Annotated in this window: 57 protein-coding genes (1 of these 57 running past the window's edge); 41 read left to right on the forward strand and 16 right to left on the reverse strand. The window is 63.4% G+C overall.

Translation table 11 applies throughout. From position 1 onward, the window contains the following. Positions 1-261: 261 nt before the first annotated feature. The 7 genes from CQ020_RS18295 to CQ020_RS18325 all read left to right on the forward strand — a co-directional run bounded on the left by CQ020_RS18295 (position 262) and on the right by CQ020_RS18325 (position 5,375). Positions 262-1,158, forward strand: coding sequence for a MurR/RpiR family transcriptional regulator (locus CQ020_RS18295; RefSeq protein ID WP_258142073.1), 897 nt, complete (start codon positions 262-264; stop codon positions 1,156-1,158). Between the two features lie 53 nt (positions 1,159-1,211). Then, on the forward strand, positions 1,212-1,766 hold the full coding sequence (locus CQ020_RS18300) for a GNAT family N-acetyltransferase (RefSeq protein WP_105693143.1): 555 nt from the start codon (positions 1,212-1,214) through the stop codon (positions 1,764-1,766). A 53-nt stretch (positions 1,767-1,819) separates the two neighbouring features. Next, positions 1,820-2,272 carry a hypothetical protein gene (locus CQ020_RS18305; protein WP_105693144.1) on the forward strand — a complete coding sequence of 151 codons (453 nt, stop codon included), beginning with the start codon at positions 1,820-1,822 and terminating at the stop codon, positions 2,270-2,272. Continuing rightward, a complete protein-coding gene (locus CQ020_RS18310; RefSeq protein WP_105693145.1) occupies positions 2,269-2,946 on the forward strand; it encodes a hypothetical protein in 678 nt (225 codons plus the stop codon). Before CQ020_RS18305 ends, CQ020_RS18310 begins: the two co-directional genes overlap by 4 nt. A 112-nt stretch (positions 2,947-3,058) precedes the next feature. Beyond that, positions 3,059-4,003, forward strand: a complete 945-nt coding sequence (ppk2, locus tag CQ020_RS18315; RefSeq protein WP_024818732.1) for a polyphosphate kinase 2 — start codon at positions 3,059-3,061, stop codon at positions 4,001-4,003. Positions 4,004-4,122: 119 nt separating this feature from the next. After that, entirely contained in the window at positions 4,123-4,650 is a 528-nt protein-coding gene (locus CQ020_RS18320; protein ID WP_105693146.1) for an RNA polymerase sigma factor, read from the forward strand. Beyond that, complete coding sequence (locus tag CQ020_RS18325; RefSeq protein ID WP_105693147.1) at positions 4,647-5,375, forward strand: hypothetical protein; 729 nt, start codon at positions 4,647-4,649, stop codon at positions 5,373-5,375. The genes CQ020_RS18320 and CQ020_RS18325 overlap by 4 nt, the downstream gene beginning before the upstream one ends. 53 nt (positions 5,376-5,428) lie before the next feature. Here CQ020_RS18325 and treS read toward each other — a convergent pair whose 3' ends face one another. Beyond that, on the reverse strand, positions 5,429-7,723 hold the full coding sequence (treS, locus tag CQ020_RS18330; protein ID WP_105693148.1) for a maltose alpha-D-glucosyltransferase: 2,295 nt from the start codon (positions 7,721-7,723) through the stop codon (positions 5,429-5,431). Positions 7,724-7,956: 233 nt separating this feature from the next. Here treS and CQ020_RS18335 point away from each other — a divergent pair, with 233 nt between their 5' ends. The 3 genes from CQ020_RS18335 (at position 7,957) to CQ020_RS18345 (ending at position 11,261) form a co-directional block, all read left to right on the forward strand. Further along, positions 7,957-8,937 (forward strand): NAD(P)-dependent oxidoreductase, encoded by a 981-nt coding sequence (locus CQ020_RS18335; protein ID WP_105693149.1) that lies wholly within the window; start codon positions 7,957-7,959, stop codon positions 8,935-8,937. A 66-nt stretch (positions 8,938-9,003) separates the two neighbouring features. After that, positions 9,004-10,308: an LssY C-terminal domain-containing protein gene (locus CQ020_RS18340; protein ID WP_105693150.1), complete on the forward strand. Its 1,305-nt coding sequence runs from the start codon at positions 9,004-9,006 to the stop codon at positions 10,306-10,308. A 164-nt stretch (positions 10,309-10,472) separates the two neighbouring features. After that, positions 10,473-11,261, forward strand: coding sequence for a polyprenol monophosphomannose synthase (locus CQ020_RS18345; RefSeq protein WP_258142074.1), 789 nt, complete (start codon positions 10,473-10,475; stop codon positions 11,259-11,261). Positions 11,262-11,488: 227 nt separating this feature from the next. Here the strand turns inward: CQ020_RS18345 and CQ020_RS18350 are convergent, their stop codons facing one another. From CQ020_RS18350 to CQ020_RS18360, 3 genes are read right to left on the reverse strand one after another with little or no spacing between them, the layout of a single operon-like run. Beyond that, on the reverse strand, positions 11,489-11,893 hold the full coding sequence (locus CQ020_RS18350) for a RidA family protein (protein WP_105693151.1): 405 nt from the start codon (positions 11,891-11,893) through the stop codon (positions 11,489-11,491). After that, a complete protein-coding gene (locus tag CQ020_RS18355; protein ID WP_081765948.1) occupies positions 11,890-12,696 on the reverse strand; it encodes an IclR family transcriptional regulator in 807 nt (268 codons plus the stop codon). The genes CQ020_RS18350 and CQ020_RS18355 overlap by 4 nt, the downstream gene beginning before the upstream one ends. Beyond that, on the reverse strand, positions 12,656-13,663 hold the full coding sequence (locus tag CQ020_RS18360) for a sugar kinase (protein ID WP_105693152.1): 1,008 nt from the start codon (positions 13,661-13,663) through the stop codon (positions 12,656-12,658). Before CQ020_RS18360 ends, CQ020_RS18355 begins: the two co-directional genes overlap by 41 nt. A 178-nt stretch (positions 13,664-13,841) precedes the next feature. On the opposite strand from CQ020_RS18360, the gene CQ020_RS18365 reads away from it, so the two are divergent. Genes CQ020_RS18365 through CQ020_RS18380 form a run of 4 tightly spaced genes read left to right on the forward strand, consistent with a single transcriptional unit; the run spans position 13,842 to position 18,898 of the window. Continuing rightward, a complete protein-coding gene (locus tag CQ020_RS18365) occupies positions 13,842-15,152 on the forward strand; it encodes an alanine racemase (RefSeq protein ID WP_105693153.1) in 1,311 nt (436 codons plus the stop codon). Between the two features lie 10 nt (positions 15,153-15,162). Continuing rightward, complete coding sequence (locus tag CQ020_RS18370) at positions 15,163-16,851, forward strand: amidohydrolase family protein (RefSeq protein ID WP_105693154.1); 1,689 nt, start codon at positions 15,163-15,165, stop codon at positions 16,849-16,851. Next, complete coding sequence (locus CQ020_RS18375) at positions 16,848-17,483, forward strand: bifunctional 4-hydroxy-2-oxoglutarate aldolase/2-dehydro-3-deoxy-phosphogluconate aldolase (protein WP_105693155.1); 636 nt, start codon at positions 16,848-16,850, stop codon at positions 17,481-17,483. Before CQ020_RS18370 ends, CQ020_RS18375 begins: the two co-directional genes overlap by 4 nt. 23 nt (positions 17,484-17,506) lie before the next feature. Then, positions 17,507-18,898 carry a GntP family permease gene (locus CQ020_RS18380; RefSeq protein ID WP_024818721.1) on the forward strand — a complete coding sequence of 464 codons (1,392 nt, stop codon included), beginning with the start codon at positions 17,507-17,509 and terminating at the stop codon, positions 18,896-18,898. 403 nt (positions 18,899-19,301) lie between these two features. Here CQ020_RS18380 and CQ020_RS18385 read toward each other — a convergent pair whose 3' ends face one another. After that, positions 19,302-19,808 carry a universal stress protein gene (locus tag CQ020_RS18385; protein ID WP_105693156.1) on the reverse strand — a complete coding sequence of 169 codons (507 nt, stop codon included), beginning with the start codon at positions 19,806-19,808 and terminating at the stop codon, positions 19,302-19,304. A 135-nt stretch (positions 19,809-19,943) separates the two neighbouring features. Between CQ020_RS18385 and CQ020_RS18390 the strand changes: the two genes are divergently transcribed. Then, complete coding sequence (locus tag CQ020_RS18390; RefSeq protein ID WP_024818719.1) at positions 19,944-20,144, forward strand: hypothetical protein; 201 nt, start codon at positions 19,944-19,946, stop codon at positions 20,142-20,144. Positions 20,145-20,214: 70 nt separating this feature from the next. On the opposite strand, the gene CQ020_RS18395 is transcribed toward CQ020_RS18390, so the two are convergent. After that, positions 20,215-20,598: a YgjV family protein gene (locus CQ020_RS18395; protein ID WP_181151950.1), complete on the reverse strand. Its 384-nt coding sequence runs from the start codon at positions 20,596-20,598 to the stop codon at positions 20,215-20,217. A gap of 181 nt (positions 20,599-20,779) precedes the next feature. Here CQ020_RS18395 and CQ020_RS18400 point away from each other — a divergent pair, with 181 nt between their 5' ends. Next, the gene (locus tag CQ020_RS18400; RefSeq protein WP_105693157.1) at positions 20,780-21,703 is read left to right on the forward strand and encodes a LysR family transcriptional regulator; all 924 of its coding nucleotides are present in this window, start codon (positions 20,780-20,782) and stop codon (positions 21,701-21,703) included. 112 nt (positions 21,704-21,815) lie between these two features. Here CQ020_RS18400 and CQ020_RS18405 read toward each other — a convergent pair whose 3' ends face one another. Beyond that, positions 21,816-22,595 carry an isocitrate lyase/phosphoenolpyruvate mutase family protein gene (locus CQ020_RS18405; RefSeq protein WP_105693158.1) on the reverse strand — a complete coding sequence of 260 codons (780 nt, stop codon included), beginning with the start codon at positions 22,593-22,595 and terminating at the stop codon, positions 21,816-21,818. 134 nt (positions 22,596-22,729) lie between these two features. Next, on the reverse strand, positions 22,730-23,932 hold the full coding sequence (locus CQ020_RS18410; RefSeq protein ID WP_105693159.1) for a GGDEF domain-containing protein: 1,203 nt from the start codon (positions 23,930-23,932) through the stop codon (positions 22,730-22,732). A 303-nt stretch (positions 23,933-24,235) separates the two neighbouring features. Between CQ020_RS18410 and CQ020_RS18415 the strand changes: the two genes are divergently transcribed. Continuing rightward, a complete protein-coding gene (locus CQ020_RS18415; RefSeq protein WP_258142076.1) occupies positions 24,236-25,468 on the forward strand; it encodes an exo-alpha-sialidase in 1,233 nt (410 codons plus the stop codon). Between the two features lie 7 nt (positions 25,469-25,475). Further along, positions 25,476-25,763, forward strand: coding sequence for a MoaD/ThiS family protein (locus CQ020_RS18420; RefSeq protein ID WP_091325917.1), 288 nt, complete (start codon positions 25,476-25,478; stop codon positions 25,761-25,763). A 23-nt stretch (positions 25,764-25,786) separates the two neighbouring features. Here CQ020_RS18420 and CQ020_RS18425 read toward each other — a convergent pair whose 3' ends face one another. Then, positions 25,787-26,023: a hypothetical protein gene (locus CQ020_RS18425; protein WP_024818712.1), complete on the reverse strand. Its 237-nt coding sequence runs from the start codon at positions 26,021-26,023 to the stop codon at positions 25,787-25,789. Positions 26,024-26,250: 227 nt separating this feature from the next. Between CQ020_RS18425 and CQ020_RS18430 the strand changes: the two genes are divergently transcribed. Beyond that, positions 26,251-28,968: a VCBS repeat-containing protein gene (locus tag CQ020_RS18430; RefSeq protein ID WP_105693160.1), complete on the forward strand. Its 2,718-nt coding sequence runs from the start codon at positions 26,251-26,253 to the stop codon at positions 28,966-28,968. 144 nt (positions 28,969-29,112) lie between these two features. Here the strand turns inward: CQ020_RS18430 and CQ020_RS18435 are convergent, their stop codons facing one another. Next, positions 29,113-30,450, reverse strand: coding sequence for an MFS transporter (locus tag CQ020_RS18435; protein WP_105693161.1), 1,338 nt, complete (start codon positions 30,448-30,450; stop codon positions 29,113-29,115). Between the two features lie 203 nt (positions 30,451-30,653). Here CQ020_RS18435 and CQ020_RS18440 point away from each other — a divergent pair, with 203 nt between their 5' ends. From CQ020_RS18440 to CQ020_RS18495, 12 genes are all read left to right on the forward strand, one after another. Further along, positions 30,654-31,424, forward strand: coding sequence for an IclR family transcriptional regulator (locus CQ020_RS18440; RefSeq protein ID WP_105693162.1), 771 nt, complete (start codon positions 30,654-30,656; stop codon positions 31,422-31,424). Positions 31,425-31,628: 204 nt separating this feature from the next. Further along, positions 31,629-32,540, forward strand: a complete 912-nt coding sequence (locus CQ020_RS18445; RefSeq protein WP_105693163.1) for a shikimate dehydrogenase — start codon at positions 31,629-31,631, stop codon at positions 32,538-32,540. Then, positions 32,540-34,426 carry a bifunctional sugar phosphate isomerase/epimerase/4-hydroxyphenylpyruvate dioxygenase family protein gene (locus CQ020_RS18450; RefSeq protein ID WP_105693164.1) on the forward strand — a complete coding sequence of 629 codons (1,887 nt, stop codon included), beginning with the start codon at positions 32,540-32,542 and terminating at the stop codon, positions 34,424-34,426. The genes CQ020_RS18445 and CQ020_RS18450 overlap by 1 nt, the downstream gene beginning before the upstream one ends. Before the next feature lie 71 nt (positions 34,427-34,497). Then, positions 34,498-35,367, forward strand: a complete 870-nt coding sequence (gene pcaH / locus CQ020_RS18455) for a protocatechuate 3,4-dioxygenase subunit beta (RefSeq protein WP_105693165.1) — start codon at positions 34,498-34,500, stop codon at positions 35,365-35,367. Positions 35,368-35,372: 5 nt separating this feature from the next. Next, complete coding sequence (pcaG, locus tag CQ020_RS18460; RefSeq protein ID WP_105693166.1) at positions 35,373-35,987, forward strand: protocatechuate 3,4-dioxygenase subunit alpha; 615 nt, start codon at positions 35,373-35,375, stop codon at positions 35,985-35,987. After that, complete coding sequence (locus tag CQ020_RS18465) at positions 35,984-37,405, forward strand: lyase family protein (protein ID WP_105693167.1); 1,422 nt, start codon at positions 35,984-35,986, stop codon at positions 37,403-37,405. Before pcaG ends, CQ020_RS18465 begins: the two co-directional genes overlap by 4 nt. Beyond that, a complete protein-coding gene (locus CQ020_RS18470; RefSeq protein WP_105693168.1) occupies positions 37,398-38,201 on the forward strand; it encodes an alpha/beta fold hydrolase in 804 nt (267 codons plus the stop codon). Before CQ020_RS18465 ends, CQ020_RS18470 begins: the two co-directional genes overlap by 8 nt. Then, complete coding sequence (pcaC, locus tag CQ020_RS18475) at positions 38,198-38,641, forward strand: 4-carboxymuconolactone decarboxylase (protein ID WP_105693169.1); 444 nt, start codon at positions 38,198-38,200, stop codon at positions 38,639-38,641. The genes CQ020_RS18470 and pcaC overlap by 4 nt, the downstream gene beginning before the upstream one ends. 79 nt (positions 38,642-38,720) lie before the next feature. After that, a complete protein-coding gene (locus CQ020_RS18480; protein WP_105693170.1) occupies positions 38,721-39,935 on the forward strand; it encodes a thiolase family protein in 1,215 nt (404 codons plus the stop codon). A 14-nt stretch (positions 39,936-39,949) separates the two neighbouring features. Next, positions 39,950-40,651: a 3-oxoacid CoA-transferase subunit A gene (locus CQ020_RS18485; protein WP_105693171.1), complete on the forward strand. Its 702-nt coding sequence runs from the start codon at positions 39,950-39,952 to the stop codon at positions 40,649-40,651. Between the two features lie 2 nt (positions 40,652-40,653). After that, complete coding sequence (locus tag CQ020_RS18490) at positions 40,654-41,322, forward strand: 3-oxoacid CoA-transferase subunit B (protein WP_105693172.1); 669 nt, start codon at positions 40,654-40,656, stop codon at positions 41,320-41,322. Positions 41,323-41,352: 30 nt separating this feature from the next. After that, complete coding sequence (locus tag CQ020_RS18495) at positions 41,353-42,156, forward strand: IclR family transcriptional regulator C-terminal domain-containing protein (protein WP_105693173.1); 804 nt, start codon at positions 41,353-41,355, stop codon at positions 42,154-42,156. Between the two features lie 83 nt (positions 42,157-42,239). On the opposite strand, the gene CQ020_RS18500 is transcribed toward CQ020_RS18495, so the two are convergent. Together CQ020_RS18500 and CQ020_RS18505 are read right to left on the reverse strand one after the other, a co-directional pair. Then, the gene (locus tag CQ020_RS18500; protein WP_105693174.1) at positions 42,240-42,584 is read right to left on the reverse strand and encodes an iron chaperone; all 345 of its coding nucleotides are present in this window, start codon (positions 42,582-42,584) and stop codon (positions 42,240-42,242) included. A 94-nt stretch (positions 42,585-42,678) separates the two neighbouring features. Next, entirely contained in the window at positions 42,679-43,077 is a 399-nt protein-coding gene (locus tag CQ020_RS18505) for a RidA family protein (RefSeq protein ID WP_011776627.1), read from the reverse strand. Between the two features lie 135 nt (positions 43,078-43,212). Between CQ020_RS18505 and CQ020_RS18510 the strand changes: the two genes are divergently transcribed. Genes CQ020_RS18510 through CQ020_RS18540 form a run of 7 tightly spaced genes read left to right on the forward strand, consistent with a single transcriptional unit; the run spans position 43,213 to position 51,388 of the window. Beyond that, positions 43,213-44,067 carry a fumarylacetoacetate hydrolase family protein gene (locus CQ020_RS18510; RefSeq protein WP_105693175.1) on the forward strand — a complete coding sequence of 285 codons (855 nt, stop codon included), beginning with the start codon at positions 43,213-43,215 and terminating at the stop codon, positions 44,065-44,067. Positions 44,068-44,084: 17 nt separating this feature from the next. After that, on the forward strand, positions 44,085-44,567 hold the full coding sequence (locus CQ020_RS18515) for a cupin domain-containing protein (protein WP_105693176.1): 483 nt from the start codon (positions 44,085-44,087) through the stop codon (positions 44,565-44,567). Between the two features lie 2 nt (positions 44,568-44,569). Beyond that, entirely contained in the window at positions 44,570-45,442 is an 873-nt protein-coding gene (locus CQ020_RS18520; protein ID WP_105693177.1) for an acyl-CoA thioesterase II, read from the forward strand. Positions 45,443-45,501: 59 nt separating this feature from the next. Beyond that, positions 45,502-47,190 (forward strand): AMP-binding protein, encoded by a 1,689-nt coding sequence (locus CQ020_RS18525; protein WP_105693178.1) that lies wholly within the window; start codon positions 45,502-45,504, stop codon positions 47,188-47,190. A gap of 15 nt (positions 47,191-47,205) precedes the next feature. Next, on the forward strand, positions 47,206-49,599 hold the full coding sequence (locus CQ020_RS18530) for a bifunctional salicylyl-CoA 5-hydroxylase/oxidoreductase (protein WP_105693179.1): 2,394 nt from the start codon (positions 47,206-47,208) through the stop codon (positions 49,597-49,599). Between the two features lie 2 nt (positions 49,600-49,601). Beyond that, entirely contained in the window at positions 49,602-50,972 is a 1,371-nt protein-coding gene (locus CQ020_RS18535; RefSeq protein WP_105693180.1) for an aromatic acid/H+ symport family MFS transporter, read from the forward strand. An 8-nt stretch (positions 50,973-50,980) separates the two neighbouring features. Continuing rightward, on the forward strand, positions 50,981-51,388 hold the full coding sequence (locus CQ020_RS18540; RefSeq protein WP_105693181.1) for a thioesterase family protein: 408 nt from the start codon (positions 50,981-50,983) through the stop codon (positions 51,386-51,388). Here the strand turns inward: CQ020_RS18540 and CQ020_RS18545 are convergent. Together CQ020_RS18545 and CQ020_RS18550 are read right to left on the reverse strand one after the other, a co-directional pair. Then, on the reverse strand, positions 51,385-51,795 hold the full coding sequence (locus CQ020_RS18545) for a VOC family protein (protein WP_105693182.1): 411 nt from the start codon (positions 51,793-51,795) through the stop codon (positions 51,385-51,387). The two genes, CQ020_RS18540 and CQ020_RS18545, sit on opposite strands and share 4 nt — an antisense overlap. Positions 51,796-51,811: 16 nt before the next feature. Next, complete coding sequence (locus CQ020_RS18550) at positions 51,812-52,189, reverse strand: VOC family protein (protein ID WP_105693183.1); 378 nt, start codon at positions 52,187-52,189, stop codon at positions 51,812-51,814. Between the two features lie 22 nt (positions 52,190-52,211). Between CQ020_RS18550 and CQ020_RS18555 the strand changes: the two genes are divergently transcribed. Continuing rightward, positions 52,212-53,198 carry a PaaX family transcriptional regulator C-terminal domain-containing protein gene (locus CQ020_RS18555; protein WP_258142078.1) on the forward strand — a complete coding sequence of 329 codons (987 nt, stop codon included), beginning with the start codon at positions 52,212-52,214 and terminating at the stop codon, positions 53,196-53,198. 21 nt (positions 53,199-53,219) lie between these two features. Here the strand turns inward: CQ020_RS18555 and CQ020_RS18560 are convergent, their stop codons facing one another. Both CQ020_RS18560 and CQ020_RS18565 read right to left on the reverse strand, forming a co-directional pair. Next, a complete protein-coding gene (locus CQ020_RS18560; protein ID WP_181151951.1) occupies positions 53,220-54,002 on the reverse strand; it encodes a VOC family protein in 783 nt (260 codons plus the stop codon). A 218-nt stretch (positions 54,003-54,220) separates the two neighbouring features. Beyond that, entirely contained in the window at positions 54,221-54,862 is a 642-nt protein-coding gene (locus CQ020_RS18565) for an NADPH-dependent F420 reductase (RefSeq protein ID WP_105693185.1), read from the reverse strand. A gap of 82 nt (positions 54,863-54,944) precedes the next feature. On the opposite strand from CQ020_RS18565, the gene CQ020_RS18570 reads away from it, so the two are divergent. Further along, entirely contained in the window at positions 54,945-55,283 is a 339-nt protein-coding gene (locus CQ020_RS18570; protein ID WP_258142079.1) for a hypothetical protein, read from the forward strand. Continuing rightward, on the forward strand, positions 55,273-55,283 hold the 5' portion of the coding sequence (locus CQ020_RS18575; protein ID WP_105693186.1) for an HAD family hydrolase. 694 nt of this gene lie beyond the right edge of the window; the window shows 11 of its 705 coding nt (coding positions 1-11); the start codon lies at positions 55,273-55,275; the stop codon falls past the right edge of the window. Before CQ020_RS18570 ends, CQ020_RS18575 begins: the two co-directional genes overlap by 11 nt.

Consider the following 55,283-nt stretch of genomic DNA (forward strand, 5'->3'; position numbering starts at 1 on the left):
GGGGCAAAGGGGGCCACGACGGCGGCAGCGGCCGCCAGCCCCGATGCATGGAGCAGTTTCCTACGGTCGAGTGCCATGAAAAAGCCTTTCAATGGGGGCGAGCAAGCGTGACAACTTTTGTGATTTTCCTTACACCGACCGTATTCGTATGCCCGCACTGCGTCAATGACTTACCTTCAGGAGTGGACTTGTGTAACTTAATGACAAGGCATTGATGGTGCCCTGAATCGGCTGTGGGCCAATGGGAGGAACACTATGGAAATGCCGGGAAGCGCGCAGTTGTCACGCACCGTCTTGTTGCGCATACGCTCCGTCCTGCCAGCCCTGCGACCCTCGGAACGCGCCGTGGCTGACTTGGTCCTGTCTGATCCTTCGCGTGCTGCGTCCATGTCAATCGGCGACCTCGCTGAGGAATGCGGAACGTCCACCACCTCGGTGGTCCGGTTCTACAAGAAGGTGGGCTACGGCGGCTATGCTGCTCTCCGCCTGGACCTAGCCCGCGAAACTGCGCGCGAGAGCGCGGCTCACGACGTGCCTGCGGAAGTTTATGAGGACATCAACACAGCGGATTCGCTGGAAGACATCGTGTCCAAGATTGCGTTCAACGAGACCATGTCGATCGCCGATACCGCCCAAGTGCTGGATGTGGAACAGTTGGCCCGGGCAGTCAGTGCGGTGTCCGGTTCCCGGAAGACCGACATCTTCGGCGTGGGAGCGGGCGGCTTGGTGGGACAGGACATGCAGCAGAAATTGCACCGGATAGGCCTCACTTCTTTCAGCTGGTGTGACCCGCATGCCGCCTCGGCTTCCGCCGCCCTCCAGGATGCCGACGGCGTTGCTGTCGCCATCTCGCACTCGGGGGCCACCCTGGACACCATCGATTTCCTGAAAACTGCGAAATCTGCCGGGGCCACCACGATCGCCATCACCAACCATGCTGATTCGCCATTGGGCAGGGCGGCCGGCATTGTGTTGAGTACGGCCGCCCGCGAGACTCCTTTCCGGCCGGGGGCCATGGGTAGCCGGATAGCGCAGATGATGATTGTGGACTGCCTCTTTGTGGGAGTCGCCCAGCATTCCCATGACGCCTCCATTGCCGCACTCCAGAAGACGCACGCAGCTGTGCAGGATAGGAAACTGTGGCGGGCGAATCCGTAAACCCGGCAAACCCTTGTGCCTGACGGGATAGCGCTCTCGGGTAGGGTCGGTCCATGTTTACCCTCGTCGCTCCTCACGCCTCCTACCACCAGTCGTTTCTCGACTCCCACCGTGAGTGGGCCGGTGCCCACCAGGATGGTGCCGCCGTCTTCCTGGCGGACGATGTAACCAGCGCCGAGGCTTTTGCGGATTGGGTAGGCAAACTGTTGGACGCTGAAAATGCACCCGAGAAGAACGGTATTGTTCCGTGCACCTTCCGGTGGATAACGGAGGGCTCACGTTATGTGGGTGCCATCGCATTCCGTCATCATCTGACTCCGGCCCTCCTGAACTCCGGTGGGCACATTGGTTACGGAGTCCGGCCCTCCCAGCGCGGGAGAGGGGCGGCTTCCTGGGCGTTGCGGGAACTCTGCAGTCAGGTGGCCGCTCAGGGGGAATTGGATCGCGTTCTGCTGACGTGTGATGACAACAATGCTGCATCGGCTAAGACGATAGAGCGTTGTGGCGGGCTGCTCGAGGATGTGCGGACGGGCGATGATGGGACCGCTTTCCGCCGTTACTGGATTGACGTCCGGGCGGTCGCCCTCCGGGCAGCCCACGCAGATTAGATTTGTCACCCCAGGGTTGACACTTGGGTGCATCCCGGCGCACTATGGGATGCATGAGCAGTCAACCCCGGGGTGACAACCCCGTCGTCGCCGATCCACAGTGGCAGCAGGTCCTTACACACCGGGCTGCGGATGATGGCTCGCGGGATGCCGCAGCCGCTAGATTTACCGAACGCGGCATCACCCCGGAGCAGGTCAGCGCCGTCATTGCCGATTGCGGGGACGCCCTCTATTCAGCTGCAGCGGGGGGCAAATCGGGCTGGGCAGAGCCGTTCGGTGGCCCCCTCGCCGTCGCACTCCTCGCAGCCGAAGTCAGCATTTTCGCAGCGCATTTGAACTCAAGGGCGTCCGGAGTCAGATCAGCCGCCGTCGCCGGGCTCCTGGACGAATACAGCGCGGTGACCGTAGCCAGCGAGCTCGGTGTGGCGCGCCAGAAGGTCTACGAAATCGCCAGAGCGGGTCTTCGCCCGCCATACATCGAGCAGGTCCCGTGGAGGGCGTCATGAATCCCATCGAAGAAAAGGTCCAGTTACCGGACCCGGAAACCCAGTTCCTTGTCCACCCCGTAGACCTCCCCGGAGCCCGCAAGGAATTCCTGACGGGCTGGTGGCTTGGCATTGTTGCCACCCCGCAGGTCTACACGGCACTTCTGGCATTCCTTTGGGCGGTCAGCAACAACTACGTCACGCCCATCCTGGTCCCGCTGGTCCTGGTGGTGATTGCGGGGTGGATCAGTTCCAAGCTGACCCGTGGCGCTTGGGACTACATTCCCCGGAAGCGCCATGACAAGGACCGGCGGATGACGTTGATGACCATCGCTGCCTCGCTCATCACTTCGCTTGCACTCTTCGTAGGTCTGCTGACCTTCATGGTGTGGGCCGCATCCCAGGACTTCGTACCGGGCTTCAGTGCTTATCCGCTGGGAATGGGCGCGGCTATCGTCGTGATCATGGCCGTAGAGCTGGTGGTCAAACTGGTGCGGTACAGGTCAGTTGACGTGGCTTCCGATGCCATCAGCCTGGTTGTTGTGGCCGGTGCTGTTGGGCTCGGGTTCGGAATACTCCCCGCCGGCCGCGCACTCGCGCCCGTTGACCTGTTGCCCGGCGCCGCGATACTTCTGGGGGTCTGGTTGAGCTGGCTGCTCTTCCGGCAGGTGGAGGCCCGCCGCAACCACGGCTAGCCCTCAGTTTGTCCGTTCATGTTCCCGTCACCAAGCACTGTTAGGCTGCCGCGCACTACCGCAGACGGCGGACGCCCGCAGGCCGCGCACACTCACAGACCAGGAGCACCGCATGACGGAGGCAAGCCCATCGAGCCCAACAGGGACCTCACTGGACGATTGGTGGGTCAGGGACAACCTGCGTGAAACCATCGACCATTTGGTGGAGTTGGGCTACACCATCAGCGGAGGGCAAGGGGAAGACCCGGACCTGATCGATCCCGGCGGATCCGCGGTGGAAACGTGGAACGAGGATTATCCCTACGAGCGGCGGATGACCCGCGATGAGTACGAGATTGAGAAGTATCGGCTGCAGATCGAGCTGTTGAAGTTCCAATACTGGGGCCAGGACCTCGGGCTCAAGCACGTGATTGTTTTTGAGGGACGCGACGCCGCTGGCAAAGGTGGCACCATCAAACGCTTCACCGAGCACCTGGATCCACGTTCTGCCCGAACGGTGGCACTCGCCAAACCCTCGGATCGCGAGCAGGGCCAGTGGTACTTCCAGCGCTACATCCAGCACCTTCCCACCGCAGGTGAGATCGTCATGTTCGACCGCTCCTGGTACAACCGCGCCAACGTTGAACGCGTGATGGGGTTCTGCACTGACGACGAGTACGACACCTTCATGGGCCAGGCCCCGGTGTTCGAAAAGATGCTGGTGGACGCAGGCATCCACGTCACCAAGTTCTGGTTCTCCGTGACCCGTCAGGAGCAGCGAACCCGCTTCGCCATCCGCCAGATCGACCCCGTCCGTCGCTGGAAACTCTCGCCCATGGACCTGGCATCGCTGGATCGATGGGACGAGTACACGGACGCGAAGGAGCGGACATTCCTGTACACGGACTCCGATCACGCGCCGTGGATCACCATCAAGTCCAACGACAAGAAGCGCGCCCGCATCAATGCCATGCGCCACTTCCTCAACCAGTTCGACTATGCGGACAAGGACACCGAAGTTGTCTACGACGCCGATCCGCTCATCCTCCGCCGCGGCCGCGACGCCGTAGGCGACTAACCCTCAGCGATTTACGCCAAAGCTCGACGTCGGCACTCACCGTGGGTGCCGACGTCGAGCTTTCCGGGTCTTTTCTGAAAGTTGGTGACATTTTCCTGGCTGCCGGACATTAACTGGTTATGAGGGTGCAAACGGAGCAGGGGGAACGCGTGGAGTCGGTCAGGCAAAAGCAATTCCTGGCAGCCCACGCGGCGTGCCACGACAAGGTGTACCGCTACTTCCGGCGGCGAACGGAGGGTGTGTCCACGGCCGAGGACCTCACCGCGGAAGTGTTCCGGATCGCGTGGGAAAAGTGCCGGCAGGGCCAGGAACTGCCTGTGCTGATGGTGTTCGGCATCGCCCGGAATGTTCTCCGGAACCACTACCGTTCAACCATCCGTTCCCGGAACCTTACGCAGCAGTTGGAGCGGCAGCGGACAGCTGACTTGGGAACCAACGACGGCGTGGTGACGGAAGCGCTGGGCCGGCTCAAGCCTGAGGAGCGCGAGATCCTCCTCCTGACCTACTGGGACGGATTCACCTCGGCTGAGGTCTCGGACCTGCTCAACGTCACGGCCTCGGCCGTCAGGATGCGCCTGCACAGAGCAAGGAAGCAACTCAGCGAGCTCCTTCGGCCGGAACAAACCACAGAGGATGTGCAGCGATGAAGAGGAAAGAAACGCCCGGCATGGATCGCCTGATCGCGGCAGACCCGGCCCTGAAGGTGACCGAAGGTGAGCTGGCACGTAGCCGGCAGAAGAGCCTGGCAGTCATGGACACTGACGCCGAGCACATCACCGTAGGTGGGTCAGTCACGGATTTTCATCAACAGCCTGCGCGTCGCCGTGTGCGGTTGACGGCAGGAATCGGGTTGCTGGCCGCGGCAGCTGCAGCAGTAGTTGCCGGGGTAGTGGTGACGTCCTCCATGATCACTCCACCGGCGGACCAAGCGGCGCCCGCTGTCACACAGCCAGATGCCGCGCCCCAAACTGGCTCCCCGGGCGGACTGCCTCCCGTACTAACAGGCTCCCCGACGCCCACGGTGGAAGCCGACATCGTCACGGGCCGCGCAGGTAAGTTGGCCGTTTCCACAGCCGAGATCGACCGTCTCATCTCTGATGGCATTCACGCGCGACCGGATGTTCTCCGGGTCCTGAAACTTGAAGCGGACAAGGACGGCTGCATCGGCAACGGCTTCCTGTTTCCCACTGGCACCAAAGTCTCGGACACCGGCCTGGTGATGCCTGACGGAACAGTCTTCAGCATGGGAGATGTCATCTCGTTTGGGGGTCTCGACGTTGATTCGAGAGAAGTCGGACAATGCGCAGAGGGCCGCCGGCTCATCTACATGGAAGAGGTGCGGGCTTACTCCGGGGAGCCATTTCCGGAGTGAATAACGCCAAAGCGCGACGTCGGCACTCACCGTAAGTGCCGACGTCGTGCCTTCTATTCCGTGACTTCGTCCTCCACCACCGGGTCCTTCAGCAGCAGTGCCGTGCCTTGGAAGGCGGGCAGTTCGAGGAAGAAGCTGCACAGGTCATCAACTTGGGCCACTTCTTCTTCACCGGAGAACAAATCATGGACGGTAGCGCCCGGCACAAGGTGCGGGGACTGGATGCTGCCGGCGATGTCCTGGTCCGAGAAGTTCAAGACCGTGACTTGCAGCGCTCCATCTGCGAGCTGATTGACCAGCACCAGCAGCCCACGGTTGGAGACGTCGGGCACATCCAGCAGCGTGCTGGTGGCGATCCCCGATTCTTCCCGCACTGTGAGAATTTGCTGGAGGCGCCGGGCATAGGAATTCGGGTCCTTCAGCTGATCGGGCAGCGGACCGTAGAGACTCCTGGCGCGGGGCATGCCGGCCAAGGAGGTTTTGGCATCGGGGCTGGTCCCCATGAGATCGTGGGCACCACGGTTGATCCAGCGGGTGTCACCCTGCGAGGTGAGCTCGCTGACCGTCTCGCGGTCAATGGCGGTGATGCCCGTGAGGTCCCAGCCGGAAAGCGCGAAGACCCCTGGCTGCAGCGCGTTGTACATGGACAACAGCACGTGGGCGTCCAGCACCTGTGCTTCCTGCTCCTTGGTGATGGCATCCGGATCCTTGATGCCCAGGGCGGCCATGATGAAGCTGACCGTGGTGCAGGCGATCCCGTTGGTGGTGAAGACCGCGTTGTAGGGCCCGTTCTCACCCGTGAGCCGCTCCCGCATGGTGTTCTGGACCTTCTCGGCCACCTCTGCGCCGGTGAGCTCCTCGCCGGCAAGCTCAAAGACATCGTCCCTGTGCCCCGCCGCGAAGTGGAGCAGTTCATAGGTCAGCTCATCGTGGTTCTGGAGGGCATGAACCAACGATGCCTGGTCCACACCGATCTCCTTGGAAAGCCGCAGAGTGAGGCGCAGGAACTCGGTATCTCCGATGACCAGGGCGTAGTGATAAGCGGGCCTGGTGATGAAGTCGTAGGACAGGTCCGGGCCGGCCTCTGACTGGGTCTTGATGTCATCGATGGTGAGGTTGAGTTCCTGGAAGGAGAAGCCGCCCACCTTGCGGATCATGGAACCAATCAGTTGGTTGGCAGCCTCGGACAACGGGTGGCCCTCGGACCAGCCCGGTTCTTCCTCGGCGCTCTTCTCCACGCCCAGGAATCCGTTGGCGTCGAGCCGGAGCGCTCCGGTTCCAAGGTCCAGCAATGAGTGCAGGGCGTCGCCAACCACCAGGCGCATGCCGGCGAAGGTGGGGTCCAGCCAGTTGATGGAAGGCTGACCGGCCTTGAAGTAGTGGAGGTACACCCAACGGCGTTTCTTGCCCGTGGTGTCGATGATGGGCTTGGTGGCGCTCCAGTTGGTTTCCTTGACGCCGGGCTCGTAGAAGATGACCCGCTGCAGGCGCCCGATGATGTAACCGGCCTTTTGCAGCTCTTCCTCAGCCGCCGGGCTGATGTTCACCGAGTCCTGGCCCTCGGGGACGTCCGGCAGCAAGTGCCAGTCCTCCTCCGGGATGTCCACCATGTGATAGATGCCCGGGTAGTCCCGGAAGTTCATTTCGGCGAGACGGAAGTCCGCTCCCTTGCCGGTGTGCCCCGGGACGATGTCGTCAATGACGGTGCCGCCGTGTTCATTGGCCACCTCGCACATTTGGCGGAACTCTTCCTCGGTACCGAAGGCAGGATCGATCGCCATGCTGATCCGGTCAAAGTGCCCGTCCACGCTGGGCGTCTGCGACCATCCGCGGATGCCGCCAGCCAGTTTGACCGGACCGGTGTGCAGCCCGCGGATACCGATTTGGCTGAACGCGTCCCAGAGAGCGGGATCGCCGAGCGCTGAAAGGAAGGACTGGCCGTCCTTGGTGATGAAGGACAGTGGGTAAGCCGTGAACCAGACGGGTGCACGCTCAACCGCTGCACGCGGGTTGGGCCTGGCATACGAGTTCTGCCACATGCTGGCCTGCCCGGACAGTTGCCGGGCCATGGTGTTGGCGTCACCCAGCATGGACTGGTTCCGGAGCCAGTCCACATAGGTGGAGTTCAGGCCATCGAACTCCAAAGAGGGCCGGGCGGCAAAGAACTGCCGACGCCGGGCGATCGGCCGCAGTGCCTTGGGCCGGGCCGGATAGAACTGTTCATCAAACGTGATTTCCGCCGGTTCGCTTGCGGTTTCATCGGGCGTTTCCTGTGGCGTCTCCTCCGCGAGATCTTCCGGAGTTTCGCTGATTTCTGACACGCTCTCGTTGACTGCAGGCTCCCGCACAGTTTTCTCCTTTACGTGGTCGCCGCGTCAACGCCGACCTTCCGAGGGGGTCGTTCAAGAGGTCACGTAACCGGGCTTACCCGGACTATTCATGCTAGTCGGGGGAGCCTGCCGTTTGTCTAACCCGGAACAAGTAAGTCTCGTTATTATGTGCTGGGTTGACGTTGGGGGCCCGGGGCCTACCGGTAGGTACAGAACACTCATTACGGTGACTGGTGAAGATCGGAAGACACATGAAAATTGTTGTTATCGGCGGAAGCGGCCATATTGGCTCATTCCTCGTTCCCAGGCTTATACGAGGCGGACACGAGGTCATCAACATCAGCCGGGGAAGCAGCCCGCCGTATGCTGACGTCCCTGAATGGCAGCAGGTCCGCCAGGTCACCGCGGACCGCGAACACGAGGAACGCGCGGGAATCTTTGGCGACCGGGTAGCGGGACTGGGTGCCGACGTCGTTGTTGACCTCATATGCTTCACGCTCGAGTCGGCCACGGTGCTGGTGGACCGGCTGCGCGGTGAGACGGGGCATCTGCTGCACTGCGGGTCGATCTGGCGTTATGGTCCCAGTCGAAAGTTGCCCATCTCAGAGGGGTCGGACTCCGCCGCCGCTGCTGAGCCCTCTGATGACTATGGGATCCGGAAGCGGGACATCGCCCGGATGCTCAAGGAGGAGACTGTCTCAGGCGGCTTGGCCACAACATCCATCCACCCCGGACACATCGTGGGGCCCGGATGGTTGCCGATCGGGCCGCTGGGCAACCTGGATCCGGGAGTGTGGCACACGATTGCCTCAGGGCGGCCGCTCCAGGTTCCCGGAAGCGGCACCGAGTTGATGCACCATGTGCACGCCGACGACGTCGCGCAGGCCTTCGAGAAAGCCATCCTCAACCGCGATGCTGCAGCCGGGGAGGACTTCAACATTGTTGCGCCGACTGCCCTGACGGTTCGCGGCTACGTGAGCATAGCGTCGTCCTGGTTCGGGCAGGAGCCCCGCATGAAAACCGTGACCTGGGAGGATTTCCGCCGGACCACCACCGCAGAGTTTGCCGATTCCAGCTGGGCGCATCTCTCCCGCAACCACTGCATGAGCATCCAGAAGGCCGCCTCCCTCATCGGGTACGCGCCCGGATATGAACCCGAGCAGGCGGTCCGCGAGTCCTTACAATGGCTTATCAGCAACGGGCAGCTTCACCTGCCAAAGCTGCTGACCTAAGCCGGCAAAACCATGTACCAAGTACCGCGGAAGCCCGAAGCTTAGGGAGCCACAAGGGGGGGTAAGGTGCCGAACAAAGACGTCACAGACAGCCGGCTCGACCACGGCTTCTTCATCCTGGGCGGAGCAGCTGCGGTGTGGCTGGCGTTCCTGCTGGTGGGGGAGAGCTTTCACCTGGGGTGGGGGCAGCTGTGGTTTTCTATAGTGTTCTGGGCCTTCCTCGCGTATCTGCTGTTGCCCAGGCTGCACCGGATCCTGACCACCATTTACGTTCCGGGATACTTCATTGGCCGCGCCCGGACCAGTGACGGCCTGTTGGGTGACCCCGTCAATGTCGCGTTGCTGGGGACCGAACCCAAGATTCACGCGATCATGCGGGCCGCCGGATGGACCATGGCCGACGACGTCACTTTCGCCAGCAGCAGGCGCATCATCAGCTCCACCATCTTCCGGCAAAGCTACACGGAGGCACCGGTGAGCCCCCTGTACCTTTTCGATCGGCAGCAGGATTTCGCCTACCAGCAAGAGGTCAACAACACCCCCGGCAAACGCCACCACGTCCGCTTCTGGCGTTGCCCCGAGGGCTGGCTTCTCCCGGGCGGCCACAAAGTGGATTGGCTCGCGGCAGGCACCTACGACCGCAGCGTCGGCTTCTCTCTCTTCACCCTTCAGATCACGCACAAAATTGAGCAGAACACTGACGTGGAACGGGACCACATCGTTTCGACAGTTTCGGCCGCTGAGCCGGCCGTCTCGGTCCAGGTCATCGAGGATTTCTCCACGGGATATCACACGCGCAACGGCGGCGGTGACTCCATTTCCACCGACGGCGACCTGCCGATCGTCGACGCACGCCGCGTCCAAGTCCCCTCGGATCAGCCGCCCGGCCGGACGGATAGCAGGGACCGGCGGCCCGCTCCCATCATCATGGGCGCCGCACTGGTTGTGGCGAGGGCGGTGGCGGCACTGGTACTTGCCATCACGTTGTTCACCTCCGGCGGTGAAATATCCGGACTCACCGTGGATTACGCCACCTCAGACCCGGAAAGCACGACGGCGGCCATCGCCTTGATAGCGGCCGTGGTCCTGGTGTTCGGGCTGGGTGAAGTTTTCCTGGCCTGGCGCATTTTCCTGGGCAGCAACGGAGCCCGCGTGATTGCCATGGGACTGAGTTCCATCTCCATCCTGGTTCAGGCAATCGACTACGCCACCGGCAGCGCAAATATCACCCTCGAAGCGGGCCTCTCCGGTCTGGCCACCGACATCCTGGTGCTCTTGGCCCTGTCCAGCCAACGGGCCCGGGTGTACGCCAAGCGGCAGCGTGTCCCGGCGGTCCCGGCGTCGGTTGTTGGCCGGCGCGTCGCTTCCTGACCTTCTTTGAGCGCTGCTCCCCGGCGACACGCCGGTCTTCGCGGCGTGTTGGGGTGGTCTTAGCTTCAAAGTGGGTGGTGACCGTACATGGGTCCTCGGCTCCCGGGCCCGTGCTTCGCCTTTTATATTGCAGCCGCCGGATCAATAGACTTACTGGGCCAACCATGTGTGCAAACCAGCACCACGCTTGGGCTACATACGAAACCGAATTGGGGACTTACGTTTTGACTGCTGAATATCCGAAAATCACCGTTGTTGTGCCTACTTACAATGAGCGGGAAAACTTGCCCGTTCTTGTTGCCCAGCTCCGCTCACTGGGAATGCAGAATCTCAACGTGCTGGTTGTGGATGACAATTCGCCGGATGGCACCGGTGCAGTTGCTGACAAGCTGGCAGAAGAATCCGGCGGAACGGTATCGGTTCTCCACAGGAAAGAGAAGGATGGGCTCGGCCGGGCATATGTGGCAGGCATGACCCGTGCTCTAGCCGAAGGTTCCGACGTTGTCATCCAAATGGACGCAGACCTGTCACACCCTGTCTCGGCCATCCCCCCGATGTTGAATCTTCTCCGCAATTCCGACACCGCTCTGGTCATCGGCTCCCGGTATGTTGCAGGCGGTTCCACCGCTGAAGAATGGCCGTGGCATCGCAAGGCGCTCTCAGCTTGGGCCAACTTTTATGTAGGCACGATCTTGGGTTTGAAGGTCAAAGATGCAACGGCGGGTTTCAAGGCGTGGACGGCTTCTGCGTTGAAGAAGATTGACGTCGCGTCAGTTCGAAGTGACGGGTACTCGTTCCAGGTTGAGATGAATTACCGGGCAGCCCGGCAAGGCCTGAAAATCGCTGAGGTACCCATCCACTTTGAAGAACGCGTGGAAGGGGCTTCCAAAATGAATCTCCGTGAACAGTTGGAGTCCGCGCTCACGCCATGGAAGCTGCGTTTTCAAAAGTAGGGCGTGCCGCCACCACCAAAGTTTGAGCCCGAAGAAGCGGCGACACGCCGGCCTTCGCGGCGTGTTGCCCTGTTGGGAGAATCAAAGTGGGTGGTGGCGGCACATGGACCGGAGGCCAACCACCCCTTAAGGCTCGACGGCGGCACCTAAGGTGAGTGCCGCCGTCGAGCTTTCCCCGTGGACTGTGAGAGAGGGATCGCTTGAAGCCCGTGGGAGGTGAGAGAGGGTTAGGCAGTGACTGCCAGGGCGTCGATCTCCACCAGCATGACCTCGTGCGGGAGGTCCACGAACACGGTGGTTCGGCTGGGCAGCTGACCGCTGGGCACGTTTTCGCGGATGAACTCGCCGTAGACGTCGTTCATTGCGGCGAAGTCGTCGCGGGTGGTGAGGTAGACGCGGAACATGAGGACGTCTTCAACGGAGGAGCCGCCGGCTTCGAGGATGGCCTTGACGTTTTCCAGGGTGCGGCGGGTCTGGACGCGGACGTCGCCCTCGCCGATGTACTGGTTGGTGGCGGGGTCCATGGGGCCCTGGCCGGAGACCTGGAACATGCCGCCCTTCTTGATGCCCTGCGAGAATACGTGCGCCGGGGCGGGGGCGTTGTCGGTCAGTACTACGGTCTTTTCACTCATGCTGAGTTCCTTTCGTGGCTGATCCAGCCGAGGTCGTTGGAGACAGCCTCGGTGCTGGCTTTGAGGTCGGGCAGCAGCTCGAGCAAGCCTTCATAGCTGAGCATCACTACCGGTACCGAACAAGAGGCTGCGGCTACAACGGCGCCGCTGGCGTCGCGGATGGGGGCCGCGATGCAGTGCACGAACGCTTCGTGCTCGGCGTTGTCGTGAGCCCAGCCCTGTTCCTTGACCTGTTCCAGTTCGGCCAGGAGGGCCTCTGGTGAGGTCAGGGTGTTCTCGGTAACTTTCACGTAGTCCAGCCCCGCGGCGATCTTTTCCTGCCGGCTGCGCGGCATATCGGCGAGGAGGACTTTGGACACAGCGGCCGAGTGCAGCGATGCTGTCAGGCCGATGCGCGAGTACATGCGGACGGGGTGGTGCGATTCGAATTTGTCGATGTACACCACCTCATTCCCTTCAAAGGCGGCGAGGTGCACGGTGTGTCCCGTGCGGCCGTTGAGTTCGGCCAGATGCGGGTGCGCCACTTTGCGGATGTCCCGCTGTTCCAGGGCCAGCGAGGACAGTTCAAAGAGCTTGGAACCGAGCATGAAGCGCTGATCTTCGTCGCGGACCACGAAGCGTTTTTCCTCCATGGCGTGCAGCAGCCGCATCACGGTGGTTTTGTGGACGGCGGCCTTGGAAGCCAGCTCGTCCAGGGTTGCGGGTTTGGCGGCGAGTTCGCCGAGCAGGTCGATGGCCCGCATGAGGCTTTGGCTCACGGTGTCACGCTCCGGTTCTGGTGTTGAATTGTCCGTCTTCAACATGGATAGCAGCCCAAACGTCATCCGAAGAATCGAGGATGGCTGCAAGCTCGGCGGCGTGGGGCAGCGGACCGCGATCACCGTGGACCGTCAGGGTGCACGCCGCAGCAACATGCCCGCGGCGGAGGCTCTCTTTTTGGCCGAGTCCGAACAACATGCCACTGAGGTACCCGGCAGCGAATGAGTCACCCGCACCAACGGGCTCGACGACGGCGACGGACAGCGCGGGCACTTCTTCCCGGATGCCGCTCCGGTCCAAAGAGATGGCGCTGATTGCCTCGTTCTTGATGACCAGCACCTGCGGATCGGGCATCATGCGGCGGAGTTCGGCTTCGTCGGTGGTGCCGAAGGCGTGTTCGGCTTCGTCTTTTCCAACAAGCACGACGTCGGCCATGTTCGCCAGCCGCTGCAGCACGGATCGGTCCTGGCCTGCCCAGAGAGCTTCACGCCAGTTGACGTCGAAGCTGATGGTCCTGCCGTTTCTTGGCTCCGTCAGGATGGCTTCCAGCAGTGAAAGGCACTCGGGGGAGAGTGCGGCGGTGATCCCACTCAAGTGGATCAGTGCAGCGTTTTCCAGCAAGGAGGAAACGGCGGGATTGGACAGTGTGCCGGGACCCATGGCTGACGCCGCGGATCCTTGCCGGTAGTACAAAACCGAGCTGCCGCCGTCGGGGTCTGAGTCCTGGGCCGGGACCTTCACGTAGAGGCCGGTGGGCAGGGAGTGGTCCACCTCGACGCCGGAGGTGCCTACTCCGTGATCCTGAAGCTCGTGGAGGATGCGGGTGCCGAATCCGTCGTGGCCAACCCGGCTGACCCAGTGGGTGTCCAAGCCCATGGCTGCGAGGCCCATGGCGACGTTGGATTCAGCGCCGCCGATCCCGAAGTGAAGCTCGTTTGCCAGGTGCAGGGGGACGGCGTGGGCAGGGGTAAGCATGGCCATGGTTTCGCCCACGCATACAGCTGAAAGCATCGTTCTCCCACTAGTTCGTGCGCTTCGCAGCGGCCTTGACTCTCGATCCGCCACCATGTTAGACATATCACCAGCAGGTTTGCAACCAGCGTTGCAAAATACGCAACGCAAGCAGAGCTCACCCAACAACCCCACAACGCAGCTTCAACAACGCAGCACCGCGAAGGGAACCAAACGCGTGAACATTTCCGAAGCCATCTCGGCATCTGCCGTGGCGGGCCTGGCTGAACGCCGTCTCGACTGGCGCCACAAAGCGATGCCCGCATCCGCGAACGGGACCACCCACGCGGACTTCCTCGCCGCCAAACACACGTTGGCCGACCTCCAGACGCCGCTGCTCACCCTCGACGCCGCCGCGCTCCGGGCCAATGCTGATCGTTTGGCTGAATGGTGCGATCGCCACGGCGTCCTCCTCGCCCCGCACGGCAAGACCACCATGTCTCCCCAACTCTGGACCGAGCAGCTCAACCGGGGCGCCTGGGGCATCACGCTGGCCAACTTCGCACAGCTCCGCGTGGCCCGTGAGTTCGGTGTGCGGAACCTCCAACTGGCCAACAGCCTCACCGATCCGCACGCAATCCAGTGGGTTGCTAGTCAGCCCGCGGACACCACCATCCTGTCCTGGATCGACTCCCTGGGAACCGTGGACGTCATCAACCAGACCCTCACCGGCAGCGATGCCGTCCTGGACGTCCTGGTGGAACTTGGAGCCCACGGTGGCCGGACCGGCGCGCGCGGCGTGGACGCTGCCTTGGACGTGGCCCGTGCTATTTCTGCCTCGCCGAACCTGCGCTTGGTGGGCGTCAGCGGTTATGAAGGCTCGCTCGCGCACACAGCGGACGACGCCGGACTGGCCGCCGTCCGGGGCTACCTTGCCCAGATGGGACTGCTTCACGAGGGTTTGCTTGCCGAAGGGTTGTACGGCTCCAGCGAGGTGATCCTCACAGCCGGGGGAAGCGCCTACTTTGACGACGTTGTCTCAGTTCTGTCGCCGTACATCAGCAGCGGCTCGGGCTACCGCGTGGATCTCATGATCCGCAGCGGCGCCTACATCATCCACGACGACGGCTTCTACCGCGGAATCTCGCCGTTCTCCCGTGAAGGCGACCAGCCTTTCACCGCAGGGATGCACGGCTGGGCGCGCGTTGTTTCGCAGACCGAACCCGGCCTGGCCATCCTCGACGCCGGCAAACGAGACCTCCCCTTCGACGAAGGGTTGCCCGAACCACAGTTCATCGGCCCGGTGTTGGGAGGAGCCATGACGCCCCTGATTGGCGCAGAAATCATCTCGGTCAATGACCAACACAGCTTCATGACGTACGACTCCAACACCACCATCGTCCGGCCCGGCGACGTGGTCCGGCTGGGCCTGTCCCACCCCTGCACCGCGTTCGACAAATGGACCGTCATCCCGGTCCTCGCCGGCGGTGCGTCTGCCGAAGCTACCGGCGACCATACCGTCGTCGACCTCATCCATACCTTCTTCTAGGATCCCCGCCATGAAGACCCTCATCAGCAACGCCACCCTGGTGGACGGAACCGGGGCGGACCGCCGCCGCGCGGACGTCCTGCTGGACGGCGCAGTGATTGCCGCCATCGCCGACGCCGGAACTCTCGCCGGAACGCTCGACGCCGGAACGCTCACCGCAGCGGAAACCGGCACTGACCGCGTCATCGATGCCACCGGCCTGGTCCTGAGCCCCGGATTCATCGACATGCACGCACATTCGGACCTGCAACTGCTGGTGAACAGGGACCACTACGCCAAGCTCAGCCAAGGCGTCACCACGGAATTACTGGGCCAGGACGGCCTGTCCTACGCGCCCGTGGACGATGCCACGCTGGCTGGTGTCCGGGAGAAGATCGCCGGCTGGAACGACAATCCGGCCGAGTTTGACTGGAACTGGCGGACCGTGGGGGAGTACCTCGACCGCCTGGACAGGTTTGAAGAAAGCAACGGGGAACAGGACGGAGGCCGCATCGCCACCAACGCCGCCTACCTGGTACCTCAAGGAACTGTCCGGGCCATGGTGATGGGATTCGCCGAAGGCGACCCCACGCCCGGGCAACAGCAGCAGATGCAGGATGTCATCCGTACGGCGATGGAGGAGGGGGCCGTGGGAATGTCCTCGGGCCTGACCTACACGCCGGGCATGTACGCACGGACCGAGGAACTCGCCGGGCTCTGCCGGACCGTGGGCGAACTGGGTGGCTTCTACGCGCCGCATCACCGCTCCTACGGCAAAGGTGCGCTCGCAGCCTACGCCGAGATGATCGGGCTGAGCCGCGACACGGCATGCGCACTGCATCTGTCCCACGCCACCATGAACTTCGCGGAGAACAAGGGCCGCGCCGGGGAACTGCTGGACCTGATCGATGAAGCCTTGGACCAAGGTGTGGACATCACCCTGGACACCTACCCTTACCTCCCGGGAGCCACCACGCTCTCGGCGATCCTGCCCAGCTGGGCTTCGTCCGGCGGAACCGAGGCCACGCTGGCTCGCCTGGCAGACCCGGAAACCCGCGCGCGCATCCAAGAATCCGTGGAGGTCTACGGCTCCGACGGCTGCCACGGCGTGGTTGCCGAGTGGGACACCCTGGAAATCAGCGGCGTCCAGAACCCGGCGCTCGCAGGCCACGTGGGCAAGACCGTTAGGGACATCGCTGCGGAGACCAAGCAGGAACCCTTCGATGTCTTCGCGCAGATCCTCACGGATGACCGCCTCGGCACTGGAATCCTGCAGCACGTGGGTCACGAGGAAAACGTCCAGGCCATCATGAAGCACCGCACCCACACCGGCGGCAGCGACGGGCTTCTGGTCGGCGCCAAGCCACACCCCCGTGCCTGGGGAACGTTCCCGCGCTACCTCGGCCACTACTCACGGGACCTCGGACTGCTCAGCCTCGAGGAAACGGTCCACCACCTCAGCGGCCGCCCCGCCGCAAGACTCAAGCTCCACAAGAGGGGACTGGTCCGCGAAGGCTACGCGGCCGACGTCGTGCTCTTCGATCCCGTAACCATTCGCGACGAAGCCACTTTTGAGAATCCCCGCCAAGCCGCCAGCGGCATCCAATACGTGTTTGTCAACGGCACGGCAGCGATCGACGGCGGCAAACCCACCGGCGCCCGTGCCGGCCGCGCCCTCCGCAGACACCACGACGGCCTCACCCGAGAAGGACAGCAATGACCCCCGAACAATTCCTCCAGCAGCTCGAAGCCGACCGCACCCTGGCCGTGGTCCGCGCGCCGTCCATCACCGACGCCGCGGACCTTTGCCGGGCACTGGCCGACGGCGGCATCCGCAGCGTGGAACTCACGTTCACCACCCCGGATGTGCTCAAGCACGTCAAGCGCGCGGCGGAGACAGCCGCGGAGCATGGTGCCGCCGTCGGAATCGGAACCGTGATGACCGCCGACCAAGCCCGCGCAGCCATCGACGCCGGTGCGCAGTTCCTGGTGACGCCCGGCCTCCGCCCGGAAGTTGCCGCCGTCGCGGTCGCCGCCGGAGTTCCCTTCAGCCTCGGTGCCATGACTCCCACCGAGGTGGCGCAGGCCCTGGACCTGGGGTCCGCCGCCGTCAAGATTTTCCCCGCCCGGCAGCTCGGCCCGGCGTACCTGAAGGACTTGCAGGGCCCGTATCCGGGCATCCGCTTGCTGCCTTCGGGAGGCATCGACGCCTCCAACGCCAAGAGCTACCTCGACGCCGGTGCTGCCGCAGTTTGCTGCGGCACCAGCGTGGTCCCGCCCGCAGCAGTTGCCGCAGGTGACTGGGCAGACATCGCGGCACGTGCCGCCGCCTTCACCGGCACCCTCAAGTAGGACTCACCCAGAAAGAAACGCCCATGAATGAATTTCTTGAATGGCTGCGGCACGATACCGCCGGCCTGCTCCTCCTGGCAGGTGCCGGCATTGCCCTGCTGCTGTTCCTGATCATCAAGGTCAAGCTCGAACCGTTCATCGCCCTGGTGGGAACCGGTGTGATCGTGGCCCTGGTGGGAGGGATCTCCGTGGAAGCCCTGGTGGGCTCAGCCACCAAGAGCAGCGACGCCCTCATTGAAAAAGGCTTCGCGGGCATCCTTGGCCACATCACGGTGATCATCGGCCTCGGCACTGTCCTCGGTGCCATCCTGGAACGTTCCGGCGGTGCGGAAGTGCTCCTCGGAAGGCTGGTGAAGATCTTCGGCGAAAAGGGCACCCCGCTTGCCATGGGTATCACCGGCTTTGTGCTGGGTATCCCGGTGTTCTTCGACATCGGCATCTTCGTCCTGGCGCCGTTGGTCTACGTTGCCGCGATCCGTGGCGGCAAGTCGTTGGCCCTGTACGCCCTGCCGCTGCTGGCTGGTCTCTCCGTGACGCACGCGTTCCTTCCGCCGCACCCCGGCCCCGTTGCTGCGGCCGGACTGTTCGGTGTGGACCTCGGGTGGATCATCCTCATGGGCCTCATCTGCGGCATCCCCGCTTGGTTCGCTTCGGGCATCCTGTGGGGCACGTACATTGGCAAGCGCGTGATGGTTTCCGTGCCGGAGGACCGGATCGTTCCGGAATCTGATCAGGCCAAGGGCAACGAGCCGTCCATCGGGTTGGTCCTGCTGGCCATTGGCTTGCCCATGATCCTCATCCTCGGCGGCACCTTCGGCAACATCTTTGCCCCTGCAGGCACGTTCCGCGACATCCTCCAGTTCTTCGGCAACCCCGCAATTGCTCTGACAGTTGCTGTGCTCCTGGCCATGTGGCTCCTGGGAACCCGTCGCGGAATGACCTCCGCCGAACTCAGCGAAATCACGGGCTCTTCGTTACGACCTGTGGGCATGATCCTGCTGGTTGTTGGTGCCGGTGCGTTCTTCGGTGCGGTCCTTTCCGCCACCGGTGTTGGCAAGGCCGTAGCGGATTCACTGTCCCAGGCAGGGCTTCCCATCATCCTCTCCGCATTCGTGATCAGTGCCGGCATGCGCATCGCCCAGGGCTCGGCCACGGTGGCCATTGTGACAACTGGCGGCATCCTGGCACCCAGCCTCGCCTCCGGGTACTCGCAGCCACAGCTCGCATTGATTGTGGTGGCCATTTCCTCCGGCTCCATCATCGCCAGCCACGTGAACGACGGCGGATTCTGGATCATCTCCAAGTACTTCAACATGTCAGTCAAGGACACCCTGAAGACGTGGACCGTGCTGGAAACTGTGCTCTCCATTGTGGGCTTCGGGATGGCAGCGCTGCTGTACACGTTCGTCCGGTGAGGTCCTGACAGGTGACCGGCTGACGTGGTGAGCCGCTGACAGGTGACCGGCGCCGCCCAACCCGGGTGCCGGCTGACTTGGTGATCCGCTGACAGGTGAGCCTGCGCTGCCCAACCCGGGCGCCGGCGTCGTGCGCTTCTCGCTAGCCGTACCGCCACCACCCACTATGAAATCGAAACGGCCCCGACACGCCTTGCTCAAGGTGTGTCGGGGCCGTTCTCGCGTCAAAGAAGGTGCTGGCGGCACTCTTCAAAGCGTCGCTTAAATAAAAGAGCTCCGGAGTGCGTTATTGGGGGATACGCACTCCGGAGCGGCCTTTGAGCAGGGGCTTTCGCCGTCCTGCAGTAATCACTCTACGTGCCGTGAGACGCCTTTGCCACCACCTCGAATAAGTACTTTCGCTTTAGTTTCTATGGGCGGCGTCGTGCCTCTTCTTTTGGGGCACAATCAGCACCGGACGCCGCTGGTGGTGACTCAGCCAAGCCGCCACCGAGCCGTTCAGGGCTTCAGAAATACGGTGCCCCAGGCCAGGCTCCGGCGACCCCACAATGATCATCGAGGCGTCGATGTCAGAGGCCAGGCGGCCCAGCGCCCGGGCAGGATCACCGGCCAGCAAGCGTAATGTCCAATCGGCGGTGCCGCCATCCATGGTCTCAGCGATGGCCTTGCCCAGATCATCCCGGACAGCAGCGACGTCCTCGTCATCCTTTTCGGGATGCAGGGACATCCGGTGCGTTTCACGCGAAGGGTCCCATTCCACGAGGTAGCTCGCCTCGTCCACATAAGCACAAACCAGCGGCACGCCCAGTTGTTCGGCCAAGGTCCGGGCAGTCTGCAGGACCTCCACATGCTGGTCCGGAAGCACTCCGACAACCAAGGGAATCCGTCCGCTGAAACCTTCCGCAGCCATACCCCTATTGTTGCTCTGCGGCGTGTCCTTGAACAGCATGTTCGGGGCATCTGACACGGATCAAGCAGACGGCCGTGGACCCTTGTAGAGATACCCATCCCGGCCTACCGTTAATCCGAAGAAAGGCGGTCCGCGATGGAAATCTATATGTGGTGGCTGGACCTGCACCTGGACAGCAAAGAGTGGCTGCGCGAAAACCTGCGGGCCGATGAACTGCCCCTGCAGGTATTGCAGCATATTGCCGAAGCCGGCGGACCCCACCCGGATAAGGTCAGCGGAGTTTTGACCATTGAGGATTGGGACTTCATCGAAACGCAGTCGGAGTTTGTGGACTGACGGACTTGGTGGCGCTCTTCAGTGCCCGTCAGCGCTTGTCAACGTTATGCGCAGCCGGCCGGGATGCCCGCTATGCGCAGCTGGCGGCCGGGCGTGTGGCCGCTACGATGACCTGGGCTGCGGTGTCCGGGCGAGCGGCCGCTACGATGACCTGAGCCGCGGTATCCGGGCCAAGTGACGGGCTCTCCTGTGCCTGGGCCGTGGCCTCCGCGGGCCGGAGCTTGGCCCTCATGCGCAGAAGTGCCACGGCTGAGATCAGGAACCAGGCCACGTTCGTCACTACGGACGGCCAGGCCCCATGGAGCGTGCCGTTGATGATGAACGCGCATGACCCAAAGAGATTGACGGTCTGGAAAGTGCTGCCCGCCTGCAGCCACCCCATGGACACCGCCATGTAGCCGCCGAGCATTGCCACCGCGCCGGTCCAACCGGCAATTTCGAACAGCAGTTCCATGGGAGTCCTTTCAGGATTTGGGCATCCTGATGAAGCCGTCGGGCGGCGTAAGGTCCAGGATGGGTGCTTGATTCGGGGGTCGATGCTGCGTGACTGAATCGTGCTTGTGAGTCAATATTGAGGGAGTTACAGGTTTAGTTCAATTGCATTATTCTGAATCCCATGTTTAGGAGCGCTTAACATGGATATGGACCCCCGCAGGCTGCTGGTTCTGCTGGCAGTTGCCCGCACCGGAGGCGTTCTTGCAGCAGCCGATGAACTGCGGATAACGCCGTCCGCAGTGTCGCAGCAGCTCAGCAAACTCGAGCACGAGGCGGGCCAGGCCTTACTCCTGCGGACCCCCAAAGGATCAGTGCTCACACCCGCCGGACTGGCCATGGCAGAGGCCGGGGAAGAAATAGAACGGGCACTCAACGTGGCCCGTGCCCGGATGCAGAGCGAAGTAAATATTGCGGGAGTGGTGCGGGTGGGCGGCTTCACCAGCTTCATGCGCACCGTGGTGATCCCGCGACTTCCCGAATGGCGCAGCCAGTACCCCCAGCTGCAGATCCAGATCGTTGAAGACGGTTTCCCCGCGCTCATGCGGCTGCTCCGTCAACGGCAGCTCGATGCCGTAGTGATTGAACAGGACTCGACGGCGGCCGAGCAGCGTCCGATGGCGGCCGGAATGGTTCAGGAACCCCTGCTGGACGAGCCATGGAAGCTGGTGGTGCCCGCAGGGAGCCTGCTCGGCACGGACAACATAGACCTGAGCCGCCTGCACTTGCCGTGGCTGGGAGTGGAACCGTCAGCAGCCAACACCGCAGTACTCGGACGCCTCCGCCACTCGACGGGCACCAGGATTGAGACTGTCCACCAGTACCACGACACCCTCACCGCCCTGGCACTCGTCGCCGCCGGCGAGGGAGTGGCCATTGTGCCCACCCTCGCCCTGACGGGAGTGGTCCACGATCAGGTGGACATCCTGGATGTTCCCGGGTTGGGCACGCGGCACATCGCGCTCCGTCGGTTCGACCGCCGAAAAGCAGCGAGCCTGCCCGTGGACACGGTGGCCCGCCTGCTCCGGGAATCGGCGGCCGCGTTCGATACCCGTTCAGGCGCCTGACCGGTCCCGCCTTCGCAGACAGGGACCGGCCGCCGCCAGCAGGGACCGGCCACCGGCCACCGCCAGCAGGGTCGGGCCAGCCGCCGGCGGTCAGTTGCTTCGGCTGGTTTACCTAGTTCAGAGCAGGCGTATCAGTAGGGACCACGCCCGAGCCATAAAGGTCCGTAGCAAGATCCCGGAGAGCACGCAGAGCCACCCGCTGGGTGAAGGGACCATAAGACACGCGGGCCACGCCCAGTTCCTGGAGTTCGGCTGCGGGGAGGGCTCCGGGTGCACCGATCACGGAGAGCTTCCCGCGCCCGAGGCCCTCAACCAGCGGCTCGATCACCTCACGGGTCATGGCGCCGGGCACGAAAACCAGCGACGCGCCGGCGTCGAGAAACGCCCGTCCCCTGGCGATGGCGTCCTCAATGCTGTCCTTGATGGGACGGTCCCCGCCGCGCGCGATAGCGTCGGTCCGAGCGTTCAGCTGGAACGAAATGCCTTCTTCCGCAGCGGCTGCGATGATCGCCTGTACACGGGCAACGGCTTCGTCGAAGGGCCGCAACCGGTCTTCAACGTTCGCACCAACAACGCCGATTCCAATAGCCCGGCGGATGGTCTCGGCCGGGTTCTCGTAACCATCGTCCAAGTCCGCAGTGACCGGGTGATCCACGGCGTCGACAATGCGCTTGACCCCGTCCAGGGCGACGTCCAGGGGCATGGTTCCGTCGGCATAGCCGAAGGCTGCAGCAATGGAATGCCCTGCGGTGGCGATTGCCTTGGTTTCAGGAAGTTCCGCAATAGTGCGCGCACTGATGGCATCCCACACATTAACCACGCTCAGGATTTCCGGTGCTTCGTGGAGGGCTTTCAGCTGTTGTGCACGTGCAGAGGTGTTTGCTTCAGTCATCGTTGTTCTCCGTCATCGTTGTCCGTCATTCACGGGTGGAACCAGGCTCATTTGCCACCCACAGCCTAGGCATAACGTCACACAACGCGGTACCAGGGGGCCCGCAGAACCGGACGCCTGCCCGTGACTCGTGACTACGGCCTTCCAAGGAACGTGGGCAGCGGGTCCACTGAGTCCGCGCCAACCACCCTGTCACGTCCCTGTGCTTTGGCCCTGTACAGTGCCGCGTCTGCCACGTTGATCATGAACGTCAGGTCTTGAGTTTTGGCGCCCGTGGACGTCACGCCATAGCTGACCGTGGGGTAGGGCAAGCCGTCGGGATCTGCCATGGCGGACAGGCGGCGGCTGATCTCCGAGGCGATGGCCTCGGCCCGCTGCTGCGTTGCACCCGGCAGGAAAAGGATGAACTCTTCTCCGCCGTACCGCCCAACAAGGTCCGTCGACCTGACGGAAGCGGTGCAGGCCTCAGCGAAGGCACACAAGGCAGCGTCCCCGGCGGCATGCCCGTGCTCATCATTGACGGCTTTGAAATAGTCAAGGTCCGCCAGGATCAGGGCTGCACCGCGGCGTGCTGCCGGACCTTCCAGTTCCTTTTCGGCCAAGCCCAGGAAGGCGCCCCTGTTGAGCAGTCCGGTCAGGTGGTCCCGTTCGGCGCGCTCTCGGAGCCTTTTGATCAGGTGGCTGTTGCTGAGCGCGTTGATGGTGAAGGACAGCGATACCAAGAGGATCAGGTGCATGAGGGCCGCTGGCGCGTACCCGAAGAATGTCCGGAATGAGTTCCCGTCCGGCCCCTCCAGCACAAACGTGACGGCCCGGCCCAGGTAGTACAGGGATGTCAGCGCGGAGATAAGGGCCAGGAACTTCGTCACGCGCGACTGGGTGGACTTCGCGAACCACAAATCTGCTGCGGCCATGCCAAGGCCTGCCGCCGTCATGACCAGATACACCAAGCCGCCGGACCACAGGCTGGATTCCGCGCCGTCCATGGCTGACGTAAGGCCGGTGATCAGTGGTGCCGGCGCCAACTGCCAGCCGCTGACTTTCCGGCCGCGAAGGGTTCGTGCACCTGCCCAGATGCTGAAGGCTCCGGCCACAATCAGGGCTTTGCCCGGTGGATTTGCCCAGGCCAGGAAGGTGGTTCCGTTCAGCAGGAAAGCAAAATTTCCGGCAAAGAAGAGAAGCAAGGCAACCCGCCACCAGCCGGTGCACGCGGACCGGAGCCGCCGGGAGGAGGCGGAGGACAGCACTATCAGGGTCAATGTGACCACACTGAGGACCATTCTTACGGAGAACGGGTCCAGGACTATGGCTCCCTCTTGCAAAGAGACTGCAATCATGGCTCGGTCCTGCTACCGGCCGACCACCGCGGAGATCCTTCTTGATGGCCTCATGGCTCTTTGACCTCGCAAAACATTTAATCCCCCAATAATTTGTGGCGGCCCGCTTGACCGCAAAACCACAGTCAAGCACGTTTTCCCGCGGCAGCAGTCAACGGGCACAACCCGCGAAAAAGTTTTTTCGATTTTCGCGTCACGATCAGGAGTTGAGCTGCACTGTAACCGTAAGGGTTCCTCTTGTCTGGAAACGGACTATCCACATAAGCCCGAAAATCGTTGCCACCTACACGCCCTGATGGTTCGATGGGGTTCATGGCTACTTCAGAGAGTTACGTCATCGCGATCGGGACCAAGAAAGGCCTGTGGCTCGCAACCAGCCCGGACCGCAAAGACTGGTCCCTCTCCGGCCCGCACTTCCTGATGAGTGAGATTCCCAGCATCGGGATTGATACAAGGGGCGGCAAAACACGAATCATGGTGGGTGTCCGGTCCGAGCACTGGGGACCCACGGTGGCCCACTCGGACGACCTCGGAGTCACCTGGACCGAGCCCGAGCTGGGTGCCATCAAGTTTCCGGACGGCACCGACGCCGCGTTGGAGCGCATCTGGCAGATATACCCCGACGCCGAGTCCCGTCCGGGCGTCGTGTGGGCTGGATGCGAGCCGATTTCGGTATGGAAATCAACCGACGGCGGCGAGCACTTTGAGCTGAACCGCGGACTCTGGGACCACCCGCACCGCAGTGATTGGGGCGCCGGCTACGGCGGAGCGGCGGCGCACTCCATTGTGGTTGATTCTTCCGGGGAGAAGGTTCACGTCGCCATGAGCACGGGCGGCGTTTACAGATCGCTCGACGGCGGTGCTTCCTGGGAGCCCCGCAACAAGGGAATTTCGGCCTACTTCATGCCCGATCCCAACCCCGAGTTCGGCCAGTGCGTTCACAAGATTGCGGCAGATGCCGCCGTCGAGAATCGTTTGTACGCGCAGAATCATCATGGCGTCTACCGCACGGACGATGGCGGCGAGAACTGGGACTCAATCGCGGACGGGCTGCCTGCCGATTTTGGGTTCGTGATGCTGACTCACCCTCGGCGGGAGGGCACAGCATGGGTGGTCCCGTTGAAGGCGGACGGCGAACGCATCCCGCCGGACAGCAAGCTCAGCGTCCACCGCACAGACGATGCCGGTGGTACGTGGAAGGAGCTGCACACAGGTCTGCCGGACCACGAATACAACGCCGTGCTTCGGGACGCGGCGTCCGTGGACACTGCCGAACCCACTGGCGTGTACTTCGGAACCCGCGGGGGAGCCGTGTATGCCAGCGCTGACGAGGGCGAGACCTTTACTGAAGTGGCATCCCACTTGCCGGACGTGCTCTGTGTGCGTGCAGCCGTCGTGGTGGGAAACCCGGCAGGGGCGGAAAACCCGCTGGCCGCGGCGGAAGCCACACTGGTGGCGGAAGCTGAAGAAATCGTGGAGGCAGCAGCACAGAAGCGCGATCCGGACGCCGAAGACCCAGCCACGGTGCCTGGTTAGGTCCGTCATGGCTGACTTTACGGTCCTGTTGCCTGGCGTCCTGCAGCCACTCGTCGGCGGACAGTCCTATCTGACTGCGTCCGCCGACGGGGCTGTGACCGTTGGACAGTTGCTGGACTCAGTGACCGGAGATTATCCGGTGCTGGCCAGGCGTTTGCGTGATGAAACCGGAGCGCTCCGCCGTTTCGTGAATATTTACGTGAACGGTGATGAGGTCCGGCGTCTGAAGGGTCTTGAGACGGAGGTTGCGGCTGGCCAGGAGGTTCTGATTGTCCAGTCCGTGGCCGGCGGCTGAGTGGGGTTTGGGGTCAAGCCGGTTCAGGCGACGCGCCAAACACTGCATTCGTCGGTATTGATGGCTTTCCTCATTCCGGAGGCGTGATCCATGATCCAGACGACGCCGATTCCCGGCGCCGTTTCCTGGACGCGTCCGCGGCGGATGACCACGTCATCATAGGCGGGTCCCACGGACAGGCGGGCTTCGATCTCGTCTCCCCGGTGGAGCTGGCTGATCGCGCGTATACGTGTTGTGTGTGTTGTGACTTCCTTCAACATGGTGGCCTCCTGGGCTGGAGCTTGTGCCTGCACTTGCCGGCTATTCCAGTGTGGCGGGGCAATGTTGCCACGGTATTTCGGCCCGGTTAGGGTTCCGTAAGCATTCCGGGATAGTTGGGTTTCCACGTGGCGAGCCCCGCCTGCCGGGATCACCGGCACCCCGGTTGTAGCCTGATCTCGGTTCTTGAGACTCACAGGAACCACAGGCTCCGGCTCAGGGAGATCGAATGGGTGCGCTTCGGCGATCAATCGCGTTGTCTACAGGCTTGGTGGTATTTGCTACCGGCCTGTTTTTTGTGCAGACCCCCGCGACGGCGGTTCCGTTGCCCGGGCCGGAGAATCCGAACGTCCAGTTCGTGGAGGGGACGCCGCACTCCGAGCACGAGTTCGATAATCCCCCCGAGCGTGCGACGCCGTTCAACACCGGTCCCGACGCCGGTGCGGCGGCTGCTGGGCCCAGCGGCGATATCCGGGTACGGCTGGTCACCGCCAAGCTGGCGGACAACAGCAATACGGTGTCCATGACCAATGCGGAGCAAGCTGTGGCGGCCACCAGCAACTACTGGAAAGCGATGACGGCCAACAAGCTGTCTATGTCGGTGAACACCAAGGTTGCCGGCCACCAGTCCAAGGCGAAGTCCACCGATAGTTACAGCACCATCATGTCCACCATCACCAGCGAGCTGAAGTGGACAGCGAGCCCCTATACGGCACTGGTAATTTTCATTCCCACCTCCACCCTGTCCGGAAATGCCCTCGGCGCCGGATACAGCAGCGGAAGCTACAGCGGCCGGGTGCTCCTTCCCCAGATCAGCGGGTTCACCAACAACGTGATGAGCCACGAGTTCGGGCACGTCATCGGCCTGATGCACGCGGACGCGTTGCAGTGCGGCAGTGGAGCGTCCGACGTCGGCGTTGACGGCAACGGTCGGTTCACGGATCCCTCGTGCTACATCCGGGAGTACGGCGACACCACGGACATCATGGGTGCTGCCCAATTCGAATCGCCCGTGGTGAGCAGCTCGCTCTGGGACTTTGCCGGGCTCGGCCGGGGAGATGAGATCCGGGATGTTGGCGTTGCCACGGGCGCCAAGACTTACACCCTTAAACCCTGGGGCGGAACCGACGCCCAGCGTGCCATCAAATTCACGGATCCCATCAGCAAAGAGGTCTACTACCTGGAGCTGCGGCAGGCTGCCGGTTACGACAGCTACCTCGACGACTCCGGCAAGCCAGCAGGAAACAGAGGCGTCAAGATCGTCCAGCGCGGCGGAGCAACCGTCGCTTCGTCCCTGATCCTCATGCCGTCCACCAAGCCGTTCCCGGAACCTTGGTACGCCACCAACCACGCATGGCAGGCCGGCAGCACCTTCACCACATACACGGGCACCCGGGTGACCATCAATTCGGTGTCGGCCACGTCCGCGTCGGTGACCATCAACGCCGATTCCAAGCTCAAGGCGCAGATGCGTTTTTCGGCCGGTGACTTCGACGGCGACAAGCTCGCGGACGTGATGTCCCGCGAAGCGGACGGATCGCTCCTGCTTTTCAGTGGCTTGCCGGGCAACAGGTTGGATGATCCGGTGCAGGTTGGCTCTGGTTGGGGCATCTTCAATGCGGTCATTGGAACAGGGGACGTCAACGGCGACGGTTTTGGCGATGTTCTTGCCCGGACCAGTGACGGCGGGCTGTGGTTGTACCCGGGCGACGGCAAGGGCGGGTTCCTTGCACGCAGCTACGTGGGGTCCGGCTGGCAGGGCTTTTCGCAACTGGTGCCCGTGGGCGATTTCAACGGCGACTCCCGTAACGATCTCCTGGCCGTAGGAAACGACGGCAAGCTGTGGCTGTATGCAGGCAACGGCTCGGGCAGCTTCCTGGCGGGTGTCCAGATCGGCCAAGGATGGGATGTCTTTGCCTCGCTGGCGCCGGCGGGATCGTTTGGCGGGGGATCGGCTGGTCTGCTGGCCACCGCCACCGACGGAACACTCTATGCCTACCCGGGCGACGGCAAGGGTGGCTTCCTGCCGCGAACCGTTGCGGGAACCGGGTGGAGCGGTGCCGGTGACATTGTTGGAGGCCAGGATTTCACCGGCGACAGGCGCCCTGACGTCCTGGCAGCCAAGGGCAGCGATATGAGCCTGTACCCCGGCGACGGACAGGGTTTCGCCACCCGCCTGCCGATCGGTGCAGGATGGAACCAGTTTGCCCAGGTGTGGGAGGCCGGTGATTTCGACGGCGATGGCGTGGCCGATGTGCTGGCCCGCGCCAACGACGGCGCACTGTGGCTCTACCCGGGGAACGGTTCCGGCGGCTTCCTGCCGAGAGTCCAAGTGGGCTCGGGCTGGAACGGATTCACCGCCGTCGTCAGTGCCGGAGATTTCGACGGCGACAGTCACCCGGACCTGGTGGCCCGGACATCCGACGGGGTGTTGTGGCTGTATCCGACCGACGGCAGGGGCCAATTCCTGGCACGCAAGCAGATCGGTACCGGCTGGCAGGGATTCACCGAGCTTCTTGCACCGGGCGACTTCTCAGGTGACGGCAAAGCTGACCTGCTGGCCCGCACTTCCGATGGAGCCCTGTGGATGTACCCGGGCAACGGCAGCGGCGGATTCCTGCCGTGGCGGCAGATCGGCTCGGGCTGGAACATGTTCAACACCGTCCTCCAGGGCGGCGACTTTGACGGCGATGGACGTGAAGACGTTCTGGGCCGCGGCAACGATGGCGGGCTGTGGCTCTACCCGGGCAACGGCAGCGGCGGATTCTTGGGACGGTCCTATCTGGGCTCAGGGTGGAACATGTTCTCTTCCATGGCTGCACTGGGTAATGGCTTCACCGGAACCGGAGATCCCGCCCTGGTTGGCATAGCCGGCGATGGAACCTTGTTCCTTTACGTTGGCACTGGCAAGGGGGCGTTCCAAACGGTGGTGCTGGACCCGCGGTAGGCGGTTAGCTCCGGCCCCTGGCTGCGCTCCTGCCCAGTTGCTTCGGCCAGACATGGCCAGAGAGCAGCGAAATGCCCGGCACGTCGCGGGACGTGCCGGGCATTTCCGCGCTTCAAGCCAAGTAACCGGGCAGGAGCGTCAGGTTTAGACGTGCTGGTGTCGCTTGTGGATGCCGAGTTCTGCAGTGGGTGTCTTTGCTGATTCGCGGGCTGTCATGGCCGAGACAGCGGCGATCACGCAGATTACTGCGGTGAAGATGGAGATCTGGACCCATCCGCCGGGCTTGGTACCACCCAGGGCCGTAACGATGGCCGGGGCGAAGCCTGCCATGAGGAAGCCGAGCTGCGTACCAATGGCCAGGCCGGAGAAGCGGACTTTGGTGCTGAACATTTCACCGTAGAAGGACGGCCATACGGCGTTGGCTGCGGCGTATCCGAAGGAGAAGTACACAACGGAGACCACGAACATCAACGGCACATTGCCGCCTTCGAGGGTCAGCAGGAACACCGGCGTCATGATGGCGCTGGACAACGCTCCGTAGATGAAGACGGGTTTGCGGCCGATCTTGTCCGAGAGCATGCCGAACAGAGGCTGGGTTCCCAAGGCAACAACGTTTGCTGCGACCACCAGCCAGAGCGTGATGGTGCTGTTGACGCCGGCAACATCCTGGGCGTACTTGATGGCCAGGGTTCCAAAGACAGTGCTGACTGCGGCGATGAAGGCGCAGCAGACCACGCGGAGAACATCGCGCCAGTGCAGCCGCAGGAGATCGGCAACGGGGAGCTTGGAGATTTCATTGTTCTTCTTGGCTTCCGCGAAAGCCGGCGGCTCGTGGAGGGTGCGGCGGATGAAGAAGGCCACCAGGACCACCACTGCGCTGAGCCAGAACGGAATGCGCCAGCCGATGCCGTACTTGATCTCGTCCGGCAGCGCCACCACGGGGATGAACACCAGTGCCGCCAGGATTTGGCCACCCTGGGTGCCGGTCAGGGTCCAGGAGGTGAAGAAGGAGCGGCGGTTGTCCGGGGCGTGTTCAAGGGTCATGGAAGAAGCGCCGGCTTGCTCGCCGGCCGCGGAAAGACCTTGGCAAAGGCGGGCAAGGACCAGCAGGACGGGCGCCCACCAGCCAATGGTCTTGAAGTCCGGGAGGCAGCCGATGACGAAGGTGGCTGCGCCCATCAGGACCAGCGTGAACATCAGGACCTTCTGCCGGCCAATACGGTCGCCGAAGTGACCCAGAATCACGGCACCCACCGGCCGGGCAACATAGGCGAAGCCGAAGGTTGCGAAGGACATGATGGCCGCGTTGGCGTCGGCGGAGGGGAAGAAGACGTGGGGGAAGATCAGGGCCGCGGCTGAACCGAAGATGAAGAAGTCGTAGTACTCGACGGCGCTGCCGAGGAAGCTGGCAAGCGCGGCTTTCTTGGGTGTTCCGGTGGTTGTTTCAGTGCCTGGCGTCGCTGACGGCATTGTTTGGCTCATGGGAGGTTCCTTCTGTGACGACGATGTCGCGGATCTAGCTTCAAAGGGAAGACCAGAACGAGGTGCGGCCGGATCATCCCGAAAGTAACCACATGGTGAGAGCTACTTGTGCAATACAGCAATACTGGCTGTGAGTGGGGTCACTTGTCAAGAGATGTCCCCACCATCTAGAAATAGCTCTCACTATGTGAGAGCATCGAGCTATGAGTGTGAAAGAGGACACAAAGACCGACATGGTCGGCAAAGCCCTAAGCCTGCTGGTACTTCTGGGCAATGAACCGCGGGGTGCAAGTGCGGCTGATCTGGCCAGGAGCGCCAGCCTGCCGTTCAGCACCACCTATCGCCTGCTGGGCTCGCTGACGCGCGACGGCTTTGTGGATTACGAGCCCGATGGGCGTCGCTACCACCTGGGATTGCGCGTGTTCCAGCTCGGTCAGAGGGTTTCCAATCATCATGGTTTTGCCGCTACGGCGCTGCCTGTCCTTCAGCGCGTAACGGAGCGGACGCATGAGGCCACCATCCTGTCTGTCCGTGATGGCAACCATCACCTCACTGTCAACAAGGTGGATGGGCCGAAGACCTTCCGCGTCACCAGCGATCCCGGCCATTTGGGGGCGCTGCACACCACGTCCGTAGGCAAAGCGATCGTCGCCTTCGAGGAGGAGATCGAGCGGAAGCGCCTCCTCGAGGAGCTCCCCCTGGATCTGCTGACCGAGCACTCGATCACCGATCGCGACAAGTTCCGCGAAGAAATCGAGCAGGTGCGCCGTCAGGGGTACGCGGTGATGGACGAGGAAAACGAGGTGGGCATGCGCGCTGTCGCTGTGCCGGTCCTGAACTCCCAAGGGCACGCCTTCGCATCACTCGCCACGGCCGTGCCGGTCTTCCGCCTCACCTTGGAGGAACTCATTGCACACGTCCCCACCCTGCAGGAAGCCGCGGCTGAACTTGCCGCCCGCCTGCCCCAGCGCTGACCCAACTGAGTCGCAGTTGAGGCCGTTTTGGGGCCTCAGAACGGCTTTAACTGCTACTTAGTTGGGTGCGCGCCCTATAAATGTTCGCAATAAGAACAAGCGTGCGGAATATGAACACTTGTAGTAATCTAAATAACACCCGGTCAGGCGGCGCCCCCAGCGAGTGCCACAAGACCGCGGTGCTGAAGTCAAAGGAGCTTTAGGATGAGCAACCGAGCCGAGTCCGTTCTGGTGGGCCTCATAGGCGAAGGCGTCATGCCCTCGCTCACGCCGCCCATGCACGAACGCGAAGCCGACGTGCAGGGCCTTCGCTTGCTGTACCGCCCCCTGGACCTGCTGGAGCTCGCATTGCCGGCCGCCGCCGTCGGGGACCTCCTCACCGCGGCGCAGCGCATGGGCTTCAACGGCCTCAACATCACGCACCCGTGCAAGCAGCTGGTGCTTGAGCACCTTGATGAAATTTCCGACGACGCCCGTCGCCTGGGAGCCGTGAACACGGTCCTCCTTCAGGACGGTCGGTTTATCGGCCACAACACAGACTTCTCCGGCTTCGGTTCGGCGCTCGCCGACGGCCTCCCGAACGCCAAGCTGAACCGCGTCGTCCAGTTGGGTGCGGGCGGTGCCGGTTCCGCCGTCGCCTACGCACTCCTCAAAGCCGGCGTCAGCACGCTGGACCTGGTGGACATGGATCCGGCCCGCGCCGCGGAACGTGCCGCCGAACTCGGCGAGCTTTTCCCGGCGGCCACGGTCACGCCGCGAAGCACCAACGAACTGAGCCAGATCATGCCCCTCGCGGACGGCTTGGTTCACTGCACCCCGATCGGCATGGCCGCCCATCCGGGACTTCCCCTGGACATCGGGCTGCTCGAGTCGCGGCATTGGGTGGCGGACATCGTGTACCGCCCCATAGAAACGCAGCTGGTCCGCGAAGCTCGCGCCAAGGGCTGCGATGTCCTCGACGGCGGCCGCATGGCAGTTGGGCAGGCGGCCGACGCCTTCCAGCTCATCACTGGACGCGAGGCGGACCGCGATCGCATGCGGGCACACTTCCTGGAGTTGATTGAAGTGGAAGACGCCCAAGCTGAGGCCCCCGAGCTGACGAAGGCGGGCAACTGATGCGCACCGGAATCGCAACGGTCTGCCTGTCCGGCACGCTGAAGGAGAAGATGCAGGCCTGCGCCATCGCGGGCTTCGACGGCATCGAGATCTTTGAACAGGACCTCGTTACGTCCCCGCACAGCCCGGAAGAAGTCCGGAAAATGGCCGCCGACCTCGGTCTGGGCCTGGACCTCTACCAGCCGTTCCGGGATTTCGACGGCGTCACGCCGGACCTTCTCAAGGCCAACCTCAAGCGGGCAGAGGCCAAGTTCAACCTCATGGAACGTCTGGGCATGGACACCATCCTGGTCTGCTCCAATGTGGCCACGGCGACCATCGATGATGATGACCTCAGGGCAGAGCAGCTGGCGGAATTGGCAGAGTTGGCCGGGGCGCACGGAGTCAAGGTTGCCTACGAAGCCCTGGCATGGGGCAAATACGTCAACGACTACGAGCACGCGTATCGCTTGGTGGAAATGGTGGACCACCCCAACCTCGGCACCTGCTTGGACTCCTTCCACATCCTCTCCCGCGACTGGGACACCGCGCCCATCGAGCAAATCAACGCGGAGAAGATCTTCTTCGTCCAGGTTGCCGACGCCCCCAAACTCTCCATGGACGTGCTGTCGTGGAGCCGCCATTACCGCGTCTTCCCGGGTGAAGGACAGTTCGAGCTCGCCAAGTTCATGGGCCACGTTGTCCGTGCCGGCTACACGGGGCCGGTCTCGCTCGAGGTCTTCAACGATGTCTTCCGCCAGTCGGACACCGAGCGCACCGCCGTGGATGCCATGCGTTCACTGATCTGGTTGGAGGAGCAGAGCGCCAAATGGCTGGCGAGCACCGCTTTGGAACCCGGAACCGGATCCCCAGCGGGCAACGGCAGTGCGTCCCGCCGTCGTTATCCCATGGAACTGGCCACGCTGCCCAAGGTGAACGAGCCCGCAGGTTTCAACTTCGCCGAGGTCAAGGCCGATGACACCGCGCAACTCGAGAAATTGCTTGGCCAGCTCGGTTTCGGGTTCGAAGGCCGTCACCGCACCAAGGACGTCCAGCTCTGGACCATGGGCCAGGCGCGCGTGATCATCAACGAACAAGCGGCCTCGCACGCTGAACCGGCTATCGCCGCGTTGGGGTTCGACGTCGACTCTCCAGTGATTGCCTCCGCCCGCGCCCAGCAACTCAAGGCGCCAGTGGTTGCCCGCAAGGTCCAGGCTGACGAGGAAGTCTTCCAAGGCATCTCCGCGCCGGATTCCACCGAGATTTTCCTGTGCCAGGGAAGCCCGGACGGAACGGCAGCGTGGACGCACGAGTTCGGGGAGGGGCTGGAATACGCCTCCAGCGCTCAGAACGCAGTCATTGACCACGTCAATCTGGCCCAGCCGTGGCAGCACTTTGACGAAGCCGTCCTCTTCTACACCAGTGCTTTGGCTTTGGAACCCCAGCCGTTTGCCGAGGTACCCAGCCCCAGCGGCTTGGTCCGCTCGCAGGTCATGGAGACCAGCAACGGAGCGGTCAGGCTGGTCCTGAACCTGGCGCCCGCACAGCAGGCACAAGAAAAAGCCCGCAAAACGTACCAGGAACACATCGCCTTCGCCGTGGACGACCTCGTGGCAACTGCCCGGTCCGCCCGCGATCGCGGCCTCGAGTTCCTGCAGATTCCGGCCAACTACTACGAGGACCTGGACGCGCGGTTCGATCTTGAACCCGGTTTCCTGGCCACCCTCAAGGAGCTCAACCTCCTGTATGACCGGGACGCCAACGGCGAATTCCTCCACTTCTACACCGCCACCGTGGGCAGTGTGTTCTTCGAAATGGTGGAGCGTCGCGGCAGCTATGACGGCTACGGGGCGCCCAACGCCCCGGTGCGCCACGCCGTCCAATACGACTCGCTCCACCGGGTGTAAGCCCACAGCCGCTAATCCCACAGAAGCCGCCCCGCAAACCAACAAGAACCGTCAACCGAAAGGAGCCGGCCGTGCCACACGAACAGACAGCACAGGCGCTCGAATCCGAGGAACTAGTGCCGCCCGCTGAGCCACACGCCGCACAAGAGTCCAAGAAGGTGGAAACCCAAGCAGATCTCAGTGCTGAGATCAAAGCCATGGGTGATCGCTACGCCGAGGCACTGAAGAACGGCCGGGGACCGGAAACCATGCCGCGACTGGACTACTCGCCGTACCGGAGCAGCATCCTGCGCCACCCCACCAAGAGCCTGCACCACGCGGACCCGGAGACCATCGAGCTCTACTCGCCCGCGTTCGGCCACCAGGACGTGCACGCGCTGGAATCGGACCTGACCATCCAGCACAACGGTGAGCCGCAGGGTGAGCGCATCATCGTGGCCGGCCGCGTCCTCGATGGCGATGGCCGCCCCGTTGCCGGTCAGCTCGTGGAGATCTGGCAGGCCAACGCATCCGGCCGCTATATCCACAAGCGCGACCAGCACCCCGCGCCGCTGGACCCCAACTTCACGGGCGTTGGCCGCTGCATCACCGGCGATGACGGCTCGTACAGCTTCACCACCATCAAGCCCGGCGCGTACCCGTGGAAGAACCACCTGAACGCCTGGCGTCCGGCCCACATCCACTTCTCCATGTTCGGCTCGGAATTCACCCAGCGCCTCGTCACCCAGATGTACTTCCCGGGTGACCAGCTCTTCCCGCTGGACCCCATCTACCAGTCGATTGTGGACCAGGACGCCCGCGACCGCCTCGTGGCACAGTACGACCATGAGCTGACCAGCCCCGAGTGGGCTCTCGGCTACAAGTGGGACATCATCCTGACCGGTTCCAAGCGCACCTGGACCGAAAACGAAGCATACGGCGACGCCGGGGACGAGGAGTAAAGCGCATGAGCAAGCTGGCACCCACACCGGGTCAGACCGTTGGCCCCTTCTACGGCTACGCCCTTCCGTTTAATAAGGACAACGAACTCCTGGCTCCGGGCAGCCCCGGCAGCATCCGCCTCCAGGGAACGGTCTACGACGGCGCGGGCAACGCCATCCCGGACGCCATCCTGGAAATCTGGCAGCCGGACTCTGAGGGCAAGATCGTCGAGCGCACCGGCTCCCTGGTCCGCGACGGCTACACGTTCACCGGCTGGGGCCGCGGCTCCGTGGGCAACTCGGGCGTGTACACCTTCACTACGGTCAACCCCGGCCCCACGGCTCCCGGCGCGGCGGCGTTCATCTCCGTGGCCGTCTTCGCCCGCGGCCTCATGAACCGCCTCTTCACCCGCGTTTACTTGCCGGAAAACGAGGAAGCGCTGGCCAACGATCCCCTGCTGAGCTCCCTCGACCCGGAGCGCCGCAAGACGCTGATCGCCCGCCGCGACGCCGACGGCGGCCTCACCTGGGACATCCGCCTGCAGGGTGGCGACGAGACCGTGTTCCTGGACTTCCAGCAGGACGGCTCGCTGGAAACCAGCGTCAACGCGGACCATTCTGCAAGGGTCAACCAGGCATGACCGACGGCGACTTCGGCCTCCTTAGCCCCGTCTCGGCGTCGCCCGCTGTGACGGCGCTGACGGGCGACCGTGCCGTGATCGCGGCAATCCTCCACGTCGAAGCCTCCTGGGCTGCCGTCCTTGAGGGTGCGGGACTCGTTCCCGCCGGTTCCGCCGCTGTGGTGGCCGAAGCCGCCGATGCCGGTTCTTACGATGTTCTTTCGGTAGCGGAACGCGCCCAAGGGGGCGCCAACCCGGTGATTCCGTTGCTCGGAGACTTGCGCGCCCGCGTCCGGGAGTTGGACACCTCCGGAATCGGCGCCGGCAAGGCCGTCCACACCTCGCTGACCAGCCAAGACGTCCTCGACTCCGCCCTCATGGTGCTCGCCAGCCGCACCGTTTCTTCGTTGCTGGCAGAGGTTAAAGGCACGACGACGGCGCTCGCCACCCTGGCGGAGCAGCATGCGGACACGCTGTGCGTGGGCAGGAGCCTGACCCAGCACGCACTTCCTTACACGTTCGGGCTCAAGGCTGCACAGTGGTTCCAAGGCGTAGCCGCTGCGGCTGCGCGTTTGGAATCCCTTGAGTTGCCGGTTCAGTTTGGCGGGGCCGGCGGGACGCTGGCTTCGGCCACCAAGCTCGCAGCTGGTTCGGACTCCACGCCGTTCACCCTTGCGGATTCCCTGGCTGCCGAGCTCGGCCTCGCTCCTGCTCCGGCCCCTTGGCACAGCAACCGGCTGGCGGTCACCGCCCTCGGCGACGGGCTCGCCGCCCTCATCGATTCCTTCGGCAAAATCGCCGCGGACCTGCTCTTCCTGAGCCGCCCGGAAGTTGCCGAACTTGGTGAACCGCTGGCTGCCGGACGCGGTGTTTCCTCGGCCATGCCGCAGAAGCAAAACCCCGTGTTGTCCGTCCTCATCCGCAGCGCAGCGTTGCAGGCCCCCGGTCTTGCAGCCCAACTGCACCTCGCCGCGGCAACCTTCAACGACGAGCGACCCGATGGCGCCTGGCACAGTGAATGGCCGGCCCTGCGCCAGCTGCTCGCGTTGGCCCTGGGCACTGCCCGTCACCTCCGCGAACTCACCGAAGGCCTCCGGGTGTTCCCCGACGCCATGCTCAGGAATCTCGGGATCTCGGGACCGCTGCTGCTCAGCGAAGGTGTGGCGGCCGCCGTCGCACCCCTCCTCGGCGAGGACGGAAAACAGAAGCTGCAGGCCGTCGTCGACGAAACCCTGAAGTCGCCCGCCGCCGAGCAATCCCGGATCTATACCAAGCTCCTGCGCGAAGCCGTCCCCGCGGACAGGCTTTCTGACGCCGAACTTGAAGCGCTCCTGGACCCTGCAAGCTACCTTGGCGAAGCGGCGGAGATCAGCCGCCGGATTCTCGCCACTTACCCCGACTTTGCAGCATCTTCATCGAAAGGAGCCGCTCGTGGCTAAGCCAACCATCAAGGCCGTGCTGCTGTCCCCGCAGCGCGAACTGGGAGACAAACCGCTCCTGGTGGTGGGCCCGTCGCTGGGCACGTCCACCGTGCTGTGGACGGAAACGGCTGCCCTCCTGGGCGACGAATACGACGTCATCGGTTGGGACCTCCCGGGCCACGGCATTTCGCCAACCGTCACGGAAGGCTTCGATGTTGCGGAACTCGCGGACGCCGTCGTCGATCTTGTCGACTCCGTTTCGCCGGACGGAAAGTTCCACTACGCCGGTGTTTCGCTGGGCGGAGCGACGGGCCTGCAGCTCGGCATCAAGCACGGCGACCGGCTCCGCAGCCTGTCGGTTCAATGCAGCGGCGCCAAGCTGGGCACTCCAGAAGGCTGGCTGGAGCGCGCCGAAACCGTGCGCAAACTCGGCACACCCGTGATGATCCAAGGCTCCGCGGAACGTTGGTTCGGGACCGGGTTCATGGATCGCCAGCCGGAGATCAGCAGCCGCCTCCTGCACGCCCTCCGGGACGCCGATCGCTTCGGCTACTCGTTCTGCTGCGAAGCCCTCGCCGCTTTTGATGTCCGTGAGGAGCTCGGCAGCATCACCGTCCCCACTCAGGTGATTGCCGGCGTCGAGGATTCCGTGGCGCCGCCGTCGGTGGCCGAATCTGTTGCCGCCGGCATCCGCGCGGGTGGAGGTTTCGCCGTGGTGGAAACGCTCGACGGCGTCGCCCACCTCGCACCCGCCGAGGCACCGGACGCCGTGGCCGATGTGATGCGCACTTTTATGAAGGAGAACGGACGATGAGTACTGTTTCCGGCGACGCCGAACGCAATGGTGCCGTGCAGCCCGACGCCACCGCGCAGGACATTTACGACGCCGGCATGGTGGTCCGCCGCGAAGTGCTCGGCGATGCGCACGTGGACCGGGCCAACGCCAACAAGGATTCCTTTACCGAGGACTACCAGGACATGATCACCAGGATCGCCTGGGGTGGCATCTGGACGCGGCCCGGCCTGAGCCGGCAGATGCGATCCGCCGTCACCCTCACGGCGCTGGTGGCGCACGGTCACTGGGAGGAGCTCGCCATGCACGTCCGGGCGGCCCTCAACAACGGCCTGAGCAGGGACGAAATCAGGGAGATCCTGCTGCAGACCGCCATTTATTGCAGTGTGCCGTCGGCCAACTCGGCCTTCAAGACGGCCCAGAAAGTATTCGCCGAGATCGACGCCAACGAACCCAACTAAGTCGCATTTGAGCGCGTTTAGACCCCTCAAAACGCGCACTAATGCGACTCAGTTGGGTAAAGAGAACGAAGGAAAACCCATGAACCAGGCTTTTGTGTACGACGCCGTGCGCACGCCCTTTGGCAAGTTCGGCTCCGGCCTTGCAGCGGTCCGTCCCGATGACCTTGCGGCCCACGTGGTCCGAGAGTCCGTCAAACGTGCTCCGGGGCTTGATGTTGAGCGGATCGACGAGGTGGTGTTCGGCAACGCCAACGGTGCCGGCGAGGAAAACCGCAACGTCGCCCGCATGGCCACCCTGCTGGCTGGCCTTCCGGTCTCCATCCCGGGCACCTCGGTCAACCGTCTCTGCGGCTCCTCCTTGGACGCTGCGATCATCGCTTCGCGCCAGATCAACGCAGGAGACGCCGACCTCATGCTGGTGGGCGGCGCCGAATCCATGTCCCGTGCTCCGTGGGTCCTCCCGAAGACCTCCAAGCCCTACCCGGCCGGTGACATGACACTCGCTTCAACCACGCTCGGTTGGCGCCTTGTGAACCCAGCCATGAACAAGGACTGGACCATCTCCTTGGGCGAAGCCACCGAACGGCTGCGCGAGAAGTACGGCATCACCCGGGAACGGCAGGACCAGTTTGCTGCGGATTCGCACAATCTGGCCGACGCCGCGTGGAACGAAGGCTTCTACGATTCTTTGGTGACAGCGGTTCCGGGCACTGACCTGGTCCGTGACGAGGGCATCCGTGCCGGCTCTTCGGCGGAGAAGCTGGGCGGTTTGAAGACCGTGTTCCGGGCTGAGTCTGACGGGCCCGACGGCGGTACGGTCACCGCCGGGAATGCCTCGCCTTTGTCTGATGGTGCTTCTGCTGCGTGGATTGGTTCCGAGGCTGCCTCGGCGATCCTCGGCATGGAGCCCCTAGCCCGCATCGCGGGCCGCGGCGCGCACGGCAACGACCCCCAGTTCTTCGGGTTCGCCCCGGTGGAGGCAGCGAACAAGGCCCTCGCGAAGGCGGGCATCGGCTGGGACCAGGTGGGCGCCGTCGAACTTAATGAGGCGTTCGCCGCACAGTCGTTGGCGTGCGTTGACGCGTGGGGGATCGACCCCGCAATCGTGAACCAGCACGGTGGCGCGATCGCGATGGGCCACCCGCTGGGTGCCTCCGGTACCCGCATCCTGGGTACGCTCGCCCGCTCACTGCAGGCTTCCGGCCAGCGGTGGGGTGTCGCGGCGATCTGCATCGGCGTGGGCCAAGGCCTTGCTGTGGTGCTCGAAAACGTCACTGCCGGCGCTTCGGCATAGAAGGGTAAAGAGTCATGCTGAATTTCATTGACACTGTTGGCGAGGCTGTCGCCGGCATCAAGGACGGGTCCACGGTGATGATCGGCGGGTTCGGCAACGCCGGGCAGCCGTTCGAACTGATCGACGCACTCATGGATTGCGGCGCCAAGGACCTGACCGTGGTCAACAACAACGCCGGCCAGGGCGATCAGGGCCTCGCGCTGCTGATCAAGGAGGGCCGGGTCCGCAAAATGATCTGTTCCTTCCCACGGCAGTCCGATTCCTGGCACTTCGACGCCAAGTTCCACGCCGGTGAGATCGAGCTGGAACTCGTCCCGCAGGGCAACCTGGCCGAGCGCATCCGTGCTGCCGGCGCCGGCATCGGTGGGTTCTTCACGCCCACCGGCTACGGCACCACGTTGGCTGAGGGCAAGGAAACCCGGTTGCTGGATGGGAAGTGGCAGGTCTTCGAAACACCCATCCACGCCGACGTCGCGCTGATCAAGGCACTCAAGGCCGACGGCAAGGGCAACCTCGTCTACCGCAAGACCGCCCGGAACTTTGGCCCCATCATGGCTGCGGCGGCCAAGCACACCATTGTGCAGGTCTCGGAGATCGTGCCTACCGGTTCCTTGGATCCGGAGAACGTGGTGACACCCGGTATTTACGTCAACAGCGTGGTCCGCGTGGATTCTGCCGGCGGCGCAGTCGGCACAAGCAAAGAGAAGGTGGCTTGATCATGAGCACCCAAACGAGCATCCAGACCTCCGACAAGCCGCTGGGCCGCGATGAGCTCGCCCAGTTGGTGGCCCGCGACATCGTCCCCGGGTCGTTCGTGAACCTGGGCATCGGCCAGCCCACTCTCGTGTCCAACTACCTCACCGAGGAACAGAACATCACGCTCCACACGGAGAACGGGATGCTCGGAATGGGCCCGGCCGCTGAGGGCGACGAGATCGACGGCGACTTGATCAATGCCGGAAAGATCCCCGTCACCGAACTTCCCGGGGCCTCGTACTTCCACCACGCTGACTCGTTCGCGATCATGCGCGGCGGGCACCTGGACATCTGCGTGCTGGGGGCGTTCCAGGTTTCTGCCACCGGTGACCTCGCCAACTGGCACACCGGCGCCCCGGACGCGATCCCCGCCGTCGGTGGTGCGATGGATTTGGCCACCGGCGCCAAGGACGTGTTCGTGATGATGACGCTGCTGACCCGCGAGGGCGTGTCCAAGCTCGTGGAACAGTGCACCTACCCGCTGACCGGCGTCGGCTGCGTCACCCGCGTGTACACAGACAAAGCTGTGTTCCTCACCGGACCCGACGGCGTCACCGTCCGCGAGACCTTCGGCTGCACCTTCGATGAAATCCAAGAGCTCGTGCCGCTGCCCCTGAAGAAAGCAGAGTAGGCCCCGCAGCGCACCCTAGGATTGGTAACCATGACCGACTCCGCAGTTACCCCGCAGGCAAGCGATCAGTACGTCCAGTCGCTGGCCCGCGGGCTCGCCGTGATCCGGGCGTTCGACGCGAACAACCCCGTGATGACCCTCAGCGAAGTCGCAGCCCGGACGGACCTGACCCGCGCCACGGCCCGGAGGTTCCTGCACACCTTGGTTGAGTTGGGTTACGTCCGCACCGACGGCAAGACCTTCGCACTCACCGCCAAGGTGCTGCAGCTCGGGTACTCGTATCTTTCGGCGCTGTCTTTGCCCCAGTTGGCGCAGCCGCACCTGGAACAGCTCAGCCTGAAGCTGGGGGAGTCCACCTCCGCCGCGGTGCTGGACGGGCCGGACATTTTCTACGTAGCCCGCGTAGCCACGCGCCGGATCATGAACGTCGGGATCACTGTGGGCACCCGCTTCCCGGCGTACGCCACGTCCATGGGTCGCGTCCTGCTCGCCGGATTGCCGCAGGCCAAGCTGGAGGCTTACCTCACGACGGCGGAGCTCACCCCGCTCACGCCGCGAACCGTCGCCAGCGTGCCCGACTTGAGGGCCGCCGTCGAGCAGGTCCGTGCGCAAGGCTGGTGCCTGCTCGACCAGGAGCTGGAACTCGGCCTGATGTCCATCGCAGCCCCGGTGTGGAACCACAACAACGGCGACAACGTTGCCGCCATCAACGTGTCCTTGCAGGCCCAGGCCGTCGCAGCACAGCCAGATCCTGAGAAGTACCTCGATGGAGTGCGGCAGGAAGTAGTGGCCACGGCCAACGCCATCTCGCAGGACGTCTCGGCGAAGCACTAACCCACCCAAGTAGGTCGCAGATCAGGCCGTTGTGGGCGCTCAGAACGGCCTGAACTGCGACTCAGTTGGGACAGGCGGGGGGGCTACTTCCGGATTGCCGCCAACCGCGTTTCCAGGATCCGGCGAACCATGGAGTCCGGCACGGGGTTGTCCGCAGAAAAGCGCAGCGTCCCCGGTGACCACGAGTAACCGCCAAGCTCCTCCGACATTTCCGGCAGGATCTGCCCACTGAACGGGTACAGCGCCAGGTGCTTCTTGGTTTCGAGCACGCTCACCAGGCCCTTGCCATCAACCAGCAGCGCAGGCATGCCGTAGCTGACGCCTTCTTCAGCCTCGGGCGCGAGTTCGCGGGCGATCCCCACAATCCGCTCCAGAATCGGGCGGTTGCCCTCGCTGACGCTTTCCAGATATTCGGTGACGGTTCCCATGGCCTAATCCTGCGCCAAAGAGTGGAGTTTTTGTACAGCTCATGACCTCTAGAAGCGGGTTTAAGGGCGGTATCTGTACAAAAACTCCAGAGGCTTAGCGCTCCGGGATCACCGCGATGCCCTGGATTTCGATCAGTGCCTCTTTCTGCCAGAGGCGGGTGACGCCGATGCCGGCCATGGCGGGGTACTGCGATCCTGCCATTTCGCGCCAGATGCGTCCGATTTCGCGGCCGTTGGCCATGTAGTCGTCCACGTCCGTGAGGTAGATGGTCACGTTCACCAAGTCCTCGGGCTCTCCGCCGGCCTCGCGCAGGGTGGTGATCACGTTGGAGAACGCCTGGGTGAACTGCTCCACGATGCCACCGGGAACGATGTTCATGTTCTTGTCCAGGGCCGTTTGGCCGCCCAGGAAAACGGTGTTGCCAGCCAGGATTCCGTGCGCGAAACCCGATGGCTTGGGCAGCGATTCCGGGTTGATCGTTGTGTGGCTCATGCTGTTCCTCCTCGTTGTGGCAACTGCAAAAACTTTTGGAAAGCCTCTGTGCAGATCATTTCCGCCGTGCTACGTTGAGCATATGTGACGATCGTAAAAAAGTCGACACATCACAAATCTCGAAGGGAACCCGCAATGAAACTAGCCACTTTGCGAACGGCCGGCGGAAGTACGACGGCGGCGCTGGCCACGGGCGCCGACTCTTACCTCGCGTTGCCCGCCACTGACGTGGGGGAACTCCTGGCCCAGGCGGACTGGCGTGCCGTGGTGGAGGCGGCTGCCGAGTCCAAGGATCAGACGGTCATTGCAGCAGCCGACGCGGACCTCGCGCCGCTCCTGCCCCACGCAGGCAAAGTCATCTGCTGCGGCCTGAACTACGGTGACCACATCCAGGAAATGGGCCGCGAACTTCCCGAGTTCCCCACCCTCTTCGCCAAGTATGCGGACACCCTGGTGGGTGCGGACGACGCTGTGGAAGTCCACGGCAGCGGCCGCGTCGACTGGGAAGCCGAACTCGCCGTAGTCGTCGGTTCCGAGCTGTACCGGGCGGATGAAGACCAAGCCCGTGAGGCCATTGCCGGGTACACCGTGGCCAACGATGTTTCCATGCGCGACTGGCAGAACCGGACGCTGCAGTGGTTCCAAGGCAAAGCCTGGGACGGCACTACGCCTGTAGGCCCGGTCATGCTGACGGCGGACGAGGCAGGGGCCGACTTTGAGGTCCGCGGCTACGTCAACGGCGAGCTGGTGCAGGAAGGGAACACGCGCACATTGGTGTTCGGCCCCGCGCAGCTCCTGTCCTACATCTCGCAGTTCACCACCCTGCGCCCCGGGGACCTCGTCCTCACCGGAACTCCCGGGGGAGTAGGGATGGGAATGACCCCGCCGCGCTTCCTCAAGGACGGCGACGTCCTCACCACCGAAATCGACGGAATCGGCCGCCTGGAAAACCGGTTCCGCATCCACGCACACGCTGCAGCAACCGTCTAACAACAAAGGAGAACCCCATGAGCCAGAGCACCACCGAATACGTCCTCGAAGGCGACAACTCCATCTACGCCCAGGCGGACGGCAAGGTTGTCCCCGTCGTCACCCGTGCCGGCGCGGAAGACACCAACACGGCCCAGTCCGGCGATTGCATCCGGGTCTCCGGCGTCAGCATCCAGCACACCCCGGCAACCAAGATCTGGTTCGGCCAGGTATCCAACACCCCCGGTTACCGCTCACTCCCGCACCACCACGGCGAGGCCGAAACAGGCGGCTACGTACTCCGAGGGCACGGCCGCATCTACTTCGGCGAAAACTACTCCGAGTTCCTGGACATGAAGGCCGGTGACTGGGTTTTCGTGCCGCCCTTCATGCCCCACGTTGAAGCCAACATGTCCGTCACCGAAGAACTCGTCTGGCTCACCGCGCGCACGCCGGAAAACCTCGTGGTGAACCTCGAGGACGTGGCTGACGAAACCCTCGCCGACTACCGCCGGGTGTAGCCATGATCACTGGAACCCTGACCTCCGAGACCTTCCTCAAGGCAGTTGAACTCACGCCCACAACGGCCGAGGTCTTCGACGAAGCCTACGAAGCAACCACCCAGTACGTGCCGTGGCCCAAGGCTTACGGTGGAGACATGGTGGCACAGGCTGCGGCCGCAATGATGCGGTCCGTTGATGCTGACAGGACTTTGCACTCGATGCACAGCTACTTCATGCGCCCTGTGGATATCGGTTCCAGTGTCCGCTACGAAGTGGAGCGCTTGCGGGATGGTCGCGGGTACTCCACCCGCACGGTCCGCGGCTTCCAGAACGGCAAGCCCGTCTATGCGGCCATGGGTTCCTTTCAGGTTCCTGAGGACGGTCCGGACTTCCAGCCCGAGGCTCCTGCCGCCGTCGAGCCCGAATCGCTGCGGACGGCGGCGGAAGCGCTGGATGGCGTGGACGGCAAAGCCGCGGACTACTGGTCCACGGGCCGCAGCTTCGACATGCGCCATATTCCCGGTCCGGTATATATCGAACTTGAAGGTGGCTCGGTGCCGCAGCAGGCGATTTGGGTCAAGGCCTTCGACACCCTGCCCGACGACGCCGACCTCCACCGCACAGCTCTGGCTTACGTCTGTGACTACACGATTTTGGAACCGCTGCTCCGCGTCAACGGACTCAACTGGTCCAGCCCCGGACTCGCCACCGCCAGCCTGGACCACTCCATGTGGTTCCACCGCGATGGCCGCGCGGACGACTGGGTGCTCTACGCCCAGGACGCTCTATCCGGTCAAAGTAACAGGGGCCTCGCCATGGGCCGTTTCTTCGATCGCCAAGGAAGGCTCCTCGCCACGGTGGCCCAAGAGGGCATGATCCGGGCCGGCGCCTGAACAGCTTTTGTACCTCCCCAACCATCAGCTTCAACGACGCACCACTGAAAGGAACGGCCATGAGCATGACGCCATCGGCCCATGTGGACACGTTCACCCGCCACCACCTGCCGCCCGCCGATACCTGGCCTGCGCTTGAATTCACCCTCCCCGAACTCCACTACCCGGAGCGGCTCAATGCTGCTGCCGTGCTGATCGACGACGCTGTCGAAAAGTACGGCGCCGACCGCCCGGCCCTGTGGACACCCGATGGCTCTGTGTGGACCTATGGTCAGCTCCAGCAGCGCTCCAACCAGGTGGCCCAGGTCCTTACTGAAGACCTCGGCGTCGTGCCCGGCAACCGCGTGTTGCTGCGCGGGCCCAACAATCCTTGGATCGTCGCCGCCTGGCTTGGTGTTCTGAAAGCCGGCGCCGTAGTGGTCACCACCATGCCCATGCTGCGTTCCACGGAGGTCTCCACGCTCATCCAACTCACCAAGCCAGTAGTGGCTATCTCGGACCACCGCTTCGTGGACGAGCTCGCAATTGCGGCAGGGGAGGAGGTCGCCGTCCTGACGTACGGGGCCGGCAACGGATTCGACGACGACGGCGACCTCGCCTCGCGCTGCGGGCACAAGAGTGGCAAGTTCACGGCTGTGGACACCGCCGCTGACGACGTTGCCCTGCTGGGCCCGACGTCGGGCACCACCGGTGTGCCGAAGGTGACCATGCATTTCCACCGGGACATCCTGGCCAACGCTGACACCTTCGCCCGGTACATCCTGGAGCCCACTGCGGATGACGTCTTCGCCGGATCCCCGCCGTTGGCGTTCACGTTCGGGCTCGGCGGGCTGGTGGTCTTCCCACTCCGGTTCGGTGCGTCGTCGCTGCTCACGGAAAAGGCCGGGCCCGTGGAACTGGCCGAAGCCGCAGCCGCGGCAGGTGCCAGCATCCTCTTCACCGCACCCACGGCATACCGGGCGATCCTGAAAGAGAAGCGCGGAGATCTCCTCCGCGGCCTGCGCATGGCAGTCTCTGCGGGCGAGCACCTCTCCAAGGAAACTTGGGAAGCCGTGCATGAGGCTACGGGTTTGCGGCTGGTCAACGGGATCGGGGCCACGGAGATGCTCCACGTCTTCATTTCCGCAGCAGGAGACGACATCCGCCCCGGAACCACCGGCCGCGCGGTGCCGGGCTTCCGGGCCACCATCCTGGACGACGACGGCAACGAACTCGGCCCGGGCAGCATCGGGCGTCTGGCCGTGATCGGCCCCACCGGCTGCCGCTACCTGGATGACGCCCGCCAGACCAACTACGTGGTCCGTGGCTGGAACGTCACCGGCGATACGTTCTCCATGGACACCGACGGGTACTTCACCTACCAGGCCCGCTCGGACAACATGATCGTCTCCTCCGGCTACAACATCGGGGCACCCGAGGTTGAATCGGCCATCGATCAACATCCGGACGTGGTGGAGAACGCGGTCATCGGGATCCCGGACGAGGAGCGCGGAAGCATCGTCTGTGCCTTTGTCGTCCTACGTGAAGGCGTCACCGGCGACGCCACCAAGCGCAAGGAAATCCAGGACTTCGTGAAGCAGACCATCGCGCCGTACAAGTATCCGCGGGATGTTCGCTTCGTCGATGAACTGCCCCGCAACCCCAGCGGCAAACTTCAGCATTTCAAGCTCCGCGACAGGGTCCTCTCGCAGGACAAAACCGCGAGCCAGACCGAACAACTTACCCCCGCCGGCCAGAGCCAGGCCTGAGAAGGAGCAACACCCATGAAAATCGCAATCGTTGGAGGCGGCCCGGGCGGCCTGTACTTCGCAGCACTGATGAAGCAGCTGGACCCGTCGCATGACATCACCCTCTGGGAACGCAACGCTGCCAGCGACACCTTTGGCTTCGGCGTCGTGTTTTCCGATGAGACGCTGGGCGGCATCGGCAACGCTGATCCCGTGGTGGCCGAGTACATGAGCCGCCGCTTCGCCCGTTGGTCAGATATTGACATCCACTTCCGCGACGAAATGATCACCGTGGGCGGCCAGGGCTTCGCTGCCATGAGCCGCAAGGAACTGCTGGAACTGCTCCAGCGGCGTTGCATCGAACTGAACGTCGACGTGCGTTTCAGCACCTTGGCTCCCGCCGTTGAGGAACTTGAAGCCAACTACGATCTGGTGCTGGCTGCGGACGGCGTCAACTCGCAGATCCGGGCCAAGTACGCAGATTCCTTCAAGCCTGACCTTGATCCGCGCACCAACAAGTTCATGTGGCTTGGTACCAACCAGGTGTTCGAGGCCTTCAAGTTCTTCGTCAAGGAAACCGAGTGGGGCGTCATGCAGATCCACGGTTACCCCTACTCGGACGAGGGCTCCACGTTCATCGTGGAAATGCACCAGGACGTCTGGCATGCGGCAGGCTTCGACGAGACCGCCCATGAGGTTTTCCCTCCCGGTGTCTCGGATGAGAAGGCGATTGCCAAGATCCGCGAGATCTTCGCAGAGGAACTGAACGGCTACGAAGTCCTCACCAACAACTCCAAGTGGATCAACTTCACCACCGTCCGCAACGAGAACTGGCGCCACAATAACGTGGTCCTGCTGGGCGACGCGGCCCACACTGCCCACTTCTCCATCGGATCGGGCACCAAACTGGCCATGGAGGATTCCTTGGCCCTGGCCGCTTGCCTGCATGAGCACCCGGATGTGGAGTCTGCGCTGGCTGCCTATGAGGCGGAGCGTCGGCCGGTGGTCGCGTCCACTCAGCGTGCAGCGCAGGCATCCCTTGAGTGGTTCGAGCGGATCGGACAGTACAAGGACCAGGACCCCACGCAGTTCGCGTTCAACCTGCTTACCCGCAGCCGCCGTATCACCCAGGAAAACCTGCGCCTCCGCGATCCCGAGTTCGCGGATGCCGTTGACCGCGATTTCGCTTCGTCACAAGGACTGACAGAGGTAGCACCGGCCATGTTCCAGCCGTTCCGTATTGGCGGGTTGGAGCTGAAGAACCGCATTGTGGTTTCCCCGATGGACATGTACTCAGCCACGGACGGTGTTCCGGGCGACTTCCACAAGGTCCACCTCGGCTCCAAGGCACTCGGTGGTGCTGGCCTGGTCATGACCGAAATGGTCTGCGTCTCCGCAGCGGGCCGCATCACCCCCGGCTGCAGCGGCCTGTACACGGACGATCAGCGTGACAGCTGGAAGGAAATCGTGGATTTCGTCCACAGCCGTTCCACCGCCAAGATTGGTGCCCAGCTGGGCCACTCGGGCCGCAAGGGCTCCACCAAGCTCATGTGGGAAGGCATCGACCAGCCGCTCGAGTCCGGCAACTGGACCGCCGTCGGCCCTTCCGCGCTGCCGTACAGCCCGGAGAACCAAACCCCCGTGGAGCTGGACCGTTCAGGCATGGACGCCATCAAGGCCGAGTTCGTTGCTTCCACGGTGCGTGCCGAGGAAGCAGGCTTCGATCTCCTGGAAATCCACGCCGCCCACGGCTACCTGCTCTCGTCCTTCCTTTCGCCGGTGTCCAACAAGCGGACCGACGAATACGGCGGCAGCTTGGAGAACCGGCTGCGGTTCCCGTTGGAAGTGTTCGACGCCGTTCGCGCGGCTTGGCCGGCCAGCAAGCCGGTGACAGTACGCATCTCCGCCACCGACTGGATCGAGGGCGGCAACACCTCCGACGATTCTGTCGAGATGGCCCGGGCGTTCGTCGCACACGGTGCCGCCGGACTGGATGTTTCCACCGGACAGGTCGCCAAGGAAGAGAAGCCTGCTTTCGGCCGCAGCTACCAGACCCCGTTCGCCGACCGTATCCGTCAGGAAGTGGCCGCACCGGCAGGCGTGGCTGTGATCGCCGTCGGCGCCATCTCCACCTACGACGACGTGAACTCCATCCTCCTCGCCGGGCGTGCAGACCTTATCGCTCTGGGCCGCACTCACCTCTACGATCCTCAGTGGACGTTGCATGCTGCCGCTGAACAGGAGTACCAAGGGCCCGGTGCTGACTGGATTCCACAGTTCCGTGCCGGTCGTCGCAAGCCGCCGAGCTCACGCACCGACGCCGTTCGTCCCCGCCTTTCCTTACTGAAGGAAGCGGACCTTGAAGAGGTCAACAACACCCACCTGCGCTGGACTCCTGAGTCCGCCACGGCATCGGTTTTGGTGAAGTAGCCATGGCCACCGCACCCATCAACAACTGGAACGTGCCCAAGAAGACCACCGGCCTGGTGTTGTTCTGCTGCTGGCTCGCCATCCTTGCCGAAGGCTATGACGTGGGCGTCCTGGGAGCCATCCTTCCCGCTCTTGCCGAGTACAAGGAATGGAACCTTAGCCCGCTGGCACTCGGCGGACTTGGATCATATGCCCTGATCGGCATGCTTATTGGTGCCCTGTTCATCGGCACGCTCAGCGACCTCGTGGGCCGCAAGAAAATGCTCCTGGCCTCCATGGTGATCTTCACGATTACCCAGGCCGGCGCTGCGTGGGCTCCGACGCCGGAACTCTTCGGCCTGTTCAGGCTGATCGGCGGCTTGGGCATGGGCGGTGTCATCCCGGTGGCAGCAGCCCTGACCATCGAGTACTCGGCTCCCAACAAGCGGTCCTATAACTATGGCCTCATGTACTCCGGCTACTCGCTGGGTATTGTGGCAGCCGCACTGGCAGCCCTGTTCGTCCTGCCCATGGGTGGCTGGCGTGCGGTGATCGCGATCGGTGCCGCACCGGTGGTCCTGATTCCGATTATCTGGAAGTTCCTGCCTGAATCCTTGGAATTCCTCGAGTCGAAGGGCCGGAAGTCCGAGGCCAAGGCCCTGGCTGCCAAGCTGAACATCGCCAACTACACGCCGGTTGTTGCCGTGGCTCCCGCTGTTCCTGTTGCCCAAGGCGGTCAGGCCGATCCGTGGTGGAAGACCATCACCACCATGTTCTCGCGGAAGTACTTGCGGTCCACGGTATTCTTCTGGATCTCGCTGTTCTGCGGCCTGGTGCTGGTCTACGGCCTGAACACCTGGCTGCCGAGCATCATGAAGAAGGCCGGCTATGACCTGGGCTCATCCCTGACGTTCCTCCTGGTCTTCAGCCTCGCTTCCGCAATCGGTGGCCTGCTCCTGGGCCGCGCCGCGGACAAGTACGGCAAGAAGCTCATCCTGGTGGTGTTCTACATCCTGGGCGGCCTGGGCATCATGCTGCTGGTCTTCCCCAACACCATGGTGGTCAACCTGCTGTTCGTGGCCTTCGCCGGCGTCGGTTCCATCTCCACATCGCTGGTCCTCACCGGCTACATCGCCGACTACTACCCGGCAAAGGTCCGCGGCACGGCAACGGGCTGGGCGTTGAGCTTCGCCCGCCTGGGTGCCATTTCAGGACCGTTGATCGGTGGCTGGATCGCAGGTTCCAAGCTGCCCTTCGAAGCCAACTTCGCGATCTTCGCCGGCATCGCGGTACTGGCCGCTGGTGCTGTGGCAATGATTCCCAAGCCACAGCCCGAGGTGCCCCTTGCCGCCGTCGACCTTGATCCCAACGACGCCAGCGTCAGCGCGCGCTAGGAGCAATCATGGACAGGTTTCCGGAGGCGTGCGTCGAGCGAACGGTGGAATGGGTGGACACCGACGCCTCCGGACACCAACACAACTCAGCCATCCTGCGGTGGGTTGAGGCTGCCGAGGCCGAGCTGTTCCGAAAGCTGGAGCTGCCGGACTATTTCCCCAGTGCCCCGCGGGTGCAGCAAGTCATCAACTACAAGGCCAAGCTGTGGTTCGGCCAGCGCATCACCGCCACGGTGAAGATCCACGCGCTCGGCCGGACCTCGCTGACCATGGCTTTTGAGGTAGCGTCCGACGCCGGTGAGGTCGCCGCGTACGGGACGGTCACCACGGTGCACGTCCCCCAAGGAAGCGCTTCGGCGCAGCCGTGGCCGGAGCACCTGGTCCGGGCTGTTAATCCCCCGGAGGGTCCGGTTTAGGCCTCGACGTTCTGGCTGATGGCGAGTACTCCGCCGCTGGGATCGGCCAGCACGGCATTACGGAAGCCCGGGGCGTCTGTGGGTGGCATCAGCAGCGAACCGCCGAGTTCCACCACTCGGCGGGACACAGCAACGGCATCGGACACCTGAACGTTGACAGCCCAGTGGGGCGGCACGCCTGCGCCGGGGCTGGCCAACGTCGCTACGGCAACCACGTCATCCGGCAGGGTTGGATGATTTGCCCGCCGGGTGCTGCCGGCCAGTCGCCACAGTCCCACGCCTGCGCCGGGCGCCATCTCAAGCCGCCACCCAAAAACCGTTGAGTAGAACTTCTCTGCGCTGGCCATATCCGGGGTGTGCAGGGCACTCATCTGCCAAGCACCAGGCGAATCGACGATCTCCGCCACGGTGGGGGCAGCGCCTTCACGTATTCCGAAAGGCGCCCCACTGGGATCGGCAAACAGTGCTGAACGCTCGCCTTTGCCCCCCTCTCGGAACGCCAGCGTCTGTAGGGCCAACGAGAAGCCTTCCGCCGCCCTCCGCGATGAGAGCCGCCGATTCGTCGAGGTCCGCCACGAGGAAGTATGTGGCCCACCCGCCGCGGTCAAGCATGGGCGGGGCCTGCCCCACTCCAGCCACGCGTCGTCCGTCGAGCCGGGCAACGCGGTAATCAGCGGGTGACGCGTCCTCGAACGTCCACCCGAACAACGAGCCGTAGAACATTGCGGCTTTCCCGACGTCGGGCTGCAGTGACTCGACCCAGCAGGGCGCCCCTACGGGGTAGCTTGGCGCATCAGTCATGGTGGGGACCTCCAAGGAATAAGTGCCGGGATGCCGCTCAGCCTACGCCGGGCACAGAGGATCCCGCACCTATGATGAACTGGACTGGCGCCTGATGTGCGGCGCGGAAATGAGGACCCTTTCGATGTTCGCCGTCCCGGCACCCCCAGTGCGCCACCAGCAGCTGCTCGTCACGATTTTCGGCCTGTACGGCCGGAACGCGGGCGATGCATTGCCGGTTTCGGCGCTGATTTCCATGCTGGGTTCACTGGGATACGACGCCCCCGGCGTGAGGTCGTCAGTGTCCAGGCTCAAAGCCAAGGGTGTGCTGAAGAGCGTCCGTGAGGGCGGAATCGCCAAGTACAAGATTTCCGAATCTGTCAGCGATGTGTTCCGTGAAGGCGACCGGAGGATCTTCGCTCCGGAACAGCCTGCGCCTGTGGACACGTGGGTGCTGGCGGTATTCTCCGTGCCGGAATCGATGCGTAACCGCAGGCACCAGTTGCGTTCCGCTCTTTCCGGGCTGGGATTTGGTTCGGTGGCCAGCGGTGTCTGGATCGCGCCGGCACACAAGCTGGAGCAGGCCCGGGAACTGTTGACGGCGAGTGGACTGATCGAGTTCGTGGACCTGTTCCGCAGCGATTACGTTTTTGACGGCCCCATGAGACCCAAAATCTCCGAATGGTGGGACCTCAAGGAACTCGATGAGCAGTTCACCGAGTTCCTTGAGCTGTACCAGGGCGCTGGGCAGCAGTGGACCGAACGGGTGGGCGAAGATCCGGATGTTGCCTTGGCCGAGTCCACGGAAGAGCTGCGGCGTGACGCTTTCCGCTACTACATTCCGATGCTCACCATGTGGCGCCGGTTCCCCTACCGGGACCCGAACCTGCCAACCGATTACCTTCCACCCGAGTGGCATGGTCCCGAGGTGCGCAGGACGTTCCAGGCGGTTCATCGCCTGGCGTCACCCCTGGCCGCTGCACATGCGCACGAGGTCATTGCAGAGGCCTTGGATCCGGCCGTAGCCTGACCCGTCGCCTGATGTTCCCGGCTATTCGCTGGTTCGGGGTGCGTCGATGATGCCGAAAATTTCGCCTTGCGGAGCCTGGACAAGTGCCATGCGTCCCATCGGACTTTCAGCAACAGGCCTCAGGAGGGTGGCGCCAAGCTCCAACGCCCGCGTGGCAGTGCCGTCCACGTAGTCGCTGGCGAACCACGTCATCCAGTGGCCGGGCGTGTGCTCGGAGAGGTCGGTGTCGTGGTGGACGCCGCCCACCTCGCGGCCGTCCAGTGGCCTCCGGATGGTGGAGTAGACCAGACCTTCTTCCGTGACGTCCTGGTAGCTGACATCGAAGACCTCGGCGTAGAAGGTGCGCGCCGCGGCGTAGTCCCTGGTGTGGAGTTCATTCCAGCAGAGGGCGCCGTGCTCGTTGACGCGTTCCGCCCCAATGTGGCTGCCGGCTTGCCACACCCCAAAGACCCCGCCGACGGAATCAACCGCCAACGCCATGCGGCCGGAGTCCATGACGTCGAACGGGGGCGCCATCAGCTGTCCGCCGGCAGCAACTACCTTCTTGGACGTAACGTCCACATCGTCTGAAGCCAGGAACGTGGTCCAGACGGTGGGCATTCCCGGATCCTGTTTGGGGCCCAGCCCCGCAACGGCACGCCCGCCGACGTGCGCCAGGAGGTATTCCCCGGAATCCTGGCCGCCGGATACGAACTCCCAGCCGAAGAGATCCGAGTAGAAAGCCTTGGCGGCCTTGAGGTCGTCGACACCCAGGTCCACCCACATTGGTGTTGCTGCAGGCCAGTTAGAGATTTTGGTGGACACGGGACTCCTCGGGTTCGGGGCTCTAAGGGGCAGCTGCCTCCCCGGATGCCCCATGCGCGGGGCATCCGAGGAGGCAGCCATCCATAAAGTGCGGTCCGGACCCGATTCGTGACACGGTTTCCCACCAGAAATTGGAAGCGCTCCGCTTTACGGAAAGAACCTCCCAAAAAGGACGGCGGGCAAGCGTAAGCCGCTTGCCCGCCGTCGTGCGTTGTGGTTTAGACGGTGCGCGGAGCCTTGGCGAGGTTGTCCCGCAATTCCTCGGCGTTCTGGCGGATGACGTAGGCGGGACGGTCGCGCTCCACGCGCCAGCTGTCCTCGAGCGGGCCGATGTTGACGGTGTCGAAGCCGAACTCGTCGTACAGCTTGGTGACCAGGTCCGCGGCTTCGGGGAAGTCGCTCGCGGTGGCAAGTGCACGGCGGTTTGGGGTGCCGGCGGGTGTGCCGTCCGTGGTGATGTCCTTGGCGAAGATGTGGTTGAAGCCCTTGGCTACCTTGGAGGTGGGCAGATGCTTCTGGAGGAGCCCGGACGTGGTTGCCTCGCCGTTGTCCAGCGCGGGAATGCGGCCGTCGCGCTCCCAGTAGTAGTTGTTGGTGTCGATGACGATCTTGCCTTCAAGCGGCTCCGTGGGGATGCCCTGGTAGTTCTTCAGGGGAACGGTCACGACGGCGAAATCGCCCGCCGCTGCTGCCTCGACTGCCGTGGCCGCCCGGGCACGCGGCCCAAGTTCCGTGACCAGCTCACTGAGGGTTTCGGGTCCCCGTGAGTTGCTGATGACGACGTCGTAGCCCAGTTCGACGGCCTTTCGTGCGACCTGGCTGCCAATATGTCCTGCACCGATAATTCCGATTGTTGTCATGCCAGTGCCAACAACAAGTTGCAGACGCCTATTTCCCGCGTTACGTAATATGTCCAAAAGGATTATACTAAGGAGTCTTACTATGCCGATTGGCATCGAAGACGAGGAGGTAGCGATGGCCGGGCATTTGGAACTGGTTGAAACGCCTGATGGGGAATTTCGTATTTTGATGGTGGACGGCGATGACGTGCTGATGGGACTCTCCAAGCAGTTTTCGTCCATGGATGAGGCTGTTGAGGGAGTCGCAGCCATCAGGGAAGTTGCAGGGACGGGGCTTCTTCGCCCGGCTTCGGCTGAACGGTATGCCGTTCTGATGTTGGAGGAACCTGTGATCGACTCTGCGCTGGCTGCGCAGGGCGAGCAGGCCCAAGCGCGAGTACAGGCCCAAGCCCAACCAAAGGTGGTCAACTGTGGCAGCTGA

The sequence above is a fragment of the Arthrobacter sp. MYb23 genome, assembly GCF_002979775.1.
In the GTDB taxonomy this organism is placed as follows: domain Bacteria; phylum Actinomycetota; class Actinomycetes; order Actinomycetales; family Micrococcaceae; genus Arthrobacter.

Excerpts from the sequence above, each read along its gene's own strand:
- CQ020_RS18385 (WP_105693156.1), bottom strand. The coding sequence starts at position 19,808 with ATGGCTGCGGAAGGTTTCAGCGGACGGATTCCCTTGGTTGTCGGAGTG.
- CQ020_RS18375 (WP_105693155.1), top strand. The coding sequence starts at position 16,848 with ATGACCCCCGAACAATTCCTCCAGCAGCTCGAAGCCGACCGCACCCTG.
- CQ020_RS18505 (WP_011776627.1), bottom strand. The coding sequence starts at position 43,077 with ATGAGCCACACAACGATCAACCCGGAATCGCTGCCCAAGCCATCGGGT.
- CQ020_RS18540 (WP_105693181.1), top strand. The coding sequence starts at position 50,981 with ATGGACAGGTTTCCGGAGGCGTGCGTCGAGCGAACGGTGGAATGGGTG.
- CQ020_RS18480 (WP_105693170.1), top strand. The coding sequence starts at position 38,721 with ATGAACCAGGCTTTTGTGTACGACGCCGTGCGCACGCCCTTTGGCAAG.
- CQ020_RS18305 (WP_105693144.1), top strand. The coding sequence starts at position 1,820 with ATGAGCAGTCAACCCCGGGGTGACAACCCCGTCGTCGCCGATCCACAG.
- CQ020_RS18300 (WP_105693143.1), top strand. The coding sequence starts at position 1,212 with ATGTTTACCCTCGTCGCTCCTCACGCCTCCTACCACCAGTCGTTTCTC.
- CQ020_RS18295 (WP_258142073.1), top strand. The coding sequence starts at position 262 with ATGCCGGGAAGCGCGCAGTTGTCACGCACCGTCTTGTTGCGCATACGC.
- CQ020_RS18415 (WP_258142076.1), top strand. The coding sequence starts at position 24,236 with ATGGGGTTCATGGCTACTTCAGAGAGTTACGTCATCGCGATCGGGACC.
- CQ020_RS18370 (WP_105693154.1), top strand. The coding sequence starts at position 15,163 with ATGAAGACCCTCATCAGCAACGCCACCCTGGTGGACGGAACCGGGGCG.
- CQ020_RS18400 (WP_105693157.1), top strand. The coding sequence starts at position 20,780 with ATGGATATGGACCCCCGCAGGCTGCTGGTTCTGCTGGCAGTTGCCCGC.
- CQ020_RS18520 (WP_105693177.1), top strand. The coding sequence starts at position 44,570 with ATGATCACTGGAACCCTGACCTCCGAGACCTTCCTCAAGGCAGTTGAA.
- CQ020_RS18570 (WP_258142079.1), top strand. The coding sequence starts at position 54,945 with ATGCCGATTGGCATCGAAGACGAGGAGGTAGCGATGGCCGGGCATTTG.
- CQ020_RS18380 (WP_024818721.1), top strand. The coding sequence starts at position 17,507 with ATGAATGAATTTCTTGAATGGCTGCGGCACGATACCGCCGGCCTGCTC.
- pcaG (WP_105693166.1), top strand. The coding sequence starts at position 35,373 with ATGAGCAAGCTGGCACCCACACCGGGTCAGACCGTTGGCCCCTTCTAC.
- CQ020_RS18440 (WP_105693162.1), top strand. The coding sequence starts at position 30,654 with ATGAGTGTGAAAGAGGACACAAAGACCGACATGGTCGGCAAAGCCCTA.
- CQ020_RS18430 (WP_105693160.1), top strand. The coding sequence starts at position 26,251 with ATGGGTGCGCTTCGGCGATCAATCGCGTTGTCTACAGGCTTGGTGGTA.
- CQ020_RS18530 (WP_105693179.1), top strand. The coding sequence starts at position 47,206 with ATGAAAATCGCAATCGTTGGAGGCGGCCCGGGCGGCCTGTACTTCGCA.
- CQ020_RS18435 (WP_105693161.1), bottom strand. The coding sequence starts at position 30,450 with ATGAGCCAAACAATGCCGTCAGCGACGCCAGGCACTGAAACAACCACC.
- CQ020_RS18405 (WP_105693158.1), bottom strand. The coding sequence starts at position 22,595 with ATGACTGAAGCAAACACCTCTGCACGTGCACAACAGCTGAAAGCCCTC.
- CQ020_RS18535 (WP_105693180.1), top strand. The coding sequence starts at position 49,602 with ATGGCCACCGCACCCATCAACAACTGGAACGTGCCCAAGAAGACCACC.
- CQ020_RS18510 (WP_105693175.1), top strand. The coding sequence starts at position 43,213 with ATGAAACTAGCCACTTTGCGAACGGCCGGCGGAAGTACGACGGCGGCG.
- CQ020_RS18490 (WP_105693172.1), top strand. The coding sequence starts at position 40,654 with ATGAGCACCCAAACGAGCATCCAGACCTCCGACAAGCCGCTGGGCCGC.
- CQ020_RS18325 (WP_105693147.1), top strand. The coding sequence starts at position 4,647 with ATGAAGAGGAAAGAAACGCCCGGCATGGATCGCCTGATCGCGGCAGAC.
- CQ020_RS18390 (WP_024818719.1), top strand. The coding sequence starts at position 19,944 with ATGGAAATCTATATGTGGTGGCTGGACCTGCACCTGGACAGCAAAGAG.
- CQ020_RS18495 (WP_105693173.1), top strand. The coding sequence starts at position 41,353 with ATGACCGACTCCGCAGTTACCCCGCAGGCAAGCGATCAGTACGTCCAG.
- CQ020_RS18550 (WP_105693183.1), bottom strand. The coding sequence starts at position 52,189 with ATGACTGATGCGCCAAGCTACCCCGTAGGGGCGCCCTGCTGGGTCGAG.
- CQ020_RS18465 (WP_105693167.1), top strand. The coding sequence starts at position 35,984 with ATGACCGACGGCGACTTCGGCCTCCTTAGCCCCGTCTCGGCGTCGCCC.
- CQ020_RS18355 (WP_081765948.1), bottom strand. The coding sequence starts at position 12,696 with ATGTTGAAGACGGACAATTCAACACCAGAACCGGAGCGTGACACCGTG.
- CQ020_RS18450 (WP_105693164.1), top strand. The coding sequence starts at position 32,540 with ATGCGCACCGGAATCGCAACGGTCTGCCTGTCCGGCACGCTGAAGGAG.
- CQ020_RS18320 (WP_105693146.1), top strand. The coding sequence starts at position 4,123 with ATGAGGGTGCAAACGGAGCAGGGGGAACGCGTGGAGTCGGTCAGGCAA.
- CQ020_RS18485 (WP_105693171.1), top strand. The coding sequence starts at position 39,950 with ATGCTGAATTTCATTGACACTGTTGGCGAGGCTGTCGCCGGCATCAAG.
- CQ020_RS18425 (WP_024818712.1), bottom strand. The coding sequence starts at position 26,023 with ATGTTGAAGGAAGTCACAACACACACAACACGTATACGCGCGATCAGC.
- CQ020_RS18350 (WP_105693151.1), bottom strand. The coding sequence starts at position 11,893 with ATGAGTGAAAAGACCGTAGTACTGACCGACAACGCCCCCGCCCCGGCG.
- CQ020_RS18565 (WP_105693185.1), bottom strand. The coding sequence starts at position 54,862 with ATGACAACAATCGGAATTATCGGTGCAGGACATATTGGCAGCCAGGTC.
- CQ020_RS18360 (WP_105693152.1), bottom strand. The coding sequence starts at position 13,663 with ATGCTTTCAGCTGTATGCGTGGGCGAAACCATGGCCATGCTTACCCCT.
- CQ020_RS18525 (WP_105693178.1), top strand. The coding sequence starts at position 45,502 with ATGAGCATGACGCCATCGGCCCATGTGGACACGTTCACCCGCCACCAC.
- CQ020_RS18335 (WP_105693149.1), top strand. The coding sequence starts at position 7,957 with ATGAAAATTGTTGTTATCGGCGGAAGCGGCCATATTGGCTCATTCCTC.
- CQ020_RS18310 (WP_105693145.1), top strand. The coding sequence starts at position 2,269 with ATGAATCCCATCGAAGAAAAGGTCCAGTTACCGGACCCGGAAACCCAG.
- CQ020_RS18345 (WP_258142074.1), top strand. The coding sequence starts at position 10,473 with ATGTGTGCAAACCAGCACCACGCTTGGGCTACATACGAAACCGAATTG.
- CQ020_RS18500 (WP_105693174.1), bottom strand. The coding sequence starts at position 42,584 with ATGGGAACCGTCACCGAATATCTGGAAAGCGTCAGCGAGGGCAACCGC.
- CQ020_RS18445 (WP_105693163.1), top strand. The coding sequence starts at position 31,629 with ATGAGCAACCGAGCCGAGTCCGTTCTGGTGGGCCTCATAGGCGAAGGC.
- CQ020_RS18395 (WP_181151950.1), bottom strand. The coding sequence starts at position 20,598 with ATGGAACTGCTGTTCGAAATTGCCGGTTGGACCGGCGCGGTGGCAATG.
- CQ020_RS18420 (WP_091325917.1), top strand. The coding sequence starts at position 25,476 with ATGGCTGACTTTACGGTCCTGTTGCCTGGCGTCCTGCAGCCACTCGTC.
- CQ020_RS18410 (WP_105693159.1), bottom strand. The coding sequence starts at position 23,932 with ATGATTGCAGTCTCTTTGCAAGAGGGAGCCATAGTCCTGGACCCGTTC.
- pcaC (WP_105693169.1), top strand. The coding sequence starts at position 38,198 with ATGAGTACTGTTTCCGGCGACGCCGAACGCAATGGTGCCGTGCAGCCC.
- CQ020_RS18515 (WP_105693176.1), top strand. The coding sequence starts at position 44,085 with ATGAGCCAGAGCACCACCGAATACGTCCTCGAAGGCGACAACTCCATC.
- ppk2 (WP_024818732.1), top strand. The coding sequence starts at position 3,059 with ATGACGGAGGCAAGCCCATCGAGCCCAACAGGGACCTCACTGGACGAT.